The sequence below is a fragment of the Bacillus sp. sid0103 genome (assembly GCF_019219025.1).
Genome location: NZ_JAHUWN010000022.1, coordinates 57,672 through 112,875, shown reverse-complemented (window position 1 = coordinate 112,875; position 55,204 = coordinate 57,672). Strand labels below are relative to the sequence as shown.

Genomic DNA, 55,204 nt, shown 5'->3' with positions numbered 1-55,204 from the left:
TCATTTTGGAAATCACCTACATACATTTAATATCATTAATTATAAATTAAAAAGGCAGTTGAAAGTTCAATTCAATTGAAACTTTCAACTGCCTAATTTAGATATTGGACTTTTTCAGTGCCCTCGTTCAATACAGAGATCATCTTCTTAAATCTGCCTAGACTTTTTTTGAAATGTCCTTTACAAAGGGTACACTTTATTGTTACGGTAAGTCCTTTCAAATGTGTTTTAAGTGCGTATTACCCCTTCAAATCGATCTCGCGCTTAACCGTATTTATTTTTTTTCTAAAAATCTTCGTATTTGTCCCAATATATACTCCAGATAGGACAAAGGCTGCTCCGATTCCGTGGGCTGCTGTAAAGGTCTCATGTAAAAAGATTGTGGCCATTAAAACAGCGGATACTGGCATCACGTTAATAAAAATCGAAGCTTTTGCAGCTCCAATTTCTTTGATTCCGTAATAATACATAATAAATGAAACCACAGTAACGAAGATACTCATATGGGCGATGGCCAACCAAGTTGAAACGTCAGCTTGCTGAACATCCTTCCAGGTGGTTTCAAATAAAGCAAATGGTAATAAAAATATCGTCCCAAATGCAACCGCATAGGTGGTGGATTCCACCGGGGTGAATTTTTTTAACACCACTTTACCGACAACGCTATACAATGCCCAACTAATCACCGCACCCAATAAAACCAAATCAATTGTTTCAAAGCCGAATTCCACCAAAGATAAAACGTGGCCATCAGTAATGATAAATGTAACTCCAATGAGCGCAATTACCATGCCAATAATATGATTCTTGGTGATTGTCTCTTTTAAAAAGACCCCTGATAGAAGAACAATTAAGACTGGATTTGATGCAATAAATAAGGAACTCTTAATCACAGGTGCATGTTTGGTGGCAATAAAAAAACAAATATTATAGAGTGCTATGCCTGTTAACCCTAATACAGCAAAAAGACCATAGTCCTTAAGTGTAGGCCTGTTTCGATTTTTTTCCGTAAGCCACATCATTGGAAACAATAGAACAGCAGCACCCAAAAAACGTAAAAAAGCAACCGTGGCGGGTTCAAAACTTTGAACGGCAATTTTTCCGGCAATAAAGGCACTTCCCCATGTCGCCGTAGCGATAATCAGCATTACGTAAGTAAGCCATTGCTTCTTTTTCATCCAATTCCCTTCAATCTATAAATGTAATAATTAGTATTGTACCATCTTTTTCGGATTTCGAAATAATTATTTTTAATAGATTTTGAATAATGCGACCATTCAAGGAATGTAATGCAGGAATGGGGAAGAGAGTAAGATTATTTACTTTGTTTATTTCTAAAGGAAATAATATTTGTTTTTAACGATGCATATGTCCCGATAGCTGCATATCCGTAAAACCAACCCATAAAAAAACCGCCAAGGGTATTGTGTTTATGACTGATAAAAATAGAAAATCCTAATCCAAAGATTAGGGCAATGGTTGGGACAAACCATTTTGGTAATTTGAAGTAAACCTTTATTAGTTGAGTTAACACTATGATGAGGGGGATAGCAATAACTGCATCCCAAAAATTCGTTTGTATAGTTGGGAAATCCATCGATAAACACACCTTTTTTCCTTTATTATGTGTGTTTTCTTCTCGATTTATTAATAGTTAGTTCATACTGATATACCAAGCTAAACCTCCGATGGCTGCTAAAATGACAATGACATAAATCCCTGTCAATCGTAATGTGTTTTGTTTTGTGGAACTTTTATAGTTTTCATCAGGTTTCCCTGTAAGTGAAAGTGTACCAATCAATGCTGCGACTAAAACAATAATGATAAGAGCCATTCCAAACTTCATATTTTTCATCCTCACTAAATAATTTCATGAAAAGATTGTTTACTTGACCTAAAAGTTTCAATGTATGATTCTTATATTAATGTTAATCTTATAAAAAATGACCATCCAATTAACAAAAAAATAGACCATCCACTTTTAATTGCATGATCATAACTTCTTCAATTAAATGGAAGAGGGGTGAAAACTTTGGAATGGAAACCAGATCGTAAAGAAAAAAGACCGATTTACAAACAAATTGCTGATTATCTTGAAGAAGGGATTTCGACAGGCATATATACAACCGAAAGCATGTTACCTTCTGAACGTGTCTTAGCAGAAGAGCTGCAAGTTAACCGAAGTACAGTGGTGGCAGCATATGATGAGCTCCAGTCATTGGGGATTGTCGAGCGAATAAAAGGGAGCGGTACCCGTGTCAGCACAGATATTTGGGGGCTTGAACATAGACGTATTCCAAACTGGAGCAGATATTTAGAGAGAGGTTCGTTTCTTCCAAACCTTCCAGTCGTTCAAAAAATTCGTAAAGAAACACAGGGAAATGACCTTATTAATATGGCTAGTGGTGAGTTGTCACCAAGTTTATTTCCAAATGAACAATTCCGTCGTATCCTTTCTGACCATCCCTTTACAGGGTACCTAGGCTATGACGATCCGCAGGGGAATGAAGATTTAAGGCGAACGATTTCCTCCCATGTGAATGAGTTTAAGAATATTAAAACATTGCCATCATCGATTCTTATAACTTCTGGTGCACAACAAGCCTTGCATTTAATTGTCCAATGCTTGCTGAAACCAGGAGATGCGGTTGCCATTGAAGACCCTTCCTATTGTTTTTCTCTACCCATTTTTCATACGGCAGGTTTAAAGATTTACCGATTACCGATTGATTCAGAGGGTATTAACCCGGATGATCTTATTCATTTACATAAAAAACATCGAATTAGAATGGTTTTTTTAAATCCGGATTTTCAAAACCCAACAGGAACGGTTCTTTCAATGGAACGACGGAAACAAATTTTAAACATCTCAGCTGAATATGGTATTCCAATCATTGAAGATGATCCCTATAGTTTGACATCCTTTGATGGAGTGGTTAATCCTACATTAAAATCAATGGATGATAATGGGAATGTTCTGTATATAAGTTCTTTGTCCAAAATTATTGCATCTGGATTGCGCATTGGTTGGGTAATTGGCCCTCCAAAGGTTATTCAACGGCTTGCGGATGCCAAACAACAAGTTGATTTTGGACACAGTGTCTTTCCCCAATGGGTAGCCAATCAATTTCTCGGCTCGGAATACTTTCATCCGCATATTCAATTTTTAAGAAACCAGCTTCAACAGAGAAGAGATCAGATTGTTCAAAGCCTTAAGGAGTTATTGGATGATAAAATTTCTTTCTCTATTCCTGAGGGCGGAATTCATATATGGTGTAAATTACACAGGTCTGTAGATGAACAAAAATTACTGGAGGAATCGATAAGAAAGGGTGTCGCATTTGTTCCAGGAACGGTTCTGGGTTCTGAAAAAGGTAGTCATCGTTTTACATTCGGCAGGGCAGATACCAATTTCATTCATACTGGCATCGCTCGATTTTCAGAGGCGTTAATAAATATAGAACAAAGACAATAAAGTTCCATGCTAATAAAATTAGGTCAGTCCCATGGTGGTTACAAGCTTTAACGCACCGAGTGACTGACCCTATTTTATGACTTTTACTTAAACTGTTAATTTTAGCAAATCGTCCGATGGTGTAACCGAATCATTTTTTGTAGCAATAATATTTAGATATTTTTCTTTATTTGTAATGACAACTGGGGTTGTGGTTTGATATCCGGATGCTTTGATCTTATTTAAGTCAAATTCAATGAGTAATTCACCTTTTTTTACTGTATCTCCCTGTTTGACATGCGGCGAGAAATACTGCCCATTCAATTTTACGGTATCAACGCCAATAAATATTAAAATTTCAGCACCATCATCGGAAGTTACACCAACGGCATGTCCAGTTGGAAATTGGGTAGTGACCACACCATTAACAGGTGAAAGGACTTTACCAACTTCTGGTTCAATGGCAACCCCTTTACCCACCGTTTCGGTCGAAAAAAGCATATCATTAATTTTTGCTAGCGATACCACTTTGCCTTGTAACGGACTTACTATGGTTTCGGGTTTTACGTCAACAAACATTTGTCCATATTTGTCTTTTTCATTTGCCTTTTTACTTTCATATCCGAATAGATACGTAAAAAGAAATCCTAGAATAAAAGAAACCGCAATCCCGATTAGATATTTCCATATTGGTGAAAAGGCAGGAATTGACAGAACACTCGGAAGTACAAAATCAGTCATGACAATACCTAAGGCTCCATTAATTGCACCACCTACAGCTGACGCAATGATAACATAAATCATTGTTCGTCTGTACCGAAGGATAATCCCATAGTTAATGGCCTCGGTTGTTCCTGCCAATGCTCCAGGCACAATTCCGCTTGCAGCAAGTGCCTTCAGATTTTTATCTCTTGTTTTTAGAAAAACCCCGATAGCGATACCAACTTGGGCAAATGGAGCTGCTGCAGCCATTGGAATGATGGGATCGGGACCTACGGCCAGATTAGCAATCGCAAGTGGAATGACTGTCCAATGCAATCCCATAATGGTTAGGAACGTCCATGAAGCACCTAAAACAGCTCCAGCCAAAAGTCCGCTTCGATCACTTAAGAAATTAATAATTGAACCGAGTCCTTCGCCAAGCAATGTACCAATCGGACCAAACACAAGCATGGTTAAGGGGACAAGCAGAAGTAAGGAAATCATTGGATTGATAAACATCTGAATGTCTTTATAAATAACTTTTTTCAACAATTTATCTAAACCAGCATAAACAAACATGGCAATAAAAATTGGAAAAACAGTGGAAGAATAGTCAGCTAATAAGACAGGAATTCCTAAAAAATCGCTTTCCTTAACTCCTTTATCTACTAGGCCGACAATTTCAGGAGTTAATAAAGAGGCACCAATAACTCCACCAACATATCCATTAGCACCAAGTTTAAGAGCAATGGATATTCCAAGAAATACAGGCAGGAAATGAAAAACTGCACCTCCGGCAGCGGATAAAATCAAATAGGTACCGCTTTCAGGAGAAATCCAACCTAACATGTTTAAAACTGATAACAGTGCTTTTAAGAGTCCAGCTCCAGCAAGTACTCCTATGATAGGGACGAAACTTCCTGAAATAACACCTAAAACTTTAGATAACTTTGACTCTTTATTTTCGTTAGTCAGGATTGAATGTTCGGAATGATCTAAATTTTGATTGCTCATAGTTGCTCCCCTCAATCTAATATTCATTATATCTTTTGCATTCATTTTCCACTTTATTTTACTTGTAGAAAATTTCCTTGGGTTTAGCTACTTAATCGTATCTGCGGCTTTCAGATTTTTTTATTAATAACTCATAAAATTGAAAGCGCTAATATAATCCTAGTATAATGAACTAAAATGATTACTGTTAGGATTTATTTAACATTATCAGGATTAACATAATGATGGTTCATAGTTAAGTGGAGGAAATATATATGGAACAATCAAAAGTCATCTCAACCGCGATAAAAATTTATAATATTACCAACTTAAATACATATGTTCTAGATAAAAATGGGGAGTTTTTGTACCATCATGAAATCATTTCTATCCCAGCATTTATGCCAGGTTCAGATGACAAGGATATTTTGTTTTTGTTTGAAAAAATGAAACCTAAGGAACAACTATATTCTTTAATAAACGAATGGAACTTACATTATTTTGGATTTTCCTTCACCCAAAAGATGGAAAGGTACTCGATTATCATCGGACCATTTTTTGATAAAACACCAGATTTTTACAGTTTATCTAAAAATTATCTCCTTACAAGTTCACAAAGTGAAGATTTAAAGGTTACCGTCGACAAAATATATGTCCTAACTGCAGAACAGGCAAGTGGTTATGCAAGTATTCTTCAACAATTTACAAACATGATGGAGCAGGACATTACTCCTTTATTGATTATTTCAGATAAAAACAACCAGCATGTTCACAATAGGGTAAATCACATAAATGTGGACAAAGAAGCGGAACTAGTCAAATTGAGATATAAGACTGAAAGAAATTTTATGAATGCCGTTGAAAAGGGGGATAAAAAAACAGCATTACAACTGATTAATTCTAGAAACATGCTGTTTTCTTTTTCGGAACGTTTTCCAAATCAGCCGTTGCGCCGGATGAAAAATATAGCGATTATCTTAAATACTCTTCTTCGGACGTCAGCAAGAAATAGTTATGTACCTGCAATCATGATCCATCGAATCTCAGAAAAATTTGCGTATGAAATCGAAAATGCGAATCAAGTGGAAACACTCCATCAGTTAGAGGATCGAATGATCGAGGAATATTGCGATTTAGTCATTTCCAACTCTTTAAGTGAATATTCAACCATGACCCAAAGGGTGATTGAACATCTGCTAAGTTTTTATAATAAACAGATTAATAAAGAAGATTTGGCAGCACAATTGTCCATCCATCCAAGCCATCTTTCCCGAAAATTTAAAGAAGAAACAAAGATCACCTTAACTGCTTTTCAACAAATGTTACGAATAAAGGAAGCAAGGCACCTTTTAAAAACGGAGAATTTATCTATTGAAGAAATCGCATGGACGATTGGTTATGATGATCCATCTTACTTTACAAGAGTATTTAAAAAGGAAACGGGAAGGACACCTTCTCAATATCGAGATGGGGCAGAAGTATAAGACAAATGAATTCATACCATTCCATAAAAATGGCGTGAATTTTATTATTTTGTAAATAATAGCTAAAGTTAAAGTAAATATCATTAATTCAAGTTATAGTACTTGACGATTTTTGTCAGATAGTTATAAAATGGTTACGGAAAGTAACTTTTATTAATTAAAATAACCTATTTTCTTTAGGGACATGTTACCAAAATTGGAGGGAAAACATTATGAAATTTTTTATCGATACTGCTAACCTTGAGGAAATCAAAAAAGCCTATAAAATTGGGGTGTTATCAGGAGTAACAACCAACCCATCTTTAGTAGCTAAAGAAGGCGTGAAATTCGAAGACCGTATTGCAGAGATTTTAAATGCAGTACCAGAGGTTGAGTCTGTTTCTGCGGAAGTAACACCTAATGCTCTGACTGCTGAACAAATGATTGCAGAAGCAAACGAACTCATTAAAATCAACGGTGGAGATAAGAACATTACCATTAAACTCCCAATGACATTAGACGGCTTAGAGGCTTGCCGCTATCTAACAAAAAAAGGTGTTAAAACAAACGTAACCCTTGTATTTAGTGTCAACCAAGCACTATTAGCAGCACGTGCAGGAGCTACTTATGTTTCGCCATTCTTAGGTCGTTTAGATGATATTAATGAAGATGGTGTACAACTTGTCGCGAAAATTGCTGAATTGTTCCGCGTACAAAACTTGGATTCACAAATCATTGCTGCATCCGTTCGTCATCCTGACCATGTTACTCGTGTTGCGCTGGCAGGAGCTCATATTGCAACTATTCCATTCAAGGTAATTGAGCAACTATCAAAACATCCTTTAACAGACCAAGGGATTGAAAAATTTGCGGCTGACTGGAAAACAGTCTAAGAAAGCTGTTGCCCATGCTGCACAATGATCATATTGTGTGGATGTTCATAGAAAAATGAAATAACCACTACAAAATAACCCCCCCTTCACTTATTAATGAAGGGGGGTTAGATTTACAACCATTTATACGCCCATGCTTCTAATGATTTAAGAGAACGTCCAAGGTCCGTTCCTTTTTTGGTTAATGAATACTCGGTTCGGACAGGTCGGTCTAGAATGACAGTCCTCACCACAATTCCGTTGTCCTCAAGCTCTTTCATTCGTTCATTTAATACTCTTTTACTTAAATCAGGAATAAAAGTATGGATTTCACTGAATCTTTTTGGTTCCTCCATTAATGTGTGAATAATGAGACCCATCCATTTCTTTCCTAGTATATGATAGCATTCTTCAATTTTACTGCAAAATTTATTGACTATTTCCATAATAAACAACCCCTAATTGTTTCCTGGTTATTTTTAATAACTACATAATTATAATAGCAGACTCAAATGAGATAAAAAAGCGTTTTATAACTATTTCAGGCATTAGCGGGATCAATGCAAAAAAGCTGGCCTCCTAATGGAGAACCAGCTTTTTGTTACTTTTTATAACCAAAATCAGGAATGTTTGTCTAGTGTTGGCGGAAAGCATGTGAGGCCAATTTTGTTTACATTGAAATTTTTCTCATAAAAGGACTATTTTTGCGAAAACAGGACTTTTATGGTAAAACCTAACCATTAGGTTGTTTTTTGGCAAGCACTAATTTCAAATTATAATAGAAAGGAAAATGGCAATGAAAAAGATACTTATTACCGGGTTTGACCCGTTTGGAGGAGAACCTGTCAATCCTGCACTCGAAGCAGTAAAGCTATTACATGGAAAAGAAATTGCAGGCTATGAAGTGGTCACAAGGGAAATCCCAACGGTTTTTGGAAGGGCGATTAGCAGATTAATAGAATCGATCGATGAACTAGATCCAGACATGGTCATTTGTGTTGGCCAGGCAGGGGGTCGATCCACGATCACACCTGAACGTGTTGCAATCAATGTGGATGATGCCAGGATTCCAGATAACGAGAATAATCAGCCAATTGATGCGGAGATTGTCCCAGATGGATCATCTGCCTATTTCTCCAATCTGCCGGTCAAGGCAATGGTCCAAAAAATGACTGAAAACGGAATCCCTGCTTCCGTTTCGAATACAGCGGGCACCTTTGTCTGTAACCATACTTTTTACGGATTGATGAATTACATTGATACCAGCAGCAAGAATATCCGAGGAGGCTTTATCCATATTCCTTTTCTCCCGGAACAGATTGTCCGGAATCCGGGGCATCCAAGCATGAGTCTAGAAATGATTGTTAAGGGACTGGAACTTTCCATAGAAGCTGCTTTAGCAAATGAAACAGATATTGTACAAGTTGGAGGAGAAATTAGTTAATTTTAAGTGCTGTACATTTATGATCTCCATGTAGTTTGGTTAGTGTACGGTTGAGACTACGGTTATACGTGGCCAAGATCTTGGACAAATAAAAAATGCACTACAATTATAAGTAGAATGAATTAATTAAGTGCCGAGAATGGCTCTTTTTTACGGATTCATTTCCATATTAAATGAGAAGCATTTAAAAATTATTCAAAAATAAATTGCCCCATAAATAGAGACGACTTAGTTTGCTTATGTTTACATTTACAAATGAACTAGAATCATGGTTTTGCTCACTTTTTAGTGAAAGCACCCTAGGTAGATATTTTTAGAAGGTAATTGGAAAGAAAACATGTGAGGAATCCTTACCGTATTAAAGACAAATTTTGTCGTCCTTATTATACTCCACTATAAGGTATTGGTTGGGACCAAGGCGATGGAGATGATTAAACCGAGGGTTCACTTTACATAACATAAAAGAATTGATAGAAATCATTCAACCTTTTGTCCAATGACAGGGTGTTGGGGAAATATATAATAGAGGATAGGGAGGTAGGTTTTCTTTTCCTTTTGCATGACTCGCATAAAGGGGAATGGGAAGGAATCTTGCCCGGGGAGGTTGAAGATTAGCAGGGAGGGGCGCGATGGAAAATAGTTGAAATTTATTTTGAATTTTTTAAATATTCTTTCAAAATTATCTTGTGTTTAAATGAGTTTCATTTCAATACTAGGTAAATCCTAAAGATTTCAATGGTACCCTTGCTCATACGGCATAAATGTTTCACTAGAAGAGCTCGTTAAATAACCAATAAGGGGGAATTTTGTTGAAAACGCAAATTGAACAAAATGGTATTGTTACCCTGACACCTGAAGTTGCAAATGGTTTGAGTAACAGTGGAATGTGGAATGATGATTTACGGCCAACAACAATGAAGGAACATTCATGGAAAGGTCTAAATTTTGCCACGTTATGGATTGGGATGTGTTTGTGTATACCAGCCTATACAATGGCGAGTGGTTTGATTTCGTTAGGAATGAATTGGTGGCAGGCGATTGGAACGATTTTTCTTGGGAATGTCATTGTCCTTATCCCTATTCTATTAAACTCTCATGCAGGTACGAAATTTGGAATTCCTTATCCAGTGTTTGCCCGTTTATGGTTTGGCTCAAAAGGGGCGCATATTCCAGCACTAGCTAGAGCTATTGTTGCTGCTGGCTGGTTCGGGATTAACACATGGATTGGTACGGGTGCAATTGATACACTTTTATCGGCTTCATTTCCTGCCTGGAGAAACTTTCCAGGACATACGGCGATTGTTTTTGCATTGTTTTGGGGTTTAAATGTGGTAGTAGCCTATAAGGGACCTCAAGCCATGAAAGTACTAGGCTTAATTGCAACACCGATTGTGGGCATCGCTTCGATCATTCTTCTTATTTGGGCATATTCGAATGCAGGAGGCTGGGGTCCCATTTTGGACACGCCATCTAAATTCACGACAACAGGGGCGTTTTTAAAAGTGTTTTTCCCGGCATTAACAGGGGTCATTGCGTTCTGGGCAACACTTGCATTGAATATACCTGACTTCTGCCGTTATGCGAAAAGTCAAAAATCACAAATGTTGGCTCAAAGTTTCTCTCTTCCGCTTACAATGAGTATTTTTTCCTTTATTGGAATCGCCGTCACTTCGGCTACGGTGGTCATTTTTGGGACAGCTCTTTGGGATCCAGTTCAACTGCTTGCGAAATTCCCCCCATTTGTTATCTTTTTGGGAACGTTAATTATCGTGATTGCATCTTTAACGATTAATGTCGGTGCAAACATCGTCGCACCTGCCCGTGCGATTGAAAATCTAAATCCAAAACGAATTACTTTTGGTTTAGGTGCTCTAATAACTGGTGTCTTTGCAATCTTAATGCAACCTTGGTATATTATGGAGAACTTTGGAAACTATATTTTTGGATGGCTGGGAACGTATGGAGCATTACTTGGTCCCATTGATGGGATTGCGATTGCCGATTACTGGCTTGTGCGCAAGAGACAAATGGCACTTAATGAGCTTTATGATGTAAACGGTCGTTATAGTTATACCTCTGGTTTTAATAAAAACGGCGTTTATGCCCTTATCATCGGTGTAGCCATTCCTGTACTTGGACTTTTGATCCCTGGACTTCGCTTTTTATGGGATAATGCCTGGACATTTGGATTGTTTATCTCAATTATCGCCTACACCTACTTAATGAGAGGCGACCAAAGCGTTCTAAAACCAGGGGAATATGAAAAAATTACCAGCTTCAAATCGTCGACTCCTGGCAATAATGTGGATTCAGTCACCCATAATGATACAGAATTTTTCTATTAAAAAATGAGTGTCAGGCACCTTCCGGGAAATTGGAGGGTGCTTGACACTTTTTTTTTGATTTTTAACCCTAATATTGGTAAAAATTCAAAATATTTGAAAAATAGTAGATTTATTGGAATAGGAGATTAGTATGAAATTAGGCCAATACATATCTTTCTAGAAAGAACAAAAAACCTAAGGAGATTGTTATGAAAAAAATTAAAATTTCATTCGTAAGTCTTGTCCTGCTCATCTCATTATTCTCTTTCAACCATCTAAGTTTTGCGAAAGAGAGTAATATCAACTCAAAAACTGAAAAATTAACAAAAGAAGATAGACAGTATTTAAAAGAGAAAGTAGGACATACCGACGAAGAAAGAGATCAATTACCGGTCGAAGTAGCAAAACAACTAGTAAAAGACAAAGCGGTTATACAGGATTCCAATTCGCAATTGGCTGTATTTAATGATGCAATTAATAATCCTGGTGATTATACAACTATGGGATTAATTGCTCCTACTACGATGAAATTGGCCGGTACTGTGTATAAAGTAACATCTGACAAAGCAAGTAACGATAAGTTTTATATTTACGGTAATTTTACCTGGTTAAAGTCACCAGTCAATACACTCGTTGATAAGATGACATTTGGTTTTCCGGCTGGCTCAGGATTTTACCTGCCAACAAGTAGTGGGGCGATAACACAACATCAACATCGATATAGTCAAGATCCTCAAGGCAACGGGGTTTGGAAAGATTATGCAGTTGATTACTCACCAAGTGATTGGGACCCAAATGCAGGTGTAGCAGGTGATTTTGATTTATTGTCTTCTACGGATTTAACCAAACACAAAGGCTATATGGCACAATATGTGTATGTACCAACCTCAAAAAGCGGGACTATGAATATTAAAATAGAGTATGGTCATAAGTTAGTCGTAGGAAAAGTGAGTGTATCCGTATTATCAGCGGGGTTATCCATCACTCCAACCACAACAGTTGATACTGCTTCTTATGGATTAACAGTTTCTTATTAAGCAGTAATGGAAAAACGATGAAATGACAGTCTCAAAGGTCAGATACGATGACCTTTGAAACTTTTATATAGGTATTAATAAAGGTAATCTATTTGTTCGCCCTCCGTTTTCCCCAAAATAGCTTCGCTTTTAAACACTAGACTTTAAATAATTAGTATATGCTTTATAGATGGCTTCGGACACGATCACGATAGAAATCCCCAAAGCTGTCCGAATCAGGCATGGCTTTGGACACGATCACGCTAGAAATCCCCAAAGCTGTCCGAATCAGGCATGGCTTCGGACACGATCACTAGAAATCCCCAAAGCTGTCCGAATCAGGCATGGCTTCGGACACGATCAAACTAAAAATCCCCAAAGCTGTCCGAATCAGGCATGGCTTCGGACACGATCAAACTAAAAATCCCCAAAGCTGTCCGAATCAGGCATGGCTTCAGACACGATCACGCTAGAAATCCCCAAAGCTGTCTGAATCAGGCATGGCTTCGGACACGATCAAACTAAAAATCCCTAAAGCTGTCCGAATTAGGCATGGCTTCGGACACGATCACGTTTGAATTCTCCAATTTTGTCTAAATTCACATTTTAAACATCATTTACGAGCATAATGAATTAACCATGTTTACGGAAAGAGTCTTCAATTACATTTTCAACAGTTGGTTCTTCAGAAGAGGTGTGATATTTAATCTAGTAAATCAGTTATTTTGAATTATATTAGTAAATGTAGGATAATAACGGATGAAAATTCTTGACTTTATATAAAATTAGGCACTGTTAAACATGCATGTTGATCTCCGCTCCAGGTGCTTCGCTTTCCGCGGGCAGTTCGGGGAGCCTCCTCGGCGAGTCTCTCGCCTGCGGGGTCTCCCCTGTCCCATACTCCCGCAGGAGTCTCGGGCCTTACGCTCCAATCAACATAGTGTCAAAATCAACAATCAGCTTTAACATAGCCTAAAAATGATAACAGGTTTTGTGTATTTCATTTAAAATACATCGGCACAGGGCTGCCAATATTTTTGGAGGTAATGTTTGTGGAAATAGGAGTGAGCACATTTGTTGAAACAACACCGGATGCTAGAACCGGTGAGGTGATTAGTCATGCACAACGAATCCGTGAAGTGGTTGAGGAAATCGTCCTGGCCGATCAGGTTGGGCTAGATGTTTTTGGTGTGGGTGAGCATCATCGCGAAGATTTTGCGGCATCTTCTCCTGCTGTAGTGTTGGCTGCAGCCGCATCGCAGACCAATCGGATTCGACTAACCAGTGCGGTAACAGTTCTATCATCTGCTGATCCGGTACGAGTTTTTCAGGATTTTGCTACACTGGATGCAATATCAAATGGGCGTGCAGAGATTATGGCAGGCCGTGGTTCTTTTATCGAGTCGTTTCCGCTGTTCGGCTATGATTTAAAAGACTATGATGAATTATTTGATCAGAAACTAGAGCTATTATTAAAAATACGAGAGTCGGAGAAAGTGAGCTGGGAAGGCGGACATCGACCAGCCATTCAAAATCTTGGCGTGTACCCTAGACCTGTTCAGAATCATCTTCCGGTTTGGATTGGCAGTGGGGGCAGTCGGGATTCCGTCATCCGTGCAGGGTTGCTTGGATTGCCACTCGTTCTAGCCATTATTGGCGGCCGGCCACTGCAGTTTGAGCCGCTTGTCAGACTCTATAAGAAAGCAGCCGAGCACGCTGGTCATGATGTCTCGAAACTCCCAGTTGCCTCGCATTCGCACGGATTCATTGCAGAGAGCAACGAAGTGGCTGCTGAAAAGTTTTTCCCTCCTACCCAGCAAGTCATGAGTAAATTAGGCCGCGAACGCGGATGGGGGATGTATGACCGTGCAAGCTTTGATGCAGCTCGCAGCTTTGAGGGAGCATTGTACGTGGGGGATACAAAAACAGTTTCTGAGAAAATCATCCATTTACGAAAAAATGTGGGGGTTACGCGCTTTATGCTGCATTGTCCTGTTGGCACCATGCCTCATGATGATGTAATGAGAGCTATTGAACTCTTAGGAAAAGAGGTTGCCCCAATCGTGAGAGAAGAAATAACTCGATGGGAAGCTGAAAGCGATTGTTGTTAATCCAAAGAATCTGAAGGGTGAATAAAGTGGATGAACTGCAAAGTAAGTGTTGGCTAATTAAAAATGCTTTTAATATTGATGTACATACAGTTGATAATCAATTTCAAACGATTTTGCACATATCTGATGATAGTGAACCCCTAATTTTTGTTGAAGCTCGAAAGAAAATCTATTTGGATCTTAAAAGAGCTTTAGAAAAGGCCAATAAAAATAGTTTTTGTTTTCATACAGATTCTTTTCAACTATCCTATTTCGCCGTAACAATTTTCGATGGTGACCAGGATGAAGGGATGGTTTTGGTTGGACCGTTCTTAAATGAGCGAGTCACTGACCAGTTTATCTGGAATGTAATGAGGGCTAATCATCTGGAAAACAATTGGCTGAAACCCTTGGAGAATTTTTATAAGTCACTAACTTTTTTAGGACAATCATACCTCTCAATTGGCAATTTAATAGTAAATATTTTAGTTAACCCGCCTGTTGACTCCCAAATCATTACGACGATAAACCATAGCGATCAGTTTCAGCCAAATGTACAACCTCAGGATTTTTATCATAGTGGGTTGGACGTTAAACTTAGGTATGAGGCTGAAAAGAATTTTTTACATGCCATCGAAATGGGAGATAAAGAAATAGCAATGAAAGCATTGCTCGAATTTAGAGGCGATTTTCTATATAGAGTACCAGGCAATCCTTTGAGGGCGAGAAAAAATATTACTTTTTCTTTTAATACTATGAATAGGCTGGCTGCTGCTAAGGGAGGGGTTGAACCTGAATATTTACATGCTATTTCAGAAAAATTTGCTCTTAAGATTGAGGCAGCAGTATCTATGTCCGATTTAGATGCGATTGATTTCAGTATGTTAGAAGAATATTGTGATGCGGTTAAGAATTTTGCAGTTAAAGGGTATAGTTCTGTTGTAAGGAAAGCGTTAATGTATATAAATCTCAACTTTAAAGAACCAATAAATGTGCAATCAATAGCAGACGAAATTGGATTTAATCGATCCTATCTCGCGAGAAAATTTAAAGAAGAATTGAATATAAGTGTGATTGAATATATCCATCAAAAACGGATTGAAGAGGCCATTTTTCTGATTGAACAGAGCCGGTTATCTATTACAGATATTGGTATTCAAGTGGGTTTTAGTAGCTATAATTATTTTTGTAAAGTATTTAAAGGAATAAAAGGAATGACTGCTACAGATTATAAAGGCAGCAAATAGAAAAAAAGGCACATGATTGAACTCATGGCCTTTTTTAATTTTAGTCTGTGTTAAAGGTTATTGTTGATATTTCACCTATGTTGATTGAAGGGGAAGGCGCGAGACTCCTGCGGGAGTACGGGACAGGGGAGACCCCGCAGGAGCGCAGCGAGACGAGAAGGCTCCCCGGACCGCCCGCGCCTGGACCGGAAATCAACAGGCAAGTGTAACAGAGCCTAATTTTAAAAAAATTTAAGCCTATATCTCAATTTTGTACAAAAGTTAGCAATATTGGGTGTGAAAACGTTTTTAAATTGCTAAGATAAAACTGTATTAATTATTGATGGGACAAACAAGTTTAGGAGGCATTAAATTGGATGTTAACCATAAACAACCGAATTTAGAAGTTAGAGTTAAGAACATTATTGAAATTGATGGATTAAAATTTAAAGATTTGAATAATAGCGGGAAACTAGAACCATATAAGGATTGGCGTTTAAGTCCGCAGGAACGTGCGGAGAACCTTGTCTCATTGATGAATATCGATGAAAAGGTCGGTATGATGCTTATTAATACTCGTCAGATGGGTCTTTCCCAAAAAGATAAGAGTAAGACAAGCTATGATGGTGTGTTAGATGAAGGGATTGTTGAAAAGGGCGAAACGATTTTTGCATTGGCAAAAGTATATGGCACAACACATACGATTGAAAACATGCATTTACGCCACTTCATTCTACGAGACAATTGGAGTCCGGCTCAAATGGCAGAGTGGGTCAATACCATGAATGAAGTATGCGAGGGAACACGTCTTGGTATTCCTTGCTTAATAGCATCTAACTCAAGAAACGAAAATACAGAATTTATCTTTGGTATGAATGACGCAGCCGGAATTTTTTCGACTTGGCCTGGAACATTAGGACTTGCAGCAGCAGCTAAAGGAGAAATAAAAAACGGCGGTGATGCCTCTCTTATTAGCCAATTTGCTGAAATAGCACATGATGAGTGGGATGCAGTGGGAATAAGAAAGGGTTATATGTATATGGCTGATACGGCTACTGATCCTCGATGGCAGCGGACGTATGGTACATTTGGTGAAGACCCAGAATTTATTTCTGATGCAATCGGCCGGATCATTGACGGATTCCAAGGTGAGACCGTCGGAAAACATAGTATTGCGATGACAACAAAACACTTCCCTGGCGGCGGTGCAAGGGAAAATGGATTCGATCCACATTATGCAGAAGGAAAGTGGAACTTATACCCAACTCCAGGCAGCTTAGAAAAATATCACCTGCCACCGTTTCAGGCTGCAGTAGACCATGGCACTTCATCGATTATGCCATATTATTCTATCCCGAGTATCAAAAATAGCGTGGTTCAAGAATTTGAAGGGGAAGACATTCCTTTCGAAGAGGTTGGCTTTACCTTTAATCATTATTTCTTAAATCATATCCTTAGAGAAAAGCTAGGGTTCAAGGGCTATGTAAATAGTGACAGCGGCATAACAAGTAAAATGTGCTGGGGAGTTGAAGACAAGAGCGAGGCTGAACGTTTTGCAAAGGCAATTAACGCAGGTACAGATCTTGTTGCTGATACCAATGATATTGAAAACCTTAAAAAAGCCATTGAAAATGGATGGGTCAGTGAAAAGCGTATTAATGAAGCCAATGTACGGCTCCTTACTGAAATGTTTGCTTTAGGACTTTTTGATGATCGCACTTATGTTTCACCAGAACACGCTACTTCAGTGGTTAGTAATCAAGCTAACTGGGATGCTGCTTATGAAGCTCATAAAAAATCGGTAACCGTTCTTAAAAATTCTAACCAGACTTTACCATTAACAGCTGATAAACTTGGTAATCAAAAGGTTTATGTAGAAGTGTTCCATAAGGAACCAGAGCGGGCAGCTTCTTATACAGAAAAGGCAAGACAGGAATGTCAAGAGCTTGGTCAATTTACTTTGACAGATAACCATGAAGAAGCTGACTTCGCTATTCTCTTCTTAAGTCCCAAATCTGGAGCTTATTTCAATGCAACCCCAGGACTGTTAGAACTTGAAATCTGCGAAGATAAAACAGAAACGGCTTTGGATGGGTCTACCTATCAAGAAACTACTTTAAGTGGAATGGCCCATCTAAAGGAAGTGGCGGACAATATTCATGTCCGTGGTGGAAAAGTAATTATGAGTGTGAATGTCATTTTGCCATGGATCCTTGGAAATGTTGAACCTTTGGCGGACGTCTTAATCGCTGGTTACGATACCTACTATAAGGCACAGTTTGAGGTAATGGCAGGCAATAGCCGTCCAGTAGGTGTATTACCGATGACATTGCCAGCGAGTGAAGCAGTCATTGCGGTCGATGAACATGGTGAGTGTGTTTCGAGAAATGATGTACCGGGCTATGACAAGGACAAATATATGCCTGAAGGATTGGAATATGCATATAAAGATAGCGATGGTAATATCTATAAACTTGGTCATGGACTAACCTATTAATCACAGATTAGCATAATTAGCAAAAACTCTCCGATATGAACTGCGGAAGAGTTTTTGCACTAAAACAGTTAAGTTAAAACCCATATTTACTAGAGCGCTGGCTCCAACTCATACCAATAATAACAAATCGTTTCCATTCCTTTATCAAAATTCTCTAAATGAAAATGTTCATTCGGCGCATGGAAATTTTCATCTGGCAGACCAAATCCCATTAACACAACAGGCGTGCCTAAAATCTGGTCAAATGTGGCCACGATTGGGATTGAGCCGCCTCCACGTGTAAACGAAGTAGGAACTTTGTACACCTTTTCATAAGCACGTCCTGCTGCTTGAATGGCTGGATGATCAAACGGTGTCACAAATGGGGCCCCTTTATCAAAAAGTGAAACATTTACTGTAACGCCTCGTGGTGTATGGGATTGAATATGTTTTTGCAAAAGATCGACAATTTCATCAGGATCTTGATCGGGTACGAGACGGCAGGTAATTTTGGCATGTGCTTCTGAAGGAAGGACGGTTTTAATGCCATCCCCTTGGAATCCGCCAAAAATGCCATTCACTTCAAGTGTCGGACGAACCCAGGTTCTTTCTAAAGTCGTAAAGCCTTCCTCGCCAAACATTTCAGGAACTCCTAACTGTTCAATAAATGACTGGTCGGTAATTCCAAGAGATTCAAATGCAGCTTTTTCAGCTGGAGTTAACTCTGCAACTTTATTATAAAAACCATCGACGGTAATTTGCCCTTTTTCATTGTGGAACGAATTCACGATTTCTACTAAGGCATGGATCGGGTTTTGAATGGTTCCACCGTATAACCCTGAATGGAGATCTCCTTTAGGTCCTTTGACATCAATTTGAATGCCGCAAAGGCCTCTAAGACCATAAACAATCGTAGGCTTCCCTCGCTCCATCATGCTAGTATCGGAAATTACGATCACATCGGATGACAATAATTCCTGATTTTCCTCAACAAATAGCGGCAAATTAGGGCTGCCAATTTCTTCTTCCCCTTCAATCAGGAATTTAACATTAATCGGAAGTGTACCCGTTGTCTCAAGAATGGCCTCCAGTGCTTTAAAATGCATAAACGCCTGACCTTTGTCATCGCTAGCGCCACGTGCATAGAGTTTCTCATCACGAATTTCGGCCTCAAACGGCGGACTGTCCCATAAATGAAGCGGGTCAACAGGCTGCACATCATAATGGGCATAAATAAGGACTGTTGGTTTACCTTCCGCCTTTATCCATTCTCCATAAACAACAGGATGGCCCTTTGTTGCGTGCACCCTAACATTTTCCATCCCAATCTCTTGGAGCGCTGAGGCGACCCAATTGGCTGCTTTCTGAACATCGTCCTTATGTTCGGGGAGAGAACTAATACTTGGAATTGCCAAAAACTCCTTTAATTCTGATAAGTGCTTTTCTCTATTTTCCGAAAGGTATGTAATAATTGCTTGATCCATTAAAAAACCTCCTTGAAAAATTAATCACTCTACCTAATTCTTCGAGTTTAGAAATATTTCCTGCTTTTAGTTAAAATCACATTTGATTATAGTATTGGAGATGGCAGAAAAAATGAAATATAATGAAATGGAAAACAAAAAAGTAGACTTAAGGACTGATATGATGACCTTTTTAGAAAAAATAAAACCTCATATAATCAGTAATGATGTGTTAATTCAAGAAACAGTGCTTCATTCATTACACGATTATCCAAATGTTCCAGAAGAATGGACGACAGAATTATTGAAAGAAGCATTTGCTAACAAGGAGAAGCAATCCTCGATTCTTATTTACATAGAAAACATGAAGTTCAATGAAGGGGCCGTAAAGCTTTTACTTGAAAATATTCGTAAGATGGACAAGTCCAAGCAGCATTTAGCAGTAAATTTACTAGAGCGTGTTGAACCCAAACTTGCCTTAAAATATAAAGAGCAAATGCAGAGATTTATTAGTAAGGAAAATTGGTCATTATATGAACTAATCGTTAATGGGACGGAAGAAGAGGTTTACTCAGAATTTTCTAAAACCGTTTTAGCCATTGAACAGGCCAAAACTTTTCAGCATTCTCGATACATAAATGCAAAAAAACTAGCCGCATGCATCGTTCAAAATGGCTGGATTACAGAAAATGGAATTGATCGGACTCTTCAAGAGGAATTAAAGGAAGATTGGTTATCAATTCATGGAATTCTGACGATTTATATGCTCGGATTAATGAATTTGAAAAAGTATATCCCAATCATAGCCAGTTTGTTAGTCCGTGATGATGATATCTTGTTAGAAGAGGTAGCAAACGCGTTAATTCGTTTTCAATCGGATGAGGTTGTCGAAGCAGTTGGCCCTTATTTAAAGCAAACGGATTCGATTATTTTTGCTTGTTCAGTAGTCGAAAATATTAAAACAGACCGTGCTGTTCAGGTTCTAAGAGAGGCCTATCAAAAATCAGATGAACTTGAAGATCAAGATATGCTGATCGAAGCACTCTGTCATCAGCTGTCTAAAGAAGCATTACCCGAAATTAGCAGCCATATGGAAAAAGAATCTTTTTCATGTCTAGTAGATATTGAACAGACAGTTTATAGTTATTATTCCATTTTAGGTGAGGAACACCCTGAACTAGAAAACTGGAAACAGGCAGCACTAGGAGGGGGTATGGACTACAGTAATGAAAATATTTCAAACAGTAATATAGGGCGAAATGATCCATGTTATTGTGGAAGCGGCAAAAAATATAAAAAATGCTGTGGCAAATAAGGAGATTAGTGCAATGACATTTGATAAAGTTCGGTGGGGAATCATCGGTTGCGGTGACGTAACGGAAGTGAAAAGCGGTCCGGCATTCCAAAAAATCAAAAACTCAGAATTGGTAGCTGTTATGAGAAGAACAGGGGAACTTGCCAAGGACTATGCAAAACGGCATGCTGTCCCGAAATGGTATGATAATGCAGATGATTTGATTAATGATCCTGAGGTAAATGCTGTCTATATTGCTACACCACCAGGCTCGCATAAAGAATACACTATCAAGGCAGCAAAGGCTGGTAAACCTGTATATGTAGAAAAGCCAATGGCACGCAATTTCAATGAATGTCAAGAAATGATAGCTGCATGTGAGACGGCAGGGGTAGGACTATATGCTGCATACTACCGCAGAGCACAAGCACGATTTTTAAAAGTGAAAGAGTTGTTGGATAATAGGGCGATTGGAAAGGTTCGCTTTGTATCGTCAACTCAATATCAAAAAGCTTCGGGAGATGTGTTGGATCCCCTAAACCTCCCTTGGCGTGTTCAGCCCGAATTGGCCGGTGGAGGATTATTTTTTGATTTAGCCAGTCATACCCTTGATCTTTTAGATTTTTTACTGGGACCGATAACGTCTGTTCAGGGGTTTGCTTCCAATCAAGCCAGCTATTATCGTGCTGAAGATATTGTAACAGGGACTTATCGATATGAATCTGGCATTCATGGCGTGGGAAATTGGTGTTTTACTGCTTTTGAAGACGTCGATGTCAATGAAATCGTGGGGAGCAGAGGGAAAATTACTTTTTCTACTTTCGGAAACGAGCCCATCATGTTAACCACTGCGAGCGGAACGGAACAATGGAGTTTCGAACGACCACAGCACGTCCATCAACCTCTTGTCGAAACGATTGTAGCGGACCTAACAACTGGCAGCTTTCAGTGCCCTAGCACTGGAGTGACTGGCGCCAGAACGAACTGGGTCATGGGAGAAATGGTGAAGAATTATTATTAAAATTAAGTTACGGATAAGGACATTCAATCGGTGTGTCTTATTTCTGTATTTCCATTATGCTATAAACAGTGTTGGGCCCCTTGGTGCCTGACACTTTTTTATGTAAATTCAGTGTTTTTCAGTTATGTAAGCGCATACATTGATAGTAGACACTGGAGGTGATGTTGATGATTTATCCATACGGAAATGATTATATCAAATACCTCAACGATGAAGGTTCATCTGGAATCACATATGAACAATGGAAATTTAAGAAAAATAAACGGTACACAGACACATGCAGACAATGCGGGCATGGGAAAGAACGCTTTCTACCTTGCCCAAAGTGTAATTATTAAGCGCCTTTAGGCGTTTTTTCTTTTTTCGAATATTTATCGATCAATTGGTGTATCTAAACTAATTAATGTGTTCTATAATTTGGTTAATAAAAGGTAAAAGGAGTATTAAAAAGGAACAGGGTAGGAAAGTAGTAATAGTTGCTTTAAGATCTGAAAAAAATAGGTTGGAACCAAGCATTTTAAGAAAGAAGGGAATTACCAGGATGGAACATACAATCGAGAAATTACATAAGTTACATGCTTCTGTACAAAAATTGGAGGCTGTTTTACAAGAGGTTTGGAGTTTAGTGGATGAAATTCATGAGGATGATCAGTTCACAGACCTTTTAAATCGTGCCAAAAAATATCAAACAAAGAAACAAAAGACTGATCAGAGTATTGAGGAACTGATTGTCAGACTAGATGAATTTGAACAAGGTATGGAGGAAATTCCGGAAGATGGGACGGCTGCAGTTGATTTTGAAGATGCCATCGCAGATCTTATCGAATGGATGAGGAACAATCAATAAGTATCGCTAATGAAACTGGGGACTAGCTTTTGAGGTTAGCCCTTTTTTAATTGAATTCATGTAAAATTCATATTCGCTGATAGAATGAACAAATTCGCTGATTAAAATATGAAATTCGCTGATAGAATTTGCAATCTCTCCGATTGAACAAGCAAATTCTGATCAATTCAGCTATTCGCCCATTGAATGCGAAAATTCGCTCATTAAATACAAGAATTCGCCCATTTAATATTAAAAATCGCCCATAAAATGCATAAATCCGCTCGTAAAAATCTAAAACAGCAAAAATGCCACCTCTATAAAACGTTTTCAACAAATTATTTTCTTTTTTTGTCAAAAATGCGTTAGCAAATTCATTGAAAACCATGATATTTTTAGAAAATCAAGAAGTTTATTCAGATTTAAATGGCTATCCTTTATAGTTTTCTCGTGCCCTCAAGGAAATACTATTCAGGTTAGTAAATAGGAACAAGGAGATCGCACAATGAAAGATAAAATCCCCTCGTTATCGTCCAACTCGTTTTATTTGGGTATTTTGTTAGCGGTGGTTGGAGGGTTTTTAGATGCCTATACGTTTATCAGCAGGGACGGGGTTTTTGCTAATGCCCAAACAGGGAATTTGGTTTTGCTCGCTGTAAAAGCAGCTAACAGTGAATGGCAAGGTGCATTACTTTATATCCCGCCGATTATAGCCTTTATTATAGGTGTTTTGGTTTCAGAAATCGTAAAAATCCCTCGAATTCGATTAGTCTTGCATAGTTATAGAAGGTCCATTCTTATTTTAGAATGCCTAGTATTAGTCATTGTTGGTCTATTGCCAAAAACTATTCCAAACATTGTGGTCACAGTTTGTATCGCATTTGTATCCTCATTACAAATTTCCACTTTCAATAAACTCGACAAGTGGGCTTACAATTCAACGATGACAACGGGAAATTTGCGAACGGCCACACAAGCTGCATATTTAGCCTTAAAAGAAGACAATGATGAAGCAAAAAAACAATTCAAAGAATTTTTTGTTATCATTCTTTCATTTTTGTTTGGAGCGTTGACAGGGACATTTTCCACCACCTATATAGGGAACACCTCTATTTGGATTGCTTCGGGAATCTTAGTGGTAGCACTTATTTTGTATCATCGGGATCGTGGATATGTAAGTAAATCCTTAATGTATAAATAGTCTTCATGTAGTTTAAAAGGGCTGGAACCCACAGTGGATCCAGCCTTTACTTTTTTACGAAACACTACTATTCTAGCGTCTCCAACGTTTGAATGACCTCTCTTAATGCTTCTTTTTCATCGTCCCCGGAAACTTCTAAGATAATTTCTGCTTGTTTAGGGATAGCTAGTGATAAAACGCCGAGTACCGATTTTACATTAACTTTTCGTCCTTTGTAAGTAAGGAAGATATCTGCCTTAAATCGAGACGCGTTTTGAACTAATTGATTAACCGGTTGAGCATATAATCCTGCATTTCTGTTAATTGTTACTGTTTGTTGTATCATGATTTTCCTCCCTGGAATTTCTTTTGTTGCATTTGAAATAATGCACTTTTCTTATGTATGAAACTAGGTCATAAAAGATGCTCTGTTTGATTCAATATAGGCCATTTTGTGTGGTAGTCCTCCTGACAAGAGGAGAGAAAATAGATGATGCCAGTGCAGACCTAATGGAATGTATGAGGAATAATCGGTAAACAAGCAAAAATGGATATAAATTTACTGTTTAAGTCAGGGACTAACAAGATTGGTTAGTCCCTTTTTCTATGGATTCCTAAATTAACTTAAACTCTAATTCGCTAATAGAATTCGAAAATCTGCTGATGGAGCTAGAATATCCGCTGATAGATACTTGTCCGCTTCCTTATTGAGTACACTCTAGCACTTTAGTTTAAATCTAGTATTGTAAGCATTTTAGGCAAAACCTTATGGATTTCCAATAAAAATAGGCTTTTGAATCAGTAGCAATACCCACCCATTTTTCATATTTTGATGGGGAGAGTACTTGAAGTATTGGTGGATCCACCTGTTACACATTATTTTTAAGATTATTTTTGTTCCCCTTTTCATGTGCCGGCACAAATTGATGAATTTAAATAGATGGAGGTATGAAAATGAATCCTTTACAAAATGAACTCCAAATGTTGAATATTGGCGACTTCCAAGCGAGCCAAGCAGTTCCTTTAGACCTAAACCAGTACTACATTGACCAGTCTCGACAATTCGGTGGTATGGGCGGTTTTGGTGGTATTGGTGGTGTTGGTGGTGTTGGTGGTATTGGTGGTATTGGCCGCTGTTTTAGTTGTTTTAGTTGCTTTAGCTGTTTTAACTGCTTTAACTGCTTTAACTGCTTTAGTTGTTTCCGTTGCTCTAGTTGCTTTAGGTGTTCTAATTGCTCTCATTGCTCTAATTGTGGCGGCGGCCATCGATGCGGTGGACATCGGTGCGGCGGTTAATCGTTCGATTTTTCTAATGTAAAACTGATTGTTAAGGAGAAGAGACCGTCCCTGCATGAGTTTTTGTAGGGGCTCTTCTCTATTAGCTTAGACATAAGGGACAAATTGCTGTACATAGAATTATAGTGAAGTGATGTTACAGAATGGAGTAAAGCTACGGCTAAGGAGGAGCGAAATGACAAGTTTGAACCCTTCTATGCGTCTGAAAGTGAAAAGGGACACGTTTTTTCTCCCCGATTCAAACAATGGTGTGTATTTTCGGAACAATATAAGCTCGTTCCGTATGGAAGGCAGTACGATCGATCAGTGGGTTGAAAAGCTGATACCGATGTTCAACGGGGAGTACACTTTAGGGAATTTGACAGAGGGATTACCGGGCCCATACAGGGATCGGGTGTATGAAATTGCAGAAGTGCTGTTTCGGAATGGGTTTGTCCGAGATGTAAGTCAAGACGATGCGCATCAATTGGAGGATCAAGTTCTTAAAAGACATGCTTCTCAAATAGAATTTGTGGACAGTTTTGTCGATTCGGGGGCATACCGTTTCCAAACCTATCGTCAGGCCAAAGTATTGGCAGTTGGCTCTGGTCCTTTTTTTGTTTCGTTGGTTTCTTCGTTGCTTGAATCCGGACTGCCCAAGTTCAAACTACTAATCACCGACACGGTACCGACTAATAGACGGCGGTTGATGGAACTTATAGCACATGCCTATAAGTCAGACCCTGAAGTGGCAGTAGAGGAAGTCAACCTAAAGGAGGACGGGGTAAGTTTTTGGCGGGAGAGTGTGCAGCCGTTTGATTCGATTTTGTATGTATCACAGGAGGGCAATCTGGAGGAACTGCGACTTCTTCATACGGTTTGTAGGGAAGAAAAGAAGGCTTTCCTCCCTGCTATTTGCTTACAGCAGGTGGGAATAGCGGGTCCGTTAGTACATCCAGATTCTGAGGCGTGCTGGGAGTCTGCGTGGCGCCGCTTGCACCAATCTGTGCTAATCAAAGAGCAGAAATTACCTGCTTTCTCTTCCACAGCTAGAGCAATGTTGGCCAATGTAATCGTATTTGAATTATTTAAAGAGGTTACAGGAGTAACCGAACAGGAACAAAAGAATCAATTCTTCCTGCTTGATCTAGATACATTAGAAGGAAACTGGCATTCGTTCTTGCCTCATCCACAGGTGACCAGACGAATATCGAATAAATGGGTTGAAGATTTCTCTAGAAGGCTTGAACAGGGATTAAGCAGTAGTGATCCTAGTAAATTACTTCTTTACTTCTATCAGTTGACTTCAAAGGAGTCAGGGATTTTCCATATTTGGGAGGAGGAGGATTTAAAGCAGCTGCCATTAGCTCAGTGTCGTGTTCAAGCAGTCGACCCGTTGTCGGAGGGACCGGCAGAGCTGTTAAATGAAATTGTTTGTTCAGGTCTAACACATGATGAGGCACGAAGGGAAGCCGGTCTTGCCGGAATCGAAGCCTATGTGTCACGAATAGTCGGTTTGCACCATCCGAATCTAAATCTACATCAGGAAGTTGAGGGTAGAATGCTAGAATTGCAGGAATTTGTTGGGGTTGGAGCAGGGGAAACATTCGCAGAAGGTGTTTGCCGTGGGTTGCAAAAGTGTTTGGTCGAAGAGCTGAACATTCAACAGCATGATCAGAGGGTACCTGTATCTCGGGTGCGATTGAGTGCTGTAGAAGATGAACGTTGCCGGTTTTATTTGCAGGCGCTAAATACGATACAGGGACCACCTGCTATCTGTTTAGGAGAGGAAGTGTCCGGTTTCCCTGTGGTATGGCTCGGTACGAGTGACGGATGGTATCGCAGTGTAGATTTGAATATTACATGGGCATTACGGAAGGCGTTACAACAAGCTCTTATCAAAGTCCAAAACCCAAAAGCTAGCTTCACAGCGATAGCGTTTGATGGATCTTCCTTGCTTCTGGAAGAAGAGGTGCCGGAAGACCTTGTAATCCCTGCATGTGAAGAGAGGATACAATCCGAGAACTTGCAGACCGCTATGGAAGTCTTGAAACGAAATCATATGCGGCTTTCGGTGTTCGAACAAGAAATGGAACCATTTTTGAAAGAAGGATTGGCAGGGGTGTTTGGTGTGTTGCTTCGAGAGGAGGAATCTAGGTGAGCGCTGTCGTGTTGGTTGTTGGAGAAGGGGTTGTGGCGGACAGTGTGTGCGAAGAACTGTTTGCCCATTACCATGTAGTTCGCCAGACCGAATTCGAGGCAGTTGTACCGAAAAAAACTGATTTGGCGCTGGTGCTACAGGATGTTTGGAATCCTTCTTTTCATCAAAAGGCAGAAGATCTGTTTCGACGAACAGACACGCCTTGGCTGAGAGGCTTCGTTTCATTTGGAGAAGGTGTAATAGGGCCACTAGTTCGGCGAGGGAAATCGGGTTGTACTCAGTGTGCGGACATGAGACGTCTCATGGCAGGACGAGATCGTAAAGAGATGTGGGATATGCAGCAGAGGCTGAAGGAGTTCAGAGGAATGCAGCATGAAGGATGGGCATCGAATACAGGACTCTTGCAGCTGGGACAACAGCTTAGTGCGGAGGTACGGCGAATTTTGCAAGGTACTCATGCTCTTTCGGAAGGTCAGGTATGTTTAATCAATTTGAAAACGTTAAAGAGTTCATGGCATTCCTTTCTGCCTGTCCCGTTGTGTCCGGTTTGCAGCCATTTACCAGACGATTCGGAGGAAGATGCGCGAATTTCATTGCAGCCAAGCCCAAAAATCAGCCCCGGCAGTTACCGCTGCCGTTCGGTGAATGATCTGAATAAAGTTTTAGCTAAAGACTATCTAGATTATCGAACTGGCCTTTTGAATGGTAAAATGGTTGACCTCGTGCCGCCATTTGCCGATGTCAGTGTTAATTTGCCTTTGTTCGAGGGGGATGAGGGAACAGCCGGCCGGACAAATTCATATGAGGTAAGTGAGTTGACTGCCATTTTAGAAGGACTGGAGCGGTATTGCGGTCTAGAGCCACGCGGTAAACGTACAGTAGTCTTTGATAGTTTCCGCAATTTGAAAAATAAAGCACTCAATCCGATTAAAGTAGGTGTCCACGCCAAGAAACAGTATGAGCAGCCTGGTTTCCCTTTTCAACCGTTTCATCCTGAACGACCAATGAATTGGGTATGGGGTTATTCATTTTTGGAAGAGCGTCCGATTCTTGTACCAGAGTTGCTTGCTTATTACAGCTTGGGCTGCGGCCAGCGTGGTTTTGTCTATGAAACTTCCAACGGATGCGCGTTAGGCGGAAGTTTAGAGGAAGCTATTTTTTACGGAATTATGGAAGTGGTGGAGCGTGATTCATTTCTGATGACTTGGTACGCACAACTGAACCTGCCGCGTCTTGACCCTTCTTCGGCTGACGACGAAGATTTGCAGTTGATGATCGAACGTATGAGGGCGGTCGCGGGATATGATCTGTATTTGTATAACTCGACGATGGAGCACGGAATTCCAAGTATTTGTGCGATTGCGAAAAACAGGAAGCAAAAGGGATTGAATCTCATTCTTGCGGCTGGAGCACATCTCGACCCGGTAAGGGCGGTTAAGAGTGCGGTTCATGAGTTGGCTGGCATGATGCTGACCCTTGACGAGAAATTGGAAGGGAACAAGGAGGAGTATAGCCGAATGCTGCAAGATTCATCTCTGGTGCAGCAGATGGAAGATCATGGCATGCTATACGGTTTGCCGCAAGCGGAAGAGCGCCTGGATTTTTTACTTAAAGATAATCGTCCATTGCGAACATTTGCAGAGGAATTCAAGTGGAAGTCGACACACACAGACCTTACTGATGATCTGCTAGACATTCTTCAAGTTTTTCGCCAAATAAATCTTGATGTGATTGTGGTAGACCAAACGGCACCAGAATTGAAACGGAACGGACTTTATTGCGTGAAGGTGCTGATTCCGGGGATGCTGCCGATGACATTCGGACAACATCTTTCCCGTTTAACGGGGCTGGATCGGGTGCTCCGGGTACCGATGGAACTCGGATATTCAAATCTACCGCTGACACTTGAAAAACTAAACCCACATCCGCATCCGTTTCCATAAGCGGCTACTAGGAGGCAAGGAGGATGAGTCTAGAGGAATTTTTGCATAATCTACATTTTGATATTGATAAGGCAAGCGTGCCTAACTGGGAAGTAGATTGGGAAGATGCGCCACTTCCATATAAGCTTTACCGTGGCTTGCCAGCAGTACCATTTTCTCTAGAAGTACCGCTGACACTTGAGGGGAAAGAACCGCCCGCTGAGCCTGATCTTTGCAAAGTTGGTCATTTTCTCTGGTATGTATATGGCATTGCTCAAGTTAGCCAGTCAGTGTTTCCCTTTGATTCCTCAGATAAAACGTCGAATCTAGTACAGTCTTATCGGCGGTTCGCTCCTTCCGGCGGGGCATTATATCCAAACGAATTATATGTTTATCTTAAGATAGAGGATTTGCCTGTTGGGATGTACCATTATGATGTAGCTCATCACCGCTTGGTATTGCTACGAGAAGGAAATTTCGATTCATATATAGCCCGTGCTCTTGATAATCGCTGTGACGTGTCTGCCTGTTTTGGTACTGTATTTGTGTCGACCATGTTTTGGAAGAATTTCTTTAAATACAATAACTTTTCTTACCGTCTGCAAGGGTTGGATGCCGGCGTGGTGATTGGACAGTTACTGGAAGTAGCAAAACGATTTGGCTTTGCATCGGGGGTGTACTTCCAGTTTCTTGATCGGGCCATTAACCATCTTGTAGGGCTTTCCGAACAGGAAGAGAGTGTTTATGCGGTTATCCCGCTTTCGGTAGAGCCTACAATCTGGTCTTCTTATGGGAGTGAAATAGACAGTGTTGTCTATGCCACTGAATTGTGTAGAGAGTTAACTGCTATTCAGCCCCATCACTATGTACGGTCAAAGAGGGTCAAAGAGTATCCGATGTTAACAAAGTTGAATGAAGCGTCCATGCTTGATTCAACGAAAGAGTTTAGTCTAATCGCGGCGAAAGAGAGTTTTAATTGTGACAGTCAAGCGGAAGCTCTGCCCCTCGTGAACCGGTTGTCATATGATCTGGCAGCGATTTGCCGAAAGCGTTTTTCACCAGATATGGATTTTGTTTTGAAAAAGGTAAGTCAGCATCAACTGGCCACGCTATTGCAGGAGGCAACGTCATCCTTCTCGTATCGGAATGATTTGGATAGAACATATCGGAAGAACGAGCCTCGAGTTTCAATATATGGATGTTTGTATAATGTTGAAGGTATTCCAAATGGTGCCTATCATTATGACAGCACTGCTCATGCGTTACGAGAGGTACATCTTGGAGATCATCGACTCCAGTTGCAATCCGGAATGTCTCTAGATAATGTAAATTTGCTCCAAGTACCGCTTTGCCTGCATGTGGCGGGAGACAGGGAACCATTCAGTACAGCATTGGGTTACAGAGGATACCGCATCCAACAAATGGAGGCAGGTATGCTCGTGCAACGATTACTGTTAGCGGCGACAGCGCTCGGAATGGGGGGGCACCCACTCCTCGGGTTTGATGCGAATTTGAGTGATCAGATTTACAAGATGGATCCACAAGGAAGAACCAGTCTAATCCAAATTCCGATTGGTCCCTATCGACATCGTCCTTGGTTGAAGGGAAGCTTGCATAGTTAGGCAGGTTTATTAGACGGGACCCCGGTCTACTTTTTTTATATAATTAAGATTGAAATGATAAAGTTTTATGATGCTTCTATGAGAGTTTTACAAACGTTTTGACTCTAACCTAATTAATTCTTTAGAAGATAAAGCCCTATGTATGGAAGAAGAGTGTTTTGGAACTCTAGTTTATTTCTAAATAGAAAAAGACAAACGAGACGGCAGCAGCCGTCTCGTTCAATTTTCCATGTTTATAATTCCTTAATGCTCAGAATTAATGTCTTCGCTTTGTGACCTATCAACGGTTTGTTCTGTGTTCGTAGCATCGGTTTTCGAACTAGAATTTGTGCGTTTTTTTTGCTTCAAAAGGTGGAAAATTTCTATATGTTAATTCTTACCGCTTGGAAAATTTATTTTTTTTATTCGGCCTTCGATCGAAGAGGTAAACGGTTGCTTAAGTTGCTTCACGTAAGTTTTAAATACATCTATGTCAACTGGACCAATGACTTTTTTTGTCCCTTTAAGTAAGACAGTGAAATTGTCCCCGCCGTCCGCCATGTAGTCGTTTACCGTAACGGTGTATCTTGATTTTGGATCAATCGCGGTCCCGTCTGTAGTGAAAATATCGTTCAATTTACTTCCCGCAGGTTTTGTTCCGTCCCATGTGTATTTTAAACCGGAAACTTGCAGCATTCGCACTTTGCCCGGCTGCCATTGCTGATTTAAAAGGCTGCGGACTTGGTCGCCGGTCAACGTCATTTTAACGAGTTTGCGTTTAAACGGTTGAATGGTTAACAAATCCTCAATGGTTACTTCTCCTTCATGTAGGTCTGCCCGAATTCCACCTGGGTTCATAAAAGAGAAATCAGAATTCATCACTTTTCGCTGCGAATCGGCAATCAGATTGCCCAAAGCTGATTCACCGTTTTCGTCTCGATTGCTGGAAATGTCGTGTGCAGCCGTGCCAACGACTTCTATAACATAGGAAGCAACTTCAGCTTCGTACATTTCCACCATTTCCTTGATTTCCTTATCCGGTTTGATAGCGTCCTGATAGGTAATGACAATTTCCGCCTTTTTGTTCACGATTTCTTTCGTTACTGGATCAATCTCTAAGTTGACGGCGGAGAACGCCGTTCCGTAGGAATAAGCTTGAACAAGCAGCTTTCCATCTACTTCCGTATTAAGATAGGTATGGCTATGACCAGCAAACATCACGTCCACTTCATTGTCTACCCTTTTGGCCATTTTGACGATTTCTCCAGTAGCAGCGCCGTTTGGAGTGGACTGCCTGCCGTCATTATGCGCCAGTATGACGATAGCTTTCACACCTTGCTTCTTAAGTTGTGCCACCGATTTATTAATGGCTTCCACTTCATCAATGAATTTTACACCTTTTATTCCTTTCAAATTAACCATCGTGGGTGTTTCGTTCAATACAATGCCAATAAATCCGATAGATATGCCATTCAGACTGATAATTTTATAGGGAGGGAGGAGAGGTTTTCGCGTCTTTGCATCAATTACATTAGCACATATATAGGGGAATTGAGCACCTTCAAAAAATCCTGTTTTGGGGTGGAACCCGCCATGGATCAACCGCATCATTTCTTTCACGCCTTGATCAAATTCATGATTACCTGGGGTTCCTAAGTCAAAGCCAATTGTGTTTAATACTTTAATCGTTGGTTCGTCTTGCAGAAGCGAGGAGACGGGTGCACTTGCGCCAACCATATCACCTGCATGAACCAAAAGGGTATTTTTGTTTTCTGCTTTCTTTTGCTTCAAATAGGCAGCTAGATACTCAACACTGCCCACATCCCTTCGGTTAAATTTGCGGGTGATGTTTAATTGTCCGTGCAAATCGTTTACGCCGAGTAATTGCACTTGAATGAAACGGTTCTTAGTATTCTCGGTGTTATTGGGTACGCCTGGTGTCTCCGGTTCACCAGAGGCCATAACAATGCCCGCAGCTAACGTAGTCGTAAGAACTAAAGCAGTTACTGCTTTTTTCAATACGTTCCAATTCAATGTTTCTCTCACTCTTTTCTCGCCTCCAAATCCTCTAGTTGGTTACTTCTTTAGCTTAAAGAAGGATTGTTAAATCTGCTTTACATTATTGTGAATTTTCAGTTAATTAATGAGTTAAGGAGTGGAAAGGAAAGAGTCTCCCCATACACGGGAAGACTCTGCTTTATCTGTGATAGAATCAAACAAGTGGTTTCTAAAGTTCTTCTTTTATAGGTTATTAAACATTACTCCAGCCATATAGAATAATATGGATTGGTTGTAAATATAATGGATTGGATAGAGTGATGCAAACTTAATTGATCCTTCTAATGGATAAAAGATTCATGACATTCTTAATGACTCTTTTACATATTCTCTTGAGTGTTCAATTAATGCCTTAATGGAATGGGGGATGTTTATGGTTGCCATTGGTATAGAACCGTATTTGCATGTTCGTTTTGCCAAAAATCCAGTATACGATCCAATTGGTCACAAGATAAGCTTTATCGCTGATTATACTGGTTTGCCACAAGTTTGGGAACTTAATCTAGGGGAAGGCAGTGACGGATGGCCTGTCCAAACTTCCTTTACAAAAGAAAGAATCACCTTTATCAGCTATCTAAATGGTAAATCTAATTTAATTATTGGTATGGATGATGGCGGCAATGAAAATCAGCAATTGTATTTACTTAAGGAAGATGGAAAAATAATTGAATTGACAAACTCACCTGACCATATACACCGTTATGGAGGAAGCTCTCCAGATGGAAAATGGATTGCCTGGTCGAGTAATCGCCGGAATCTAGCTTTTTTTGATATATATATTCAAAACCTGGAATCGTTGGATTTTCGTCTTCTGAATGCTGGTGATGGGATATTTTCAGTGGTTAAATGGTCTCCTGACGGTAAATCCATTTTGGTTCAGAAGACAAATTCTCCTCTAGATAATGATTTAGGTATAATCGACCTTTCAACAGGGGCGATGAACTGGTTAACAGAACATACAGGGGAAGCTAGTTTTAAAGATGCCCATTTTAATAAGAATGCGGACCATATTTATTTATTATCGAATAAAGGCAGAGAATTCTATGGGCTTGCTCTTATTAATTTAAAAACCAAACATTTCGAATGGCTAGAGCAGGGAAAGTGGGATTTTGAGGAATTGGCAATGAATGATGATAAAAATTTGTTAGCTTATTCGATAAATGAGGGAGGAATTTCCAAGGGGGTACTTCTAGACATAAATCGAAGTAGCCTTTATACGTGGAAAACTCCAATCGGAGTCATATCAAATCTAAAATTTTCCCCTGATAGCCAAAAACTAGCCTATGTGTTTAAGGGAGCGGCATATCCCTCTGATATCTGGGAACTTGACCTAAAGACCATCCTGCCGGAGAGGCTTACATATGTTTCCCGCTCACCAGTGCTGGAAAATAAATTTGTTGAACCGGATCTAATAACTTTTCGCTCTTTTGATAACCTCGAAATTCCCGCCTTTTATTCAAAGCCAAAAGATTCCACTGAAAAACTTCCAGTTGTAATTTACATTCATGGCGGGCCTGAGAGTCAAGCTCGTGCGGTATACAACCCCGTTCTGCAGTATTTACTAAACCAGGGTTATGCCGTTTGTACACCAAACATTCGGGGAAGTACTGGTTATGGAAAAAAGTTTACACATTTGGATGATGTCCGAAAAAGAATGGACGCAGTAAAGGATCTCGTTTTTTTAGTGGAATGGCTAAAGGCGAACGGGAATGTAGATTCTAAAAAGATCGGGATCATGGGGGGCAGCTATGGCGGGTTTATGGTTCTTGCTGCCATCAGTCACTATCCACAGCTTTGGTCCGCTGCTATTGATATAGTGGGAATGTCCAGCCTAAGATCGTTCCTTCAAACAACAAGTCCGTGGCGTAAGAAGCACCGGGAGAGTGAATATGGAACAATTGAAAAAGACGGAGAATTTTTTGATAGAATTGATCCATTAAATTATGCAGATCGAATTACCACCCCATTATTAGTTATTCACGGGAAGGGCGATCCGCGTGTCCACATAAAAGAATCTGTGCAAATCGTGGATAAACTAAAGAAACGAAATCACTTAGTTGACTTTATTGCCTTCGAAGATGAAGGCCATTCCATCATAAAACAGAAAAATAAAATGATTGCCTATAAGGAAATGGTTATGTTTCTTGATCGTTATATTGGTAATGGATCCTAACTCGATGAGGAAATGAAAATTCCCAAGAGTAGCGTGACAGTTGCTGAAAACTAGGGAAACAGCATGTTAAGCTGGCAGATTAATAAGTGAAATAGAAAACGGCTCCCGGAATTTTTCCAATTCCGGGAGCCGTTTTCTATTAGCACTGCTGACAGGTTGATAATTTCCAGAATCTATACAATTTTAATCCTCTCTATTGTGGGTATAACATTATGGAATAGTTAATTGGTTAATTTTGAGGGAGGAAAAAAATGAAATGGAAAGGAAGACGGCAAAGCTCAAACGTTGAAGACAGAAGAGGTATGGGCATGGGTGGCAAAACCATGATTGGAGGCGGGATAGGCACTATTATTATCGTTCTCCTTTTTACGCTCCTAGGAGGAAATCCAGGAGATATTATAGGCAACAATTCTGCTAATAATATGGATACTCAAGCACCAGCACCTTATCAAGAATCTGCTCAAGAGAAGGAATTGGCAGGCTTTGTTTCTGTTGTTCTGGCTGATACAGAGGATGTATGGTCAGATCAATTCAAGAAGAAAGGGCTGCAATACGAAAATCCTAAGCTTGTTTTGTACAATGAGAGTGTACAATCGGCCTGTGGATCGGCTAGTTCGGCTGTAGGGCCGTTTTATTGTTCAGGCGACCACAAGCTCTACATTGACCTTAGTTTTTATGAGGAGCTGAAACAGAGATTCCAGGCACCTGGTGATTTTGCGATAGCATACGTAATTGCTCATGAGGTAGGTCACCATGTCCAGACCCTTTTGCATAGCGGGGAACAGGTTTCACCAGCCCAAAAGCGAAACAATGAGTACTCGGTCCGGTTTGAATTGCAGGCTGATTACTTGGCAGGGGTTTGGGCCCACTACGCGCAAGGGAAGGGATACCTAGAAAAGGGCGATCTTGAAGAGGCAATGAATGCAGCAAATGCTGTAGGTGATGATAATATCCAGAAAAAAGCACAGGGCTATGTGGTTCCTGAAAGCTTTACACATGGAACTTCCGAGCAGAGAAAACGCTGGTTTACTAAAGGATTCAAAAACGGCACAATTGAGGGAGGAGATACCTTTCAAGCAACAAACCTTTAAATGGTTTCAACCGTAAGGATGATTAAGAACGTTGTTTACAAGCTAAAAAAGCCGTCATTCAACGGCTTTTTAACCTTTATTTTGCGAAAACATGATCCCCAATAGTCTTTACTACTGTACGAGTACGAATCCATTCATCCTCTGCAATTTTTGGGTTATAAAAATAAACAGAATCATTTAAACGATCATCTCTGGTTAGTGCTTCTTCTACTGCTCGTTTCGACTCATTTGATGCTGGCTTATTAATTTCTCCATTTTGAACAGGTGAAAAGGCATAGCAATTCCCAACAACTTGTTTAATTACACCTGTAACTGTATCTGGGAAATCAGGAGAATCAACTCGATTTAATACGACAGTCGCAACTGCTACTTTTCCTTCATAGGATTCACCTTTTGCTTCAGCTTCTACTAATCGGGCAAATAAGTCTTTCTCTTTAGCTGAAATTGTAACGGCTGGTTTCTTTTTTTCTTTTTTTTCAAATTCAGGTTTTGATGATTGTTTTGTTACTACTTTCGGTTGATTGGGATTTCGCAACATTTCTTCTATATAAACCCAATTGTCAGGACGTTTATTAACTTTTTCTATATTCTCAGAGTTTAATCCATATTGTTGTCCAAGGTCCGAAAGGTTATCGCCTTTTACAACTGGGGATTTGGTAATAGCCTCGACCGTATTATTTTGAAGACCTATAAATGCAAGTGTAGCTACACAAGCTACAACTAATGCTTTCATGTAATTGTTTTTCATGTTGCTACCTCCTGTAAATTCGTATGGTACTACTTTATCATGTGCTAGTACACGAATTACAGAACGCTTCTGTTACATTTCTTTATAGTTTGATGAATAATATTACGGGTAAAATAGAATTATGACATTATTCCTATATAAATGACATATTCGACCCAATATTACGAAATAGAGGAATATTTTACTGAGCATTTCTTGTAATAATTGAAGTAAGAAGTAGAAGTTTGAATTGAATGAATATTCTTTCATGTGGAAAGGAGAATCTAACTTAGTTATTCTAATAGAATAATTAAGAAGGGTGGAATCATGGTGTGGGCAAAAATCACGAAGGTGAGAATTTACAACGAGGTCTAAATAACAGGCATATCCAGTTAATTGCACTCGGAGGGGCGATTGGAGTCGGTTTGTTCTATGGTTCAAGTGCAACGATTCAGATGGCAGGTCCGTCCATTTTGCTTTCCTACTTAGTTGGAGGTCTTGTTATTTTTACCATTATGAGAGCGTTAGGGGAAATGGCTGTTGATGATCCAGTTTCGGGTTCATTTAGTTCCTACGCTAATCGTTATTTAGGGCCATTTGCGGGGTACTTAACAGGTTGGACCTATTGGTTTATGTGGGTTGTCGTCGGGATGGCAGAAATTACAGTTGTCGGTGTTTATGTGAATTATTGGTTTCCTGATATTCCACAATGGCTGACAGCACTTGCAACACTTCTTGTGATAACAATGATAAACTTGACTAGTGTAAAAGCATTTGGAGAGTTTGAATTTTGGTTCGCGATGATTAAAGTGATTGCGATTATTGGAATGATTGTGGTTGGATTAGGAATGATCCTTTTAGGGATCGGCAACCAAGGTCAGCCAATCGGTTTTAACAATCTTTGGGCACATGGCGGTTTTATGCCAAATGGTTTGCAAGGTATTTTAATGTCATTGGTGTTGGTCATGTTTTCATTTGGCGGGGTAGAATTGGTCGGTATTACAGCAGGGGAGGCTAAGAATCCTCGTAAATCGATCCCAGCTGCCATTAACAATGTGGTCTGGAGGATATTAATTTTTTATATTGCAGCATTAGGAATCATTATGAGTTTATATCCTTGGAACGAAGTAGGGACAAATGGCAGTCCATTTGTATTAATTTTTGATAAAGTTGGTATACCTGGTGCGGCACATATTATTAACTTTGTCGTGTTAACAGCAGCTTTGTCTGCTTTTAATAGCGGTCTTTTCAGTACAGGAAGAATGCTTTATAATTTATCACTCCAAAATAACGGACCCCACTATTTTGGGAAGTTAAACAAGCATTCGACACCAAAACGTGGCATTCTATTTTCGTCCTCAATTTTACTTGTCGCTGTATTTTTAAATTATATTGTTCCTGAAAAAGTATTTATGTATATTTCTTCTGTCGCAACCGTAGCCGTTATCACTAGCTGGACAATTATTCTAATTACACAAATAAAGTTCCGGCAATCAAAAACAAAAGAAGAAATAAGAAAACTAGCATTTAAAATGCCGCTCTATCCAGTATCAAGTTACCTCGCACTTATTTTTTTAGCATTTGTGGTCGTATTAATGGCCTTTATTGAGGAAATGCGAGTCGCTTTAATCGTTGCACCTATTTGGTTTTTGGTCCTATATGTCGGTTACCGATTAAAAAAGACCGATTCACCCAAGAATCAAAAAAATAAGGAAAAGTAAGTAAAAGAGATGGTAAAGTGCATCAATAAAAAGGTGTCAGGCACCATGTGAATTTTTCACATGGTGCCTGACACCTTTTTTGATGATCCACCTTTTTAACTAACCCAAAAACGAGTCAAAAGTCGCGGTTTGAATTGGACAAGGTCTGAATATCATGTAAGTAATTCTGAAAATTTCCATATTTTGTTTAGGTTAGGAGGTCAAGAATGATTGAATTTAAACAGGTAAATAAGTTTTATGGGGATTTTCATGTCTTAAAAGATATTAATCTCACAATCTACCAAGGGGAAGTAGTCGTGGTAATCGGGCCTTCCGGATCAGGCAAAAGTACATTGCTCCGCTGTATCAATCAACTCGAAACCATTTCTGACGGGACACTTATCGTAAATGGAATATCTGTCGGGGATAAAAAAACAGATATCAATAAACTAAGGCGCAATATTGGCATGGTTTTTCAGCATTTTAATTTATATCCACATAAAACAGTGCTTAAAAATATCACGCTCGCACCTATGAAAGTTTTGGGGCAATCAGAAAAGGAAGCGAATGATACAGCCAGATATTACCTTGAGAAGGTAGGGATATTAGAAAAATCCGAAGCTTTTCCTTCCCAACTTTCTGGAGGTCAGCAGCAGCGTGTAGCCATCGCCAGGGGCCTTGCAATGAACCCGAAAATTATGCTTTTCGATGAACCAACCTCAGCGCTTGATCCAGAAATGATAGGAGAGGTCCTGGATGTCATGAAAGACCTCGCTAAAGAAGGCATGACGATGGTCATCGTTACTCATGAAATGGGCTTTGCGAGGGAAGTGGCTGACCGAATTGTTTTTATGGATGAAGGGCGAAAATTAGAAGAAGCTGTTCCGGCTGAATTTTATGAGCATCCTCGTGAAGAACGGGCGCGCTTGTTTCTGAGCCGTATCTTAAATCATTAATTGGAGGGAAAAGAAATGTTCAAAACAAAAAATTTAGTGAAAATGGCATTAGTAACCACAATGGCTGCCTTCATTCTTGCCGGATGCGGTGGGGACAAGGACTCCAAAGGCAACAGCAGGGATGTACTTGCCCAAATTAAAGAAGACAAAAAAATTGTATTTGGCGTAAAACATGACACTCGCTTGTTTGGATTGAAAAATCCATCAACAGGTGAGGTGGAAGGGTTCGATATCGATATTTCCAAAGCATTGGCAGAAGAAATGTTTGGTAAGGATGTGAAGCCAGAATATGTAGAGGTTACTTCGAAAACAAGGGTAGGTCTCCTGAATAATGGTAAGGTGGATGCGGTCGTCGCAACGATGACAATCACGGATGAACGAAAGAAAGAAGTGGATTTCACAGATGTATACTTTCAAGCTGGACAATCATTGCTTGTGAAAAAAGGAAGCAAGATTCAGAGCATTAAAGACTTGAAGAAAGGAACAAAGGTGCTTGCTGTGAAAGGCTCGACCTCTACGATCAATATTCGTGAAAAAGCACCTGAAACAACAGTACTTGAATTCGAAAACTATGCAGAAGCCTTTACAGCCTTAAAGGCAGGTAAAGGTGATGCCCTGACAACAGATGATGCAATCCTTTATGGGATGGCAGAAGAAGATCCATCATTTGAACTGGTCGGTGGTACGTTTACAGAAGAGCCTTACGGGATTGCTGTTAAAAAAGGCAATAAATCACTGGTCGATGAGCTGAATAAAGCATTGAAAAGTCTAAAGGATTCAGGCAAGTACGACGAAATTAAGAATAAATGGATTAAAAAGTAATCATATATACACGGTTTCTCGTCAGGATGGGTAGTAGTAGGAATGCTAGGTTTCGCTCCTGCTCATCCTTTTTTATGAGGAGGTGAACGTCTGCTGGATTTCTCGATACTTACCGATAATATTGATGCATTTTTGCAAGGGTTAAAAATAACGATTATTGCTAGTTTAATCGCTTTATTATCCAGTTTCATTTTGGGTACTCTGATTGCTGTCCTGCGAATGGCTCCCATTAAACCACTCAACTGGCTTGGAACGGCCTATGTTGAATTTATTCGAAACATCCCAGTGCTGGTGATCATTTTTTTTACTTACTTGGCTGGTAACTTTGGCGGAATGACTGCAGGAACGATTGGATTGACCATTTATACGGCAGCATTCATTGCCGAAGCCATTCGTGCTGGAATTATGTCTGTTCCAAAAGGACAAATGGAAGCGGCCCGTTCAACAGGATTGAGTTACGGTCAGTCAATGAGAATGGTGATCCTTCCACAGGCAATCAAGATCGTCATCCCATCCCTTGGCAACCAATTTATCAATCTAGTTAAAAATTCATCCTTGTTAGCCGTTGTCGCGGGTGGAGATTTAATGTATCAGGGAGATTTAATCTCGGCAAAGACATATGTAACCTTTGATACCTATGTGTTAGTAGCCTTATTTTATTTAATTTTAACGATCCCGTTAAGTTTGGGCGTGGGATTTTTGGAAAAACGTATGGCTCGAAGTCATTAAGGAGGTGCAGAGATGGATCTTCTAGCACCGTTCAGTGAAGTATACACTCTAGACAATTTAAAATTTTTGCTGGAGGGATTCGGGGTCACGCTAAAGGTTGCCGCCATTTCGATTGTGCTCAGCTTTGTTATAGGGGGGGTTATTGGCACGCTTAGATATGCGCGGATAACCGTTGTTTCGCCCCTACTTGCCTTGGTTGTTGAGACAATTCGGAACCTTCCCTTACTGCTTATCATTTTCTTTACCTATTTTGCCTTGCCCGAAATTGGCATTGAAATGGAGATAACGACAGCGGCAATCGCCGCATTGACCGTTTTTGAATTAGCTATGATATCAGAAATTATCAGAGGCGGTTTAAACTCCGTTGAAAAAGGTCAGATGGAAGCAGGCCGGGCCTCTGGATTGACCTACATCCAGACATTACGCTATATCATCATGCCACAGGCGCTAAGAAGAATGGTTCCTCCAATCGTTAGTCAATTTATTTCTCTTCTTAAAGATACATCTTTAGCTGTTGTCATTGCATTACCGGATTTATTGCACAATGGCCAAATTATTTACGCCCAAAAGGGATCGTATGTGATACCTGTTTTTATCATGATGGCGTTTATGTACTTCATCGTTAATTATGCCTTGTCACTAGTTGCCCGAAGGTTAGAATTAAAGCAAATGTAAGAAATCGGCTCAGTAATTGGGCCGGATTTTTTTTTTGAAATAGCAATTGCAAGTTTTACCCAAAAAGTAAGAAATTTGTCACGCGATTTATGTATCATAGACTTGTAAATAATTGTATAATTCTTCAAGTATAGATAATATTTTCTATTAATCTAATAAAAAAGGAGTGCAAGAATGAAGAAAAAAACACTTTTAACTTTACCGGTTACTGCCTTTCTGTTAGCATCAACCATTTTCACAGGAACAGGGCAGGCAGCTGCACAAACAGGACCTACTAAGGTCGTAACGGGTGAAAATCAGGTTAACTCTAGTAAAAATCTTAGAAAAAGCCAAATGAAAGAAGTAATAACAGTAAACAAAAAGGTATCTATTAATAAGAAGACACAAAATAACTTAGTAACTGAGGTCAAAGAAAAATTAAAAAATGGAGATTCACAGAGTAAAAATAAATACGAACCAGGCGAATTAATCATTAAATATAAGAAAAAAGTGACTACTGGGGAAATCAGTACACTTCAGAAGAAGTTTTCATTAAAATCGACGAAAAAATTAAAATCTTTTAATGCAGAGGTTGTAAAAATCCCTGCAGGTGTTAGTTCCAGTGATTACATAAATACACTAAAAAAGGATTCAACCATTGAATCCGTACAACCTAACTACAAATATTATGCAACTGACACCAACAGTTCTCCTAACTATTATGATCAATTATGGGGCCTGGACAATTCTGGACAGCCTATAAAAGAGATTAATGGATTAAAAGATATAGATGTAGATGCACCTGAAGGATGGAAAAAATTTAGTTCAACCTTACCAGAAGTGGTTGTCGGTGTCATTGATACGGGCGTGGACATCAATCACCCTGACTTAGCAGGAAAAATTTGGACAAACACAAAAGAATTAAATGGTGAACCTAATGTTGATGATGACCACAACGGTTATATTGATGATGTCAATGGATGGGATTTTTATAATGATGACAATACTGTCTATGATTCACTTGAAGGGGATGAGCACGGTACACACGTCTCCGGAACCATTGCTGCAGCATTAGAAGGAAACGATAGTAGTGAAAATAAAGGTGTCATCGGTGTTGCTCCAAACGTGAAAATTTTACCGATAAAATTTCTAGGTCCTGATGGGGGAACAACATCAGATGCCATCGAGGCAATTGCGTACGCGAAAACGATGGGCGTAAAAATAACAAATAACAGTTGGGGCGGAGGAGAATACGATCCATTACTCCAAGAAGCCATTGAGAATAGTAATAGTTTATTTGTCGCTGCTGCAGGAAATGATGGAATGGATAACGATGAAGGCGGAGCATATCCTGCGAGCTTTGAAAGTGCAAATATATTAGCAGTTGCTGCTGTCGATAACAAGGGTAAATTAGCACCTTTCTCAAATTATGGTTACAATTCTGTTGATGTGGCTGCCCCTGGTGTTGACATTCTAAGTACAGTTCCCAAATTCCCATTGGATGAACTGACAAAAGCATTGAATATTGACCAGCCAGGAGCATCCGCCCAAATCGACGGGGACAATTATAAAGCGATCTTTGATGGCATTGGGTACGAAAAAATTTCCGAGGCACAAAGGCAAGAAGCTTTTGAAAAAGCATTAAGTTACTTAGAAATAAAGGATCCGTCCAAAAACATTCTTCTTGTCCAAGATGATGAAAGCGATCTTGCAGAATTATTTAAGGACGAGCCTGAACTTCGCGGCCTATTTAAAAACTATTTGCCTATTTATCAAAAACTATTGGCTAACCATCCTTCACTAAAAACGATTACGATTAATTCCGATTCATCCCTATCCAATTACCTGAACAGTAACGACTTGGCTTCCTATGATGCGGTCATTTGGTTTACAGGAAGCGGTCTTGGTTTTTTTTCTGAGGAAGGCACCACTTTAACCACAACAGATGCCGATATGTTAAAAAATTACCTATCCAATGGTGGGAAATTGTTGTTAACTGGACAGAATGCCCTATCTGGCCAAGAGAAATCACCACTTGTTAAGGATTATTTACATTTAACTGTTTTTCCTGATATGGGACCAAGTTTGAATGTGGAAGGTTTATCTGGTGGAATCTATGAAAATACAAAATATGATGTTAATAGATTTGAAACACCATACTACTTTGCTGATTTGGTTAAATCCAATGTTCCAAATGATCCAAGAACGATAATAAATTCTAAATATGTTTCTGATTATTCACAGGCATATGATTACTATAGCGGAACATCAATGGCAGCCCCTCATACAACTGGCACCGCGGCTATTTTACTAGGATTACGTCCAAGCATGTCGCCGGAAATGCTAAAGCTGTATACAAGCACAAAAGGAAAGAACCTAGAAACGCTAAAAGGGCTCGTAAGCAGCAGCAAACTTGTTAAATCTTCGAATCTAGATAACTTTGATGATAGTGTAACTCCAGGAGTGCCGTTGGAAAATAGCGTTTTAAACGACAACCTAAATGTGACAACAGATAAAAACGATGTTTTCGCATTGTCCTTAAAAGAAGGAGAAGCCCTTTCACTTTCTCTGAATGGCTTAGCAGGTACCGATTTTGATCTATATGTGTACAATGAATCAACAACGAGTATAGAAAATACGAATGGCATGCTTGCCTACTCTGAGAATGTAAATACATCCAATGAGACAATTAAGTTTACTGCTCCTAAAACAGGGATTTATTTTGTAAATGTCTACGCCTACAAAGGTGCAGGAAGCTACAAGCTCTTCACCGGTAATTTTGGAGGATCGTATGAGGATGATTCCAACTCCATGACTTTCTTAGGGGAATGGATGCCTATATTTGATCCACAACATTCAGGGGAATCTGCCAAAGCCCTTAATTCAATTGGGGAAGTGAACTTTTCTTTTGTTGGGGACAGCTTTGAATGGCAAGGCTTTAAAGATCCTACGCAAGGTATTGCTGATATTTTCATAGACGGTATAAAGATTGGATCTCCATCGCTTTATGCCAGTACTTTTAAAGCAAAACAAACGATCTTTAGAAAAGACTTTTCATCTTATGGCAGACATAATGTAAAAATTGTCTGGACAGGAAAAAGTGATCCAGCTTCGAGAAAAAGTGCTTCAGGGATCAATCTAGATAAATTAATTGTAAGAAGTAATCCTGTATCATTAAAAGCTTCCTATGATATGGGCAAGAAATATCCTGTTATAACATGGACAACTGTACAATGGGCAGAATCCTATAGCATTTATCGCAAAGAATCTTCACAATCAGACTATGTACAAATTAAAACAATGCCTATATCTTCAGCAAGTTATACGGATACCACTGCAGTACCAGGAAAATCCTATAACTACACCGTAGTAATTAATACAAAAGATAAAACAGAGACACCTTTTTCAACGCCTTTCACTTTCGTTTATGATGATGATATAAAAGGTAGTCTACCAATCTCAGGGACAGTAAAAGGAAGTCTCAATACTGAACTCAAAGACGTAAATGACGTTTGGTCTAAACGCTTGGATCAAGGGAAAACATATGAGATTACCTTAACGGGGCCAGCGGTTGCAAATTTTGATCTTTCTTTATTCAATATTGGTTCAACGACTATATATGATCCGAAGAAGCCTGCTATTAAAAAATCGACAGGTACTGCTTCGTCTGAGAAGATCATATTTAAACCAGGTAAATCTGGACTGTATTATATCGTTCCAACTGCATTAAAAGGGTCAGGGCAATATAGTATATCTATTTCAGTTCAAACAGCAAGAATGGTTGAAAATACAGATTCTACTATTAAATATTCAGGAGTTTGGACGAAGCCGAAATATACCAGCGCTTCCGGAGGCACGGTAAATCAAACCAAAGGAATTTCCGGATCTCTTGAATATGCTTTTAGCGGAACTGGAATCACCCTTTATGCGGTAAAAGATAAAGTTATGGGAAAAGCGGATATTTACATTGACGGAGTAAAAGTAAAGCAAATCGATCTTTACTCTTCTAGCCGCAAGTATAAAGTGAATGTTTTTGAGACGCAAACTCTTGCAAATAAAGCTCACAAAATAAAGATTGTAGCAACTGGCAAAAAGACTAGCGCCGCAACAAGCGCACATATTAATATTGATGCATTTAAAGTAACACTGTTTACATTACTTAAATAAAAAAACAAAAATCCTGATCGCCACTTAGTAGGCATCAGGATTTTTGTTTGTGAGTTGATATATCTAATATTAGGGCAATTAAACGACTTGTAACGTAATGAGCGAATTTTGGGTTTCAATGTGCGAATTTAAGAAGAAACAATCGTTTAGAAATGAACGAAAAGAAAAGAAGGTGAATTTCACCTTCTTAATGCTTTGCTAATTTACATATTAAGACCGCTGAATCGTAGAGGTGGAGAAGTTTTTAACCATCTTTTGCAGGTTTCGATGACCTTCTCTTAATTTTATTGTTTCTTCGATAATTTTTTGGAATCCTTCCAAATCTCTATCAGTTGCATTTAATAAGGACTTCGGTAGACCTTCGACGATTTGTTGTAGGGATAAATCCGTACTCAAGGGAAATAACCACCTTTCAACTTATTCGTTAGACATCTTCTACTTCTTCTTCTTTATTATTTTGTAACAAGATGATTTTTTCCTGCTATCACGTTATAAAACTTATCTACATTAATCTCCATATTTCATAAGGAATAGAAAATTTACTACTAAATCAGACAAATTAAGCACGTAAAATAAAAATTGTTTCTGCTGTTTGTAGAAAAATAATTTTACATTGTCTTTGTATAATGATCATAAAACACTTTAAAAAGTCTCTCGTCACCACCTCGATCGGGATGAAGGGCTTTAAGTAGTTTTTTAAACTCTTTCTTTATCAATGTTTTGTCAGCACCCGCTTCTAAACCAACCATTGAGTTAAAGGTAAGTGGGGGATGATCGGAGAGAGCATGTTCTGCCTTTAACATTTTTTTTAAGGCACTAACTTTTGTACGTTCTATCCGAATAATACTTTTTAACTCTTCGATTTCCTCGTTTAATTTCTGGTTCTCTTGAAACGTTTTTTCCCAAAGCTGAAATTCAATACCATATTGTTTAATATTGGATTCAATCTTCTTTTCAAACATGAATGCTGCTAGATCTTTTGGTTTAATCAAAAAGTCAATATTAAAATCTTTGGTCCTTTTCGCTTTTAGCTTCCCTTCGAGGATCCAGCGTATGACGGTTTGTTCACTATCTGTTATCCCTACATCCCTTAGCTGCTCAGTAACCTCTTTAACATTTAACATCTGATCATCTCATTCTTGATTACTAGTTTTTTCTTATTCTTATGTACAAATTACTTTTAAAATTTAAATTCAATGTATCATACATAAAAACGTTTCAGGTTTACAAAAATATTAAATTTGATTAAGAATTTTTTTCAAAATTAACTTTTTGATTAAATTTATGGAAAAAAGTAGAAAAGGGTGCTTTATGGATATAATACCGTTATTCTTGGTAACAAAAAATACAGAGCTTTTTCGTTTGTTAAAGTATATTAACAATTCCTTTAAGAGTCATTAAATACACCTTGAATCGACATATTTTAAAAAAATGTCTTATATAATTATCTTTATGGGAAGGAGGTGAAACCCTTCTTTCATCAAATCTCTTGATAAGGGGGGTAAAATATGTCCGCTCTAAAGAGGATGTTCTAAGAAAGGATAATGTTCCTATAGTCATACCGCCATTCGAAAACCCATCTTCGATTCCTTACTTCTGTATATATACCTTCCTAAATTGCAACCATCCATGTGAACCAAATAAATACCAGTCATTAAATAGGAGGTTTTTTTTTGAAAAAATTACATCGAAAAGCTGTCCAGCAAAAAAGGCAGTTTCTAACAAATGAACTAATTAGATCTGGAATTTATAAAAAAAATAATAAACATCTGTATGAATGGACAATGAGTGAATTAGAAACAGAGTACCAATATATTGAAACGAATCGTTTGGAGTCGGGTAAAATCAATGAGGGAAATAGCAATTTTCAACTGAAATAATCTTATCATCATGAGGACCTTTTGTCTTTTAATAGTAATGAAGAAAGTGGAAATTATTATCATGATCAAAGGGGCAAATAAGGTTTCAAAAACAGCATCGAATACATAATATCTATTGTGTTGATTTCACTGCCATGTTATTATAAATTCATCTAATGTGAACAATTTGTGAAATTTACGATTTATTATAAAATATGAGTCTTTTTTAATACGAAACAGCGAACCTGTTAATCGGTTAAGAGGTTTGACTCATAATGAAACCTTGAGTAAAAACAAGTGAGATGAAATATGTGAATAAGTATGAAGCAGAATTTAGTAACATTGTTCGCGCGTATAGAAAACGTCATATGGGTAAAGGCCCTGGTCAAGTTCGAACAACTTTTTGTAAGAACTGGGCAATTTGTGAATTAGAAGGCAATTTATCTCCTATTGAAAAATTTATCGCTACAGCGGAAGATGGCAAACAAATGTTACGATCTGCTCGTACTGAAATGGTAAAGGAGATTTATCGAAAAAACTATCCTCAGGAAATGGAAGATTTACTTAATGTACGATTCATTCGTGTCTTTGTGGATATCAATATTGAAAAAGATATAGGTATGTCGATTTTCGTCTTTGATCAAGACATTGAGGAAAAGTTTAAAACGTAGATAAACTACTATCAATAGCATAATGTTGGCACTTGACAGCGTACCTGTTAAAGACTAACCACCTAGATATATTTATCCATTGTAATGGATGATGTTATCGTAGGTGGTTTTTTATTGGATTTTTACAAATAGCATTAAAGAGGGGGAAATGAAAATGGGAAAAACCCAACATCCGGGACCACAAAAAAAGGCAAAGTTACCTGCTCCTAAATACTGGGTAAGTCCAATTCCCTTTGGACTTGGAAAGATTAAGCCACAACATATCCGCGATACGATGAAGATCGCTTGGGATAATAAAGACAACATCGGCTATGCCACACGTATTATTACGAAAGGCGTTTGTGACGGTTGTGCACTCGGTGTATCAGGGTTATATGACCAAACATTGGATGGACCGCACGTATGCACCACACGTTTGAATGTGCTTCGGCTAAATACAATGCCTGCGATTCATCCTGAAATTCTACATGCCGATATTGATGAACTAAGGAAATATGATAGCACTGAACTTCGTAAGCTAGGCCGGATTCCCTATCCAATGATTCGTCGCAAAGGGGAACGTTATTTTTCACGTATTACATGGGATGACGCAATGGATCTCATTGCAGATAAAATGAAAAAGCTGGAACCGAAACAATATGCCTTTTATTTAACCGCTCGAGGGATTACAAATGAAAGCTATTATGTTGCGGGGAAAGTAGCACGTTTTCTCGGGACCAATCACATTGATAACGCATCCCGTATTTGCCACGCTCCAAGTAAAACAGCTTTAAAACGTTCCATTGGTGTGGGAGCTTCTACATCCAATTATCTAGATTGGATTGGAACGGATGTCTTACTGTTTTGGGGAAGTGTCGCTTCGAACTCATCACCTGTTTCTTCAAAATACATGCTTGAAGCAAAGAAAAAAGGAACCAAAATCATTGTGGTTAACCCATACCGAGAACCAGCGATGGATCAGTATTGGATTCCTTCAAACCCAGAGTCCGCATTATTCGGAACAAAAATTGCCGATGACTTCTATCAAGTCAACATCGGCGGGGATATTGCCTTTATGCATGGAATCATGAAGCATTGGTTTGATATGGAGGAAAAAGCATATGGTTCAGCGGTTAACCATGAGTTCGTAGAGGAACATGTAAACGGTTACGAAGAATTAAAGAAAAAAGTCCAAGAACAATCTTGGGAAGACATCATCGTATCTTCAGGCGTTTCAAAAGAAAGAATCATAGAATTAGCTGAACTTTTAGCAAACAGCAAAAATGCTGTATATGCGTGGGCACTTGGTCTGACGATGCATTCGTTTGCAACAGACAATATCTCTCAAGTCGCAAACTTGGCACTCCTTCGTGGTCACTTAGGACGAAAGTACGCTGGTCTTATGCCATTCCGGGGACACTCAAGTGTTCAAGGCAGCGGTGAAATGGGGGCAGACCCGTTTGTTTTACCTGGCGGGGGCTGGGATGGGAACAATGTTGAGCGAATCGAAAAGCTTTGGGGATTTGACCTGCCAGAGTGGCAGGGTGACATCGTTGGCGTCACACTAGAAAACATTGTTCTCCCAGAAGATCATGAGCGGAAAGTGAAACTATATTACCTATCTGGTGGTAATTTCTTAGAAACGATGCCTGATCCTGATTTTATTGCACAAGCCTTATCTGAACTGGAGATCCGCGTTCATCAAGATATTATTTTAAACACATCGACGTTAGTTGATGCGAAAGAAGCAGTCATCGTGTTACCGGCGAAAACGCGTTATGAGCAAGAAGGCGGCGGCACGAGTACATCAACTGAACGAATGGTTTACTTCTCTCCAGAAATTACTGGTAACAAAAACATGATTGAAGAAGCACGTGCAGAATGGAAAATTTATCTCGACCTTGCAAAGCGTGTGAAACCCGAAACAGCTCATTTGGTTGATTTTAAGGACGGCCAGGCCATTCGAGAGGAAATTGCCAAAGCAAACCCTGATTACGACGGCATCCAGCATTTAAAAAAGCAAGGAGACGTATTCCAGTGGGGGGGTGCTTGGTTATGTGAAGATGGACTTTGTCCAACCCCAGATGGCAGAGGTATCTTAATTCCGGTTGATATTCCGGATTTAAATAAAATGCCAGAACAATTTATTATTACATCTCGCCGTGGTAAGCAGTTTAACTCGATGGTGTATAAAGAAGTTGATCCATTAAACGGTGCAGGTCGTTATGACGTATTAATGAGTCCTGTTGATGGGCAAAAATTAAGCATTGCTGAAGGTGAAGGAATTGTTGTTTATAACGGATTTGGCGTCTTCCAAGGTACTGCTAAGTTTGTTGACATTGCGCAAGGAAATTTAGAAGTTCACTTCCCAGAGGGTAACTTCTTGTTGCCTCGCGGTCGTTATGAGAAATTTGCCGGCATCCCGGATTACAACATCACGGTTAATGTGGAAAAAGCAGAACGATATAATGCCCGTAAAGATACTCATTATCTAGAAAAGCCGATTGCGGATCTTGAAACAGAAGTTGGTTGAGGGCAAGAATATCCATGGAAAGGGGTACCACATTTGTTAAAGGAAATCACTACTTCTCAATACATTGTTAAGTATAATGGGGATAACTTTATCGAGGAAGAGGACGACATTGCAGTCGAATCTGCCCTAACGATTATATTAGATGGAACGGAGTTTGCCACCATGGTTTGTACCCCTTCTGAACTGCAAGAAATGGTGGTTGGCTTCCTAGCTTCTGAAGGTGTAATTCGAGTATACCAAGATATTCATTCGATCCATATCGACGAAGAAAAGGGATTTGCATATGTCGATCTTGTTAATACTCATTCGATTCAAAAAGATTTCCATTCTAAGAGGTTTATTGGATCTTGTTGTGGAAAAGGCCGGCAATTTTACTTTCATAATGATGTAAAGACAGCAAAAACCGTTATGACGAAAATAACGGTTACTCCAGAACAATGCCGTGAGTTAATGCACCAGATGCAGGAAAGTTCTTCTCATTTTCAACAAACGGGAGGGGTTCATAATGCTGCTCTATGTACAAAGGATGGAATTGTCGCAGCAAGGACAGATATAGGTCGACATAATGCCCTTGATAAACTATTTGGTTATTGCATTATCAACCGAATCCCAATTAAGGATAAAATCATTGCCTTCAGTGGTCGAATTTCATCGGAGGTTTTATTAAAAGCAGCCAAGATTGGAGTGGGGATTATTCTGTCTAAATCTGCACCCACCAATCTTGCCCTAGATTTAGCAGCGGAGCTTGGTATTACAGCAGTTGGCTTTATCCGTGGAAACGGATTTAATGTGTACACCCATCAGGAGCGGATTCAAGGAATTGAAGGTAATCCTTCATCAGCATCCGTTTTATAAATACTATTTTGGCAGCTGCTATATAAAAAAGGCTATGTTAAAGCTTATTGATGATTTTGGCACCCTGTTGATAGGAGCGGAAGGCGCGAAGACTCCTGCGGGAGGACGGGGCAGGGGAGACCCCGCAGGAGCGCAGCGACGAGGAGGCTCCCCGGACCGCCCGCGGAAAGCGAAGCGCCTGGAGCGGAAATCAACAGGCAAGTTTAACAAAGCCATAAAAAAATTAGCGAAAGGTACTTTCCATTTTATTTGGATGGTAGCTTTCGCTTTATTGCTGAGAGAAATAATTCTTGAATTCAATATCAATTAGTTCATTAAATTTAAAATAATTATTAATATTAAAGATACAGAAATAAATGCAATTATAAAGTATCCAATATATTTTAAAGGCTTAGGCAATTTACTGAATTTAGCATTTGTAGGATTCGCTGCATTTCCTTCGATCTTGTTCATGTGGTCAATTACATGATTAAATGGTTTATTTTCCTCTTGCATATTATCACCCCTATACTAAATTTTAACATATTTAGTTCTTTTATCCATGGTTTATTTGTGTGATATCACTGCTTGTTAGTCCCCTAAGCATATTTTAATTAATATAGATAAATGTTCAAATCGGAGAGAGTGAATACAAAAGTGATTAAAGCTGTTTTATTTGATTTAGATGGAACCTTATTAATATTAAAAGTCACCATTCTTGGTGGCTTTTTATTTTTCTAAAAAAACAAAGGACAATTCTCTGAATCTAAAAAATAATTAGTTATTTACAAGATAAATATAAATGTATATAATCCTATATAAATACTAGGAATTGGTAGGGCGTGCGATATGAGTATAGGGATTACTTTGATGGGTTTACTTGTAGGTTTTTTGGTTGGGTTGACTGGAGTAGGGGGAGCAGCTCTCCTAACCCCTGTCTTAATTTTAATAGGGGTTAATCCTTCAATTGCTGTTGGTACAGACCTTGTTTATAATTCCATTACGAAATTTTTCGGACTTTTTCAGCATTGGAGACAAAAAACAGTTAATCTTCAGATGGTTAAGTATTTAGCGATAGGAAGTATTCCTAGTGCGGTGTTAGCGATAGGTGGCCTTCACTATTTTGAATCTTATTACCATAATCAAGAACAGATTATCAGGCATTCCCTCGGATATATACTGATATTTGTTTCACTGGCTATCATAATTAGAACATTTGTGGAGAAAAAATTAAGACCTAATCGTTGGCAATTAAAACCTTTGAGAGAAAAGAAGATGCTAACTATCTTAATTGGATGCATTTTTGGATTTATTGTTGGACTTACATCTTTAGGTTCTGGCTCTTTATTTGCAGTGGCAATGATCTATCTATATCGAATGAAGACATCAGAGATGGTAGGTACGGATATAACTCACGCGTTTCTTTTGGTTTCGGTTGCAGGATTGCTTCATATTGGATATGGAAATGTGAACTATATGCTTGTTGGAAATTTACTCATGGGCTCAATTCCAGGAGTTTTGATTGGTAGCAGCATATCTGCAAAGGTTCCGACAAGACCGCTCCGAACCATTGTTGCTGTTTTAATTTTTGTAAGTGGACTAAAGTTAATCTAAGAGGTACTCAAAAAAGTAGTCTAATTTCTGCTTAGTAAGTTCCACTGATATGGCCGCCCTATTGGGCGTTTTTTTTTTAATAATGATATTATAAATAAGGATTGAAAAAGTTGGTTGAGGAAAAGGTGTTGACTTAAAAGTTTGGTTGTGCCCATACTGACTCATCAAAAAGTATGAATGGGATAACGTCTGAACAGTCCATGGAACAACAGGAGCTTTTTTTACAAAAATGATTAAAAAATACATTGGAGGTTTATCATGAAAATCGTAACAATTGTGGGTAGTTTAAGAAAAGAATCTTATAACATGCATCTATTTAAAACCATGCAAGACCGTTATAAGAGCAAAATAGACATGGAAATTACGGATATCCGGTCTCTGCCACATTTTGACCAGGACGAGGAAAATACCCCTCCACAACCAGTAAAAGAATTTAATGAGGCTATTGCAAGCGCAGATGGTGTTCTCATCATTACTCCAGAATACAATTGGTCCATACCAGGTGTTTTAAAGAACGCTTTGGATTGGGCTTCTAGGGTTGACAAGGTTTTTATTGGCAAACCAGTAATGGCATTAGGCGTGACTCTTGGCCTGCTCGGTACAGTCCGGGCTCAAATGCATTTACGTGAAATTTTAGCTGCACCTGGGATTCAAGCTAAAATTCTTCCACCAGGAGGAAATGAGGTACTGATTGGTTTGGCGAATCAGAAGTTTGATGAACAAACAGGTCAGTTGGTTGATGAGGGAACACTTCGTTTCTTAGATAGTAAGGTAGATGCGTTTATTAATTTTGTAAAGTCAGTCTAAACTTCCTAAAGGAGAATAATATGAACAACTATTCATTAGAGGGGACAAATAAGGTTGTTCAAAAAACACGTGAAGAGGAAAGAAAATCAGGCAATCGGGATGAATATCATTTTATTAGCGCTTGCAATATTTGTGGCAATTGGACGTTGGTAGGAGGAGTATATAGAAAATAGGCCCCGAATATCAGAGGTTGTTCTTGTTAGTGAGTATTTAGATTGACTATTATTTTTTGAGCAATCATGTAGCATTTTATTTAAGATCTGGCTGCCCGATGAGTGGTAAAATATTTATTACAAAAAATAAAACCGACCAATCTAATGGAAGAGGGTCGGTTTAATAATGTTCAATATTATTTAAGATATACTTTTCACGATCTGAGTTAGCCCCACACTAATAGGTGTAGCTGGACGTCCCAAAAGTTTTTCAAAATCGTTACTCTCGATTTCGAGGGTACCTTCTCGAATGTCTTTTTGAATGTTAACAAGAAAAGGAAGGAGGAAATCTGGTACACCAGCACCTTTCATAATGTCAGCATAAGTATTATCATCCACTTGTTGTACAGGTACGTCTTTACCCAATACAGTACCCAGTGAAGAGACAAGTTCTTCTTGAGTTAATAACTTTCCAGAAAGTTCATAGATTGTGTTTTCATGACCGTTCCCTGATAATACCGCTGCGGCAGCTTCAGCATAATCCTGTTGTAACGCCCAACCTACTTTTCCAGTACCTGCAGAAGTTACCCAAGGGGCTCCTGCTAGAACAGCCTGGATGCTGGAGCTTTCATTCTCCATGTACCAATTGTTGCGTAAGAAAGAATAAGGAATGCCTGTTTTTAGGATAGCTAACTCTGTTGCCTTATGTGTAGGAGCAAGGAAGTTTTTACTTTCCTGTGCGTTCACTAAACTAGTATAAGCAATAAATTTAACTCCAGCACGCTCTGCAGCAGCTACCGCATTTGTGTGCTGTTTAATTCTGGCTTCATTGTCCCCATCTGCAGAAATAATTAATAGCCTGTTGATACCTGAAA

47 protein-coding genes (1 of these 47 running past the window's edge) are annotated in these 55,204 nt (G+C 39.1%); 34 read left to right on the top strand and 13 right to left on the bottom strand.

Translation table 11 applies throughout. From position 1 onward, the window contains the following. Window positions 1-239 precede the first annotated feature (239 nt). The 3 genes from KW850_RS22430 to KW850_RS22420 all read right to left on the bottom strand — a co-directional run bounded on the left by KW850_RS22430 (window position 240) and on the right by KW850_RS22420 (window position 1,846). Window positions 240-1,178: a DMT family transporter gene (locus KW850_RS22430; RefSeq protein WP_218349977.1), complete on the bottom strand. Its 939-nt coding sequence runs from the start codon at window positions 1,176-1,178 to the stop codon at window positions 240-242. Window positions 1,179-1,315: 137 nt separating this feature from the next. Further along, complete coding sequence (locus KW850_RS22425; RefSeq protein WP_218349976.1) at window positions 1,316-1,597, bottom strand: hypothetical protein; 282 nt, start codon at window positions 1,595-1,597, stop codon at window positions 1,316-1,318. Window positions 1,598-1,654: 57 nt separating this feature from the next. After that, window positions 1,655-1,846, bottom strand: a complete 192-nt coding sequence (locus KW850_RS22420; RefSeq protein WP_218349975.1) for a hypothetical protein — start codon at window positions 1,844-1,846, stop codon at window positions 1,655-1,657. Between the two features lie 186 nt (window positions 1,847-2,032). Between KW850_RS22420 and pdxR the strand changes: the two genes are divergently transcribed. Beyond that, the gene (gene pdxR, locus KW850_RS22415; protein WP_218349974.1) at window positions 2,033-3,475 is read left to right on the top strand and encodes a MocR-like pyridoxine biosynthesis transcription factor PdxR; all 1,443 of its coding nucleotides are present in this window, start codon (window positions 2,033-2,035) and stop codon (window positions 3,473-3,475) included. 87 nt (window positions 3,476-3,562) lie between these two features. Here the strand turns inward: pdxR and KW850_RS22410 are convergent, their stop codons facing one another. Continuing rightward, window positions 3,563-5,170 carry a glucose PTS transporter subunit IIA gene (locus tag KW850_RS22410; RefSeq protein ID WP_218349973.1) on the bottom strand — a complete coding sequence of 536 codons (1,608 nt, stop codon included), beginning with the start codon at window positions 5,168-5,170 and terminating at the stop codon, window positions 3,563-3,565. Window positions 5,171-5,424: 254 nt separating this feature from the next. On the opposite strand from KW850_RS22410, the gene KW850_RS22405 reads away from it, so the two are divergent. Both KW850_RS22405 and fsa read left to right on the top strand, forming a co-directional pair. Then, complete coding sequence (locus tag KW850_RS22405; protein WP_218349972.1) at window positions 5,425-6,633, top strand: helix-turn-helix domain-containing protein; 1,209 nt, start codon at window positions 5,425-5,427, stop codon at window positions 6,631-6,633. A 212-nt stretch (window positions 6,634-6,845) separates the two neighbouring features. Then, window positions 6,846-7,505 (top strand): fructose-6-phosphate aldolase, encoded by a 660-nt coding sequence (gene fsa / locus KW850_RS22400; protein ID WP_218349971.1) that lies wholly within the window; start codon window positions 6,846-6,848, stop codon window positions 7,503-7,505. A gap of 113 nt (window positions 7,506-7,618) precedes the next feature. On the opposite strand, the gene KW850_RS22395 is transcribed toward fsa, so the two are convergent. After that, the gene (locus KW850_RS22395; RefSeq protein WP_218349970.1) at window positions 7,619-7,930 is read right to left on the bottom strand and encodes a winged helix-turn-helix transcriptional regulator; all 312 of its coding nucleotides are present in this window, start codon (window positions 7,928-7,930) and stop codon (window positions 7,619-7,621) included. Window positions 7,931-8,280: 350 nt separating this feature from the next. Between KW850_RS22395 and pcp the strand changes: the two genes are divergently transcribed. The 6 genes from pcp (at window position 8,281) to KW850_RS22365 (ending at window position 18,081) form a co-directional block, all read left to right on the top strand. Beyond that, the gene (gene pcp / locus KW850_RS22390; protein WP_218349969.1) at window positions 8,281-8,928 is read left to right on the top strand and encodes a pyroglutamyl-peptidase I; all 648 of its coding nucleotides are present in this window, start codon (window positions 8,281-8,283) and stop codon (window positions 8,926-8,928) included. 809 nt (window positions 8,929-9,737) lie between these two features. Next, complete coding sequence (locus KW850_RS22385; protein ID WP_218349968.1) at window positions 9,738-11,273, top strand: NCS1 family nucleobase:cation symporter-1; 1,536 nt, start codon at window positions 9,738-9,740, stop codon at window positions 11,271-11,273. A gap of 188 nt (window positions 11,274-11,461) precedes the next feature. Continuing rightward, window positions 11,462-12,289 carry a hypothetical protein gene (locus KW850_RS22380; protein WP_218349967.1) on the top strand — a complete coding sequence of 276 codons (828 nt, stop codon included), beginning with the start codon at window positions 11,462-11,464 and terminating at the stop codon, window positions 12,287-12,289. Window positions 12,290-13,320: 1,031 nt separating this feature from the next. Beyond that, window positions 13,321-14,379 carry an LLM class flavin-dependent oxidoreductase gene (locus tag KW850_RS22375; RefSeq protein ID WP_218349966.1) on the top strand — a complete coding sequence of 353 codons (1,059 nt, stop codon included), beginning with the start codon at window positions 13,321-13,323 and terminating at the stop codon, window positions 14,377-14,379. Between the two features lie 26 nt (window positions 14,380-14,405). After that, complete coding sequence (locus KW850_RS22370) at window positions 14,406-15,605, top strand: AraC family transcriptional regulator (RefSeq protein WP_218349965.1); 1,200 nt, start codon at window positions 14,406-14,408, stop codon at window positions 15,603-15,605. A gap of 352 nt (window positions 15,606-15,957) precedes the next feature. Further along, on the top strand, window positions 15,958-18,081 hold the full coding sequence (locus KW850_RS22365) for a glycoside hydrolase family 3 protein (RefSeq protein ID WP_218349964.1): 2,124 nt from the start codon (window positions 15,958-15,960) through the stop codon (window positions 18,079-18,081). An 89-nt stretch (window positions 18,082-18,170) separates the two neighbouring features. Here KW850_RS22365 and KW850_RS22360 read toward each other — a convergent pair whose 3' ends face one another. After that, complete coding sequence (locus KW850_RS22360) at window positions 18,171-19,544, bottom strand: dipeptidase (protein ID WP_218349963.1); 1,374 nt, start codon at window positions 19,542-19,544, stop codon at window positions 18,171-18,173. Window positions 19,545-19,656: 112 nt separating this feature from the next. On the opposite strand from KW850_RS22360, the gene KW850_RS22355 reads away from it, so the two are divergent. The 5 genes from KW850_RS22355 (at window position 19,657) to KW850_RS22335 (ending at window position 23,865) form a co-directional block, all read left to right on the top strand. Beyond that, window positions 19,657-20,838, top strand: coding sequence for a HEAT repeat domain-containing protein (locus tag KW850_RS22355; RefSeq protein WP_256358383.1), 1,182 nt, complete (start codon window positions 19,657-19,659; stop codon window positions 20,836-20,838). Between the two features lie 13 nt (window positions 20,839-20,851). After that, a complete protein-coding gene (locus KW850_RS22350) occupies window positions 20,852-21,838 on the top strand; it encodes a Gfo/Idh/MocA family protein (RefSeq protein ID WP_218349962.1) in 987 nt (328 codons plus the stop codon). A gap of 167 nt (window positions 21,839-22,005) precedes the next feature. After that, window positions 22,006-22,176, top strand: coding sequence for a hypothetical protein (locus tag KW850_RS22345; RefSeq protein ID WP_218349961.1), 171 nt, complete (start codon window positions 22,006-22,008; stop codon window positions 22,174-22,176). 203 nt (window positions 22,177-22,379) lie between these two features. Continuing rightward, entirely contained in the window at window positions 22,380-22,685 is a 306-nt protein-coding gene (locus KW850_RS22340) for a hypothetical protein (RefSeq protein ID WP_218349960.1), read from the top strand. 484 nt (window positions 22,686-23,169) lie between these two features. After that, a complete protein-coding gene (locus KW850_RS22335; protein WP_218349959.1) occupies window positions 23,170-23,865 on the top strand; it encodes a YoaK family protein in 696 nt (231 codons plus the stop codon). 67 nt (window positions 23,866-23,932) lie between these two features. Here the strand turns inward: KW850_RS22335 and KW850_RS22330 are convergent, their stop codons facing one another. Then, complete coding sequence (locus KW850_RS22330) at window positions 23,933-24,190, bottom strand: HPr family phosphocarrier protein (protein WP_218349958.1); 258 nt, start codon at window positions 24,188-24,190, stop codon at window positions 23,933-23,935. 602 nt (window positions 24,191-24,792) lie between these two features. Between KW850_RS22330 and KW850_RS22325 the strand changes: the two genes are divergently transcribed. The 4 genes from KW850_RS22325 to KW850_RS22310 all read left to right on the top strand — a co-directional run bounded on the left by KW850_RS22325 (window position 24,793) and on the right by KW850_RS22310 (window position 30,824). After that, window positions 24,793-25,140 carry a heterocycloanthracin/sonorensin family bacteriocin gene (locus KW850_RS22325; RefSeq protein ID WP_308128837.1) on the top strand — a complete coding sequence of 116 codons (348 nt, stop codon included), beginning with the start codon at window positions 24,793-24,795 and terminating at the stop codon, window positions 25,138-25,140. A 175-nt stretch (window positions 25,141-25,315) separates the two neighbouring features. Beyond that, window positions 25,316-27,280 carry a putative thiazole-containing bacteriocin maturation protein gene (locus KW850_RS22320; protein ID WP_218349956.1) on the top strand — a complete coding sequence of 655 codons (1,965 nt, stop codon included), beginning with the start codon at window positions 25,316-25,318 and terminating at the stop codon, window positions 27,278-27,280. Continuing rightward, on the top strand, window positions 27,277-29,223 hold the full coding sequence (locus tag KW850_RS22315) for a TOMM precursor leader peptide-binding protein (RefSeq protein ID WP_218349955.1): 1,947 nt from the start codon (window positions 27,277-27,279) through the stop codon (window positions 29,221-29,223). The genes KW850_RS22320 and KW850_RS22315 overlap by 4 nt, the downstream gene beginning before the upstream one ends. Before the next feature lie 23 nt (window positions 29,224-29,246). After that, on the top strand, window positions 29,247-30,824 hold the full coding sequence (locus KW850_RS22310; RefSeq protein ID WP_218349954.1) for a SagB family peptide dehydrogenase: 1,578 nt from the start codon (window positions 29,247-29,249) through the stop codon (window positions 30,822-30,824). Between the two features lie 369 nt (window positions 30,825-31,193). Here KW850_RS22310 and KW850_RS22305 read toward each other — a convergent pair whose 3' ends face one another. Then, window positions 31,194-32,849 carry a bifunctional metallophosphatase/5'-nucleotidase gene (locus KW850_RS22305; RefSeq protein WP_374226378.1) on the bottom strand — a complete coding sequence of 552 codons (1,656 nt, stop codon included), beginning with the start codon at window positions 32,847-32,849 and terminating at the stop codon, window positions 31,194-31,196. A gap of 385 nt (window positions 32,850-33,234) precedes the next feature. On the opposite strand from KW850_RS22305, the gene KW850_RS22300 reads away from it, so the two are divergent. After that, window positions 33,235-35,034, top strand: a complete 1,800-nt coding sequence (locus KW850_RS22300; RefSeq protein WP_218349953.1) for a S9 family peptidase — start codon at window positions 33,235-33,237, stop codon at window positions 35,032-35,034. Window positions 35,035-35,285: 251 nt separating this feature from the next. Beyond that, the gene (gene ypfJ / locus KW850_RS22295) at window positions 35,286-36,125 is read left to right on the top strand and encodes a KPN_02809 family neutral zinc metallopeptidase (protein ID WP_218349952.1); all 840 of its coding nucleotides are present in this window, start codon (window positions 35,286-35,288) and stop codon (window positions 36,123-36,125) included. A gap of 76 nt (window positions 36,126-36,201) precedes the next feature. Here the strand turns inward: ypfJ and KW850_RS22290 are convergent, their stop codons facing one another. Continuing rightward, window positions 36,202-36,873, bottom strand: a complete 672-nt coding sequence (locus KW850_RS22290; RefSeq protein ID WP_218349951.1) for a cell wall hydrolase — start codon at window positions 36,871-36,873, stop codon at window positions 36,202-36,204. Between the two features lie 311 nt (window positions 36,874-37,184). Here KW850_RS22290 and KW850_RS22285 point away from each other — a divergent pair, with 311 nt between their 5' ends. The 6 genes from KW850_RS22285 (at window position 37,185) to KW850_RS22260 (ending at window position 45,880) form a co-directional block, all read left to right on the top strand. Then, entirely contained in the window at window positions 37,185-38,573 is a 1,389-nt protein-coding gene (locus KW850_RS22285) for an amino acid permease (protein WP_218349950.1), read from the top strand. Window positions 38,574-38,779: 206 nt separating this feature from the next. Next, the gene (locus KW850_RS22280) at window positions 38,780-39,508 is read left to right on the top strand and encodes an amino acid ABC transporter ATP-binding protein (protein ID WP_218349949.1); all 729 of its coding nucleotides are present in this window, start codon (window positions 38,780-38,782) and stop codon (window positions 39,506-39,508) included. A gap of 15 nt (window positions 39,509-39,523) precedes the next feature. Next, a complete protein-coding gene (locus tag KW850_RS22275; protein WP_218349948.1) occupies window positions 39,524-40,330 on the top strand; it encodes a transporter substrate-binding domain-containing protein in 807 nt (268 codons plus the stop codon). A 90-nt stretch (window positions 40,331-40,420) separates the two neighbouring features. Continuing rightward, on the top strand, window positions 40,421-41,059 hold the full coding sequence (locus KW850_RS22270) for an amino acid ABC transporter permease (protein WP_218349983.1): 639 nt from the start codon (window positions 40,421-40,423) through the stop codon (window positions 41,057-41,059). A gap of 12 nt (window positions 41,060-41,071) precedes the next feature. Continuing rightward, the gene (locus KW850_RS22265) at window positions 41,072-41,734 is read left to right on the top strand and encodes an amino acid ABC transporter permease (RefSeq protein ID WP_218349947.1); all 663 of its coding nucleotides are present in this window, start codon (window positions 41,072-41,074) and stop codon (window positions 41,732-41,734) included. Between the two features lie 174 nt (window positions 41,735-41,908). After that, window positions 41,909-45,880 carry a S8 family serine peptidase gene (locus tag KW850_RS22260; RefSeq protein WP_218349946.1) on the top strand — a complete coding sequence of 1,324 codons (3,972 nt, stop codon included), beginning with the start codon at window positions 41,909-41,911 and terminating at the stop codon, window positions 45,878-45,880. A 210-nt stretch (window positions 45,881-46,090) separates the two neighbouring features. On the opposite strand, the gene KW850_RS22255 is transcribed toward KW850_RS22260, so the two are convergent. Together KW850_RS22255 and KW850_RS22250 are read right to left on the bottom strand one after the other, a co-directional pair. Next, entirely contained in the window at window positions 46,091-46,276 is a 186-nt protein-coding gene (locus KW850_RS22255; protein WP_218349945.1) for a hypothetical protein, read from the bottom strand. Between the two features lie 212 nt (window positions 46,277-46,488). Then, complete coding sequence (locus tag KW850_RS22250; RefSeq protein WP_218349944.1) at window positions 46,489-47,004, bottom strand: J domain-containing protein; 516 nt, start codon at window positions 47,002-47,004, stop codon at window positions 46,489-46,491. A 549-nt stretch (window positions 47,005-47,553) separates the two neighbouring features. On the opposite strand from KW850_RS22250, the gene KW850_RS22245 reads away from it, so the two are divergent. From KW850_RS22245 to KW850_RS22225, 5 genes are all read left to right on the top strand, one after another. Continuing rightward, window positions 47,554-47,760: a Fur-regulated basic protein FbpA gene (locus KW850_RS22245; protein ID WP_218349943.1), complete on the top strand. Its 207-nt coding sequence runs from the start codon at window positions 47,554-47,556 to the stop codon at window positions 47,758-47,760. 290 nt (window positions 47,761-48,050) lie between these two features. Further along, entirely contained in the window at window positions 48,051-48,410 is a 360-nt protein-coding gene (locus tag KW850_RS22240) for a Na-translocating system protein MpsC family protein (protein ID WP_218349942.1), read from the top strand. A 154-nt stretch (window positions 48,411-48,564) separates the two neighbouring features. Continuing rightward, window positions 48,565-50,922: an FdhF/YdeP family oxidoreductase gene (locus tag KW850_RS22235; protein ID WP_218349941.1), complete on the top strand. Its 2,358-nt coding sequence runs from the start codon at window positions 48,565-48,567 to the stop codon at window positions 50,920-50,922. Between the two features lie 33 nt (window positions 50,923-50,955). After that, entirely contained in the window at window positions 50,956-51,777 is an 822-nt protein-coding gene (gene fdhD, locus KW850_RS22230; RefSeq protein WP_218349940.1) for a formate dehydrogenase accessory sulfurtransferase FdhD, read from the top strand. Continuing rightward, complete coding sequence (locus KW850_RS22225) at window positions 51,743-52,087, top strand: hypothetical protein (protein ID WP_218349939.1); 345 nt, start codon at window positions 51,743-51,745, stop codon at window positions 52,085-52,087. The genes fdhD and KW850_RS22225 overlap by 35 nt, the downstream gene beginning before the upstream one ends. On the opposite strand, the gene KW850_RS22220 is transcribed toward KW850_RS22225, so the two are convergent. After that, window positions 52,084-52,272: a hypothetical protein gene (locus KW850_RS22220; protein WP_218349938.1), complete on the bottom strand. Its 189-nt coding sequence runs from the start codon at window positions 52,270-52,272 to the stop codon at window positions 52,084-52,086. The genes KW850_RS22225 and KW850_RS22220 overlap by 4 nt on opposite strands. Before the next feature lie 333 nt (window positions 52,273-52,605). On the opposite strand from KW850_RS22220, the gene KW850_RS22215 reads away from it, so the two are divergent. The 3 genes from KW850_RS22215 (at window position 52,606) to KW850_RS22205 (ending at window position 54,350) form a co-directional block, all read left to right on the top strand. Beyond that, a complete protein-coding gene (locus KW850_RS22215) occupies window positions 52,606-53,370 on the top strand; it encodes a sulfite exporter TauE/SafE family protein (RefSeq protein WP_218349937.1) in 765 nt (254 codons plus the stop codon). Between the two features lie 258 nt (window positions 53,371-53,628). Beyond that, complete coding sequence (locus KW850_RS22210; protein ID WP_218349936.1) at window positions 53,629-54,177, top strand: NADPH-dependent FMN reductase; 549 nt, start codon at window positions 53,629-53,631, stop codon at window positions 54,175-54,177. A gap of 20 nt (window positions 54,178-54,197) precedes the next feature. Continuing rightward, entirely contained in the window at window positions 54,198-54,350 is a 153-nt protein-coding gene (locus KW850_RS22205; RefSeq protein ID WP_218349935.1) for a hypothetical protein, read from the top strand. Between the two features lie 180 nt (window positions 54,351-54,530). On the opposite strand, the gene KW850_RS22200 is transcribed toward KW850_RS22205, so the two are convergent. Continuing rightward, window positions 54,531-55,204: the 3' portion of an SDR family oxidoreductase gene (locus KW850_RS22200; RefSeq protein WP_218349934.1), read on the bottom strand. The gene runs 190 nt beyond the window's last position; only the last 674 of its 864 coding nucleotides appear in the window; its start codon lies off the right edge, out of view; the stop codon is at window positions 54,531-54,533.

What these genes read in the sequence shown, in the direction of transcription:
- KW850_RS22430 (WP_218349977.1), bottom strand. Translation starts at nt 1,178, where the DNA reads ATGAAAAAGAAGCAATGGCTTACTTACGTAATGCTGATTATCGCTACG.
- KW850_RS22425 (WP_218349976.1), bottom strand. Translation starts at nt 1,597, where the DNA reads ATGGATTTCCCAACTATACAAACGAATTTTTGGGATGCAGTTATTGCT.
- KW850_RS22420 (WP_218349975.1), bottom strand. Translation starts at nt 1,846, where the DNA reads ATGAAGTTTGGAATGGCTCTTATCATTATTGTTTTAGTCGCAGCATTG.
- KW850_RS22410 (WP_218349973.1), bottom strand. Translation starts at nt 5,170, where the DNA reads ATGAGCAATCAAAATTTAGATCATTCCGAACATTCAATCCTGACTAAC.
- KW850_RS22405 (WP_218349972.1), top strand. Translation starts at nt 5,425, where the DNA reads ATGGAACAATCAAAAGTCATCTCAACCGCGATAAAAATTTATAATATT.
- fsa (WP_218349971.1), top strand. Translation starts at nt 6,846, where the DNA reads ATGAAATTTTTTATCGATACTGCTAACCTTGAGGAAATCAAAAAAGCC.
- KW850_RS22395 (WP_218349970.1), bottom strand. Translation starts at nt 7,930, where the DNA reads ATGGAAATAGTCAATAAATTTTGCAGTAAAATTGAAGAATGCTATCAT.
- pcp (WP_218349969.1), top strand. Translation starts at nt 8,281, where the DNA reads ATGAAAAAGATACTTATTACCGGGTTTGACCCGTTTGGAGGAGAACCT.
- KW850_RS22380 (WP_218349967.1), top strand. Translation starts at nt 11,462, where the DNA reads ATGAAAAAAATTAAAATTTCATTCGTAAGTCTTGTCCTGCTCATCTCA.
- KW850_RS22360 (WP_218349963.1), bottom strand. Translation starts at nt 19,544, where the DNA reads ATGGATCAAGCAATTATTACATACCTTTCGGAAAATAGAGAAAAGCAC.
- KW850_RS22355 (WP_256358383.1), top strand. Translation starts at nt 19,657, where the DNA reads ATGAAATATAATGAAATGGAAAACAAAAAAGTAGACTTAAGGACTGAT.
- KW850_RS22350 (WP_218349962.1), top strand. Translation starts at nt 20,852, where the DNA reads ATGACATTTGATAAAGTTCGGTGGGGAATCATCGGTTGCGGTGACGTA.
- KW850_RS22345 (WP_218349961.1), top strand. Translation starts at nt 22,006, where the DNA reads ATGATTTATCCATACGGAAATGATTATATCAAATACCTCAACGATGAA.
- KW850_RS22340 (WP_218349960.1), top strand. Translation starts at nt 22,380, where the DNA reads ATGGAACATACAATCGAGAAATTACATAAGTTACATGCTTCTGTACAA.
- KW850_RS22335 (WP_218349959.1), top strand. Translation starts at nt 23,170, where the DNA reads ATGAAAGATAAAATCCCCTCGTTATCGTCCAACTCGTTTTATTTGGGT.
- KW850_RS22330 (WP_218349958.1), bottom strand. Translation starts at nt 24,190, where the DNA reads ATGATACAACAAACAGTAACAATTAACAGAAATGCAGGATTATATGCT.
- KW850_RS22325 (WP_308128837.1), top strand. Translation starts at nt 24,793, where the DNA reads ATGAAAATGAATCCTTTACAAAATGAACTCCAAATGTTGAATATTGGC.
- KW850_RS22320 (WP_218349956.1), top strand. Translation starts at nt 25,316, where the DNA reads ATGACAAGTTTGAACCCTTCTATGCGTCTGAAAGTGAAAAGGGACACG.
- KW850_RS22310 (WP_218349954.1), top strand. Translation starts at nt 29,247, where the DNA reads ATGAGTCTAGAGGAATTTTTGCATAATCTACATTTTGATATTGATAAG.
- KW850_RS22300 (WP_218349953.1), top strand. Translation starts at nt 33,235, where the DNA reads ATGGTTGCCATTGGTATAGAACCGTATTTGCATGTTCGTTTTGCCAAA.
- ypfJ (WP_218349952.1), top strand. Translation starts at nt 35,286, where the DNA reads ATGAAATGGAAAGGAAGACGGCAAAGCTCAAACGTTGAAGACAGAAGA.
- KW850_RS22290 (WP_218349951.1), bottom strand. Translation starts at nt 36,873, where the DNA reads ATGAAAAACAATTACATGAAAGCATTAGTTGTAGCTTGTGTAGCTACA.
- KW850_RS22280 (WP_218349949.1), top strand. Translation starts at nt 38,780, where the DNA reads ATGATTGAATTTAAACAGGTAAATAAGTTTTATGGGGATTTTCATGTC.
- KW850_RS22275 (WP_218349948.1), top strand. Translation starts at nt 39,524, where the DNA reads ATGTTCAAAACAAAAAATTTAGTGAAAATGGCATTAGTAACCACAATG.
- KW850_RS22265 (WP_218349947.1), top strand. Translation starts at nt 41,072, where the DNA reads ATGGATCTTCTAGCACCGTTCAGTGAAGTATACACTCTAGACAATTTA.
- KW850_RS22260 (WP_218349946.1), top strand. Translation starts at nt 41,909, where the DNA reads ATGAAGAAAAAAACACTTTTAACTTTACCGGTTACTGCCTTTCTGTTA.
- KW850_RS22250 (WP_218349944.1), bottom strand. Translation starts at nt 47,004, where the DNA reads ATGTTAAATGTTAAAGAGGTTACTGAGCAGCTAAGGGATGTAGGGATA.
- KW850_RS22235 (WP_218349941.1), top strand. Translation starts at nt 48,565, where the DNA reads ATGGGAAAAACCCAACATCCGGGACCACAAAAAAAGGCAAAGTTACCT.
- KW850_RS22220 (WP_218349938.1), bottom strand. Translation starts at nt 52,272, where the DNA reads ATGCAAGAGGAAAATAAACCATTTAATCATGTAATTGACCACATGAAC.
- KW850_RS22215 (WP_218349937.1), top strand. Translation starts at nt 52,606, where the DNA reads ATGAGTATAGGGATTACTTTGATGGGTTTACTTGTAGGTTTTTTGGTT.
- KW850_RS22210 (WP_218349936.1), top strand. Translation starts at nt 53,629, where the DNA reads ATGAAAATCGTAACAATTGTGGGTAGTTTAAGAAAAGAATCTTATAAC.
- KW850_RS22205 (WP_218349935.1), top strand. Translation starts at nt 54,198, where the DNA reads ATGAACAACTATTCATTAGAGGGGACAAATAAGGTTGTTCAAAAAACA.